Source organism: Microbulbifer maximicatervae (SeqCode) (assembly GCF_052467505.1).
Genome location: NZ_CP174313.1, coordinates 3,350,001 through 3,407,671, shown reverse-complemented (window position 1 = coordinate 3,407,671; position 57,671 = coordinate 3,350,001). Strand labels below are relative to the sequence as shown.

Sequence of the window (57,671 nt, the reverse complement as noted above, 5' to 3'; positions counted from 1 at the left end):
AAGCGGAATCGATCGCGAAGCTCTTTGAGAATCTTATCGGCAATCTCTTTCTGGGCGCCTTTAAAAGCCAGCTCATGGTCGAAATACTCGAACGCATCGCCTACAGGCAGCTCAGTAATTTGCGCCAGGGTGCGGTTATCCACAAAGACATGACGGGCCTCGCGGCGCAGGCGGGTACCGTGGCACTCTGGGCATTTTTGTGTACTCAGATACTTGGCTAACTCCTCCCGTACCGATTGGGACTCGGTATCCCGATAGCGGCGTTGGAAATTGGGGATAATGCCCTCGAAGGTGTGCTGGCGCACGGTGACATCGCCGCGATCATTGACGTAGCTGAAGTCTATCTCTTCATCGCCACTGCCCTGCAGGATAACCTTGCGGTGGGCTTTGCGTAATTTTTTCCAGGGCTTATCCAGATCGAAACCGTAGTGCTCGGCGAGGGAGTCGAGCATGTGGTAATAGTAAATGTTGCGTCTGTCCCAACCGCGAATGGCCCCCTCGGAAATACTGCTTTCCGAATCGATAATTACCTTGTCTTCATCGAAGAACTGTTTGACGCCCAGGCCGTCACAGCTGGGGCAGGCACCGGCGGGGTTGTTGAAGGAGAACAGGCGCGGTTCTAGCTCATCCAGTGAGTAATCACAGACGGGGCAGGCGTGGCGGGCAGAGAAGAGGCGATCTTCCTGGTCTCCATCCATAAAACTGATGGAGGCGATACCGTCGGTGAGATTCAGGGCAGTTTCGAAGGATTCCGCCAAACGCAGTTGCAGGTCCTCACGCACCTTAAAGCGGTCTACCACCACCTCAATGGTGTGCTTGCGGCGCTTATCCAGCTTGGGGGTGTCGTCCAGGTCACAGATAACTCCGTCGATCCGTGCCCGCACAAATCCGTCCCGGCGCAATTGTTCAAATACGTGCTGGTGCTCACCCTTTCGATCGCGAACTACCGGCGCCAGCAACATAATCTTGCTGCCTTCCGGTAAAGCCAGTACCTGATCCACCATCTGGCTGATTGTCTGGGCTTGCAGGGGTTCGTCGTGCTCGGGGCAGCGGGGTTCTCCAACCCGGGCAAATAGCAGCCGCAGGTAGTCATAGATCTCTGTGATGGTGCCCACAGTGGAGCGGGGGTTGTGTGAGGTGGACTTCTGCTCGATTGAAATAGCCGGTGATAGCCCCTCGACGGTATCCACATCCGGCTTTTCCATCATCGACAGGAATTGACGGGCGTAGGTGGAGAGTGATTCCACGTAGCGGCGCTGCCCCTCTGCGTAGAGGGTGTCAAAGGCCAGGGAAGATTTGCCGGAACCGGACAGGCCGGTGATAACGATCAGTTTATCGCGGGGAATGTCCAGATCGATATTCTTCAGATTGTGGGTGCGAGCACCCCTTACATAAATCGTGTCCACGCTCTACCTATATGCTGCTAATACTGGGCCGGGCCTCGGACTTGCTCCGCGCGGGGCGATCACAACTGCGGTGCCGGAAAAACAGTCAAGTATAAACTCGCCACCTGATGTGCGAAAATTGTCTTTCGCAATACCCGACATTCAGGCAGATAGCATTCGATGATTCCTGTGATTCTCTGTGGTGGCACTGGCTCGCGCCTGTGGCCACTCTCTCGCGAGGCCTACCCTAAACAGTTCTTACCCCTTATCGGTGGTGAAACGATGTTACAGGCAACCGTAAGGCGCCTGGAGGGCATTGAGCCATTACAGGCGCCGATCCTGGTATGCAACGAAGAGCATCGTTTTGCCGCTGCCGAGCAATTGCAGGAAATCGGCCACGGAGCCCAGTCCATTTTACTGGAGCCCTGCGCGCGCAATACTGCACCGGCTATTGCCCTGGCTGCCCTGGCAGCACTGGAGTCAGGAGCTGACCCTTTACTGCTGGTATTACCGGCAGACCACGCCGTTTCCGACGAGGCAAATTTTCAGGAGTCTGTAGAGTCGGCCCGAGCCCTGGCTGAGCAGGGGTATCTGGTCACCTTTGGTATTGTGCCGACCCGGGCGGAGACCGGATACGGCTACATTCGGCGCGGGGATAAATTGGCGGAAACTGCTTGGAAAGTGGCGGAGTTCGTCGAAAAGCCGGACACTGAAACCGCTGAAGCTTACCTGGCCTCCGGGGATTACTCCTGGAACAGTGGCATGTTCCTGTTCCGAGCTTCCCGCTATCTGGAGGAGTTGGAGCGGTACCGTGCAGATATTCTCACAGCCTGCCGCAGTGCCTATAAGAGTGCCGCGAGGGATCTGGATTTTACCCGGGTGGATAGAGAGGCTTTTGCAGCCTGCGCAGATGAGTCTGTGGATTATGCAGTAATGGAGCCGACGGAATCCGCGGCAGTTGTACCTATGGATGCGGGTTGGAGCGATGTGGGCTCCTGGCAGGGGCTATGGGAGTTGGCAAAACGCGATGCCAATGACAATTTGCTTCAGGGTGATGTGTTGCTAGAAGACTCCCAGCGCTGCCTGGTGCGTGGTGAGAGCCGCTTGGTCAGCCTTCTCGGTGTATCCGACCTAGTGGTTGTCGATACTGACGATGCGCTTCTGATCGCTGACCGGCAACGGGTCCAGGAAGTCAAAAAACTGGTCAGTAACCTCAAGAACACTGGTCGCAGTGAGGCCCAAAGGCACCGCAAGGTATATAGGCCCTGGGGCTACTACGACTCGATTGATGCGGGTCCACGCTTTCAAGTGAAGCGTATTGTGGTGAAGCCGGGCCAGCAGCTATCCCTGCAGATGCATCACCACCGCGCTGAACACTGGGTTGTGGTGCAGGGAACTGCGAAGGTTACCCGGGGTGAAGAAGAGGTCCTGATCACCGAGAACCAATCGACTTATATCCCCCTGGGGGTGGTCCACCGCCTGGAGAACCCCGGCACGATTCCCTTGGAGCTGATTGAGGTGCAATCCGGCAGTTATCTCGGAGAGGATGACATTGTCCGCCTCGATGATGAGTACGGTCGTAACTAGTTGTGGATAAAAGTTGTGCTGTTTCCCCTACAGCCGGGAGGCGGCTCACTGTACAATGCGCGCCCTATTTGATGCTGTTCCGGGATTTGCATGAATTCCATTGAGCGCCGCGCCCTGGGTGGGCTGGCTTCCCTGTATGTCTTTCGTATGCTGGGCCTGTTTATGGTCCTGCCGGTTCTCACTGTGTACGGCGAGGGCTATCGCGATAGCACGCCCATGCTGCTGGGGCTGGCAATGGGCGCCTATGGCCTGAGTCAGGCGATACTCCAAATTCCTCTGGGGCTCCTGTCCGATCGCTGGGGGCGCAAGCCGGTTATTTATACCGGCCTTGCACTGTTTGCCCTGGGCAGTGTCATCGCTGCACTGACGGATTCGGTTTACGGACTTATTGTGGGGCGGGTACTGCAAGGTTGTGGTGCTATTGCCGCTGCGGTGATGGCGCTGGTTGCCGACTTAACCCGCGATGAAAAGCGCGGTATTGCGATGGCGATTATCGGAGCGTCTATTGGCGTCGCATTTATGCTGGCGGTGATCCTGGGGCCAGCGCTAGCCGGTGTGGGCGGCTTGCCGGCAATTTTCTGGGTCACTGCTGGATTAGCACTGCTGGGTGGATTATTGGTTTGGCGCCTGGTGCCGACTCCGGAGGCGGCTCGGCGGCCCGCAGTTTATGGCAGTGGTTTTCGTTCGGTAGTTAAAAGCGGTCTTGTTTGGCGCTTGGTTTCTGGGGCCTTTTTCTCCCACTTGTTGCTCACGGCATTGTTCGTCGCCTTGCCATTGGTGCTAGTCGATAGATTGGATTGGCCGGCTAGCGAGCACTGGAAATTGTATGGACCACTCATGCTCGGCACCTTCTTGCTGATGTTGCCAATGATGAGGGCGGCAGAGAAAAGTGATCGGGTGCCTTTTGCGCTTAATTTTGCTTGTTTAGCTTTGATCGGTGGCAGTGCGGCCTTGTTGTCTGTAAGCACCTGGATGCTGGTAGTCTTGCTGGCAGTGTTCTTCACCGGTTTCAACCTGCTTGAAGCCCTGCTGCCGGCGCAGCTAACCAGGAAGGCTCCGGCGGAAGCGAGGGGCGCAGCTACGGGGCTTTACGCGACTTTACAGTTCTTTGGCACCTTTGTCGGCGGTAGCCTGGGTGGCCTGCTGTTCGGTCTGGGGGGCGCTTCCGCAGTTGCTGCTCTGGGTTTGGCGGTGCTGCTGCTATGGATGTTGCTGTGGTGGGGTTTGCGCGAGAGAGCGTGAAGGTAGCGCTTACTAACACTGAGCCGCTATTGTATCCTACTGGATAAAAATACAATATTTACTGATGGTGCAATGTAGCACTGACGGTATTTCATAACACTTGATAGATTAATTGATTGTTTAAATAGTTTATTGCCCCGGGTGGAGCCCGGGTTGACGAGAGGAGAGGGCCATGGCCAGGGGTATTAATAAAGTAATTCTGATCGGTAATCTGGGGAATGACCCGGAAACCAAATATATGCCGAGTGGCGGTGCTGTTACCAACATCAGCCTGGCTACAAGTGAGAGCTGGAAAGACAAGCAGACTGGCCAGCAGCAGGAGCGCACTGAGTGGCATCGCGTAGTATTTTTTAACCGCCTGGCTGAGATCGCCGGTGAGTACCTGCGCAAGGGGGCCAAAGTTTATGTAGAGGGCTCTCTACGCACCCGTAAGTGGCAGGATAAGAATTCCGGCCAGGACCGCTACACCACTGAAATCGTTGCCAGCGAAATGCAGATGCTGGACGGTCGCGGTGAGCAGGGCGGCTTTGGTCAGGGTATGGGTGGCGCTGGAATGGGCGCAGCCGCAGGTGGCCAAATGGGTGGCGGCCAGCCGATGGGTGGTTCCAGCGGTTTTGACCAACAGGGCGGCGGTTTTCAGGGTGGCTACCAGCAGCAGGGCGGCCAGGAGGCATACGGGCAGGGGCGTACCGCTCCCTCACCGATGGCACCAGCTAACCAGCAGCCCCAGCAACAGCCGAACCAGGGTCCTGCCGGTGGTTTCGATAATAGCTTTGATGACGATATCCCGTTCTAAGAACTGGATTTACCAGTGTCTGAATTGAATACAGGTTATATGCCGGATACCGTCGCCATTATCACAGCTGGTAATGAGGTTGATGGCGCGCTGCAAAAAAGACTGCAGCGCGCAGGCTTTCGCGTACAGCAGTTGACCCCCGGGGAAATCGATCAATTGAGACCGGGCTCAATTGTGATTAATGCCTCCGCCTGTGCCGACAATCGAGGCATGCCGGAGTCACTGCTGGTGAGTAAGCGGCTTTGTGCTGCACCCTGTGGACATATTATTCACCTCTCATCCTACCAAGTTTTTTCTGGTGGTGAGCGCCGCCGCTATGACGAGGATGAGCCCACAGAACCGCAGTCCCCGAGTGGACGCGAATGGCTGGCTTGCGAAGATGCCTTTAATGGGCTGCAAAACCTGACGATTTTGCGTTTTGGCTGGATGGTGGATAGTGGTCAGGATGCCTTGTTAGGGCGTATTTTACGCAACTTTGTGTCTGGGGAGCCTTTAGCCCTGGATGGAAGGAACAGCGGCAACCCAGTAACAGTGGTGGATATGGCTCGTGTCGCAGTGGCGGTTGCCCAGCAGCTCGCTAGCGGGGCCAAGGCAGGAGGCGTTTATCACTACGGTAGTTCTGATAGCTGCACAGCGATGGAGTTTGCCCTGGAGGTGGTCGAGCGCGCCCAGGCTTTTTACGATGAAGAGCGCTTTGCGCAATTTACTTCATTAGGGGATGAGGCTGAGAAGCGGGATCGCAGCATAGTACTTTCATGTGGCAAGCTGCGGGATGTCTTTGGTGTTCAGCAGCGGAGCTGGAGACAGGGACTGACACGCCAGGTTGAGCTGTGGTTGGAGCGCCTGCACGCGACTCCGGAATAGTTTGGTTTCTGTTGCGCAGTCAATAAAAAGGGCGCCTCGCGGCGCCCTTTTTATTTCGATTAGATTTTATCGAATATCAGGCAGGCATTAGTTCCGCCAAAGCCAAAGCTATTGGACATAGCCCGTTTGACTTCAGTCTCACGCAGCTGGCGGACAAGGTCCATGCCTTCCGCAGCGGGGTCGAGGTTCTCTACATTGGCTGATGCAGCAATAAAGTTATTCTGCATCATCAGCAGGCTGTAAATGGCCTCCTGAACCCCTGCAGCTCCCAGAGAGTGGCCTGTCAGAGATTTGGTAGAGGCGAATGCCGGAACTGTATCCCCGAAGGCTTCGCGCATGGCTTTCAATTCGGCGACATCGCCTACGGGTGTAGAGGTGCCGTGGGTGTTGATATAGTCCACGCTACCCTGCAGGCCTTTGCCGTCCATACCGGCCAGAGCCTGCTGCATACAGCGGGTGGCGCCTTCACCGCTTGGGGCAACCATATCGTAACCATCGGAAGTTGCGCCGTAACCGGTTAGCTCCGCATAGATGGTCGCACCGCGAGCCACGGCGTGCTCCATTTCTTCGAGTACCAGACAGCCACCACCACCGGCGATCACAAAGCCATCGCGATCGGCATCGTAGGGGCGTGATGCTTTTGTCGGAGTATCGTTATATTTGCTTGAGAGGGCGCCCATAGCGTCAAACAAGTGAGTCAAACTCCAGGCAAGTTCCTCACCACCGCCAGCAAACACTACATCCTGCTTACCCATCTGGATAAGCTCAGCTCCGTTTCCTATACAGTGGGCACTGGTAGCGCAAGCGGAAGAAATACTGTAGTTCACCCCTTTGATTTTGAATGGAGTGGCTAAGCATGCGGAAACGGTACTGTTCATTACCTGGGGCACGCGGTAGGCGCCTACACGGCGAACACCTTTTTCCTTCAGAGTATGTGCAGCGTCAATAATCTGCTGAGTGGATGTGCCGCCAGAGCCCATCACGATACCCGTGCGCGGATTAGATATCTGCTCCTCCTGCAGGCCCGACATCTCGATTGCTTCACGCATGGCAATGTACGCATAGGCTGCAGCGTCGCCCATAAAGCGAAGTTGCTTGCGATCGATATGCTCTTTGAAATCGATGTCCACAGGCCCAGCCACATGGCTGCGCAGGCCGAGCTCCTTATACTCTTCTTGGAAGCGGATGCCGCTTCGACCAGTTTTCAGTGACTCGGTGACTTCTTTAGTGTTGGTACCGATACAGGAAGTGATACCCATTCCGGTAATGACGACCCGACGCATAGTGATCTCCAGCATAGCTTGTCGGCAGAGGACTGATGGTTTCTACCGGTATTAGTCTTAAACGAGTTTAAAAATTGTCCGTACGGGTAAATAAGCCTACGCGAAGATCCTTTGCTGTGTAAATTTCTCTTCCATCCACAGAGACACTGCCGTCGCCAATACCCATAACAAGCCTGCGCTCAACAATCCGGCTCATCTGAATATGGTAAGTCACCTTCTTGCTGGTGGGGAGAATTTGGCCGGTAAATTTAACTTCACCACAGCCCAGTGCTCGACCGCGGCCGGGGTTGCCTTTCCAGGCCAGGAAATAACCCAATAATTGCCACATAGCATCCAGGCCGAGGCAGCCGGGCATTACGGGATCGCCGGGAAAATGGCAGTCGAAGAACCATAGGTCGGGGTGAATGTCGAGCTCAGCGATCAGCTCTCCCTTGCCGAAAGCACCACCTTCCTTGGATATATGGGTGATACGATCGAGCATCAACATATTGGGAGCCGGCAACTGGGCGTTGCCTGGGCCGAACATCTCGCCACGGGAGCAGGTCAGGAGCTCCTCTCTGGTATACTCACTTTTTTGTACAAAATTACTCATCATTTCCCCGTTAGTGGGTGGTTATGCAATTGAGATTGGACACTTTTGCAAGAGCGGGCATTCTAAGGGGTCTGTGTCGCTTGTCCAGTCGGTCAAGGGGGTTTTTGTGACTGGCGTGAGAATTGTCTTCACAAATACCGCCTATTTAGCGTGTTAATTCCTCATCTTACTCATATAGTTTTGGTGTTTATCCTCAGGGAATTCACATATTGGGCCAAGCTTAACGTTATCGAGTGTAAGTGCTTGCACAGCGACGCTATGATAAGTTGCCGGCACTGCGCGGGGGTGCGCTGTTTTAAATTGATTGGGGGAGCAGAATGCTCAAGAAATGCCTATTTCCTGTTGCCGGCTATGGCACTCGTTTTCTTCCTGCCACCAAGGCAATGCCGAAAGAAATGTTGCCGCTGGTGAATAAGCCACTGGTTCAGTATGGCGTTGAGGAGGCTATAGAGGCGGGACTGACCGAGATTGGTTTTGTCACTGGGCGAGGCAAGCGCGCGATTGAGGATCACTTTGATACCAATTTTGAGCTGGAACACCAGATCGCGGGTACCGGCAAAGAACGTTACCTGGACTCCGTGCGCAAAGTGATTGATAGAGCGAGCTTTTCTTATACGCGTCAGGGCGAAATGAGAGGCCTGGGTGACGCTATTTTGCAAGGACATCGCCTGGTTGGCGATGAGCCGTTTGCCGTGGTGTTGGCTGATGACCTGTGTCTAAATGAAGATATGGGCGTTTTGGGGCAAATGGTTCAGCTTTATAAGCAATTCCGCTGCAGTATTGTTGCGGTAGAGGAAGTACCGAAGGAGCAGATTCATAAATTTGGTGTGATCGGTGGCAATGAGATTAAACCTGGTCTGTATCAAGTCACCAATATGGTGGAGAAGCCTGCAGCGGAAGATGCCCCAAGTAATATGGCGATTATTGGTCGTTATATCCTGACACCGGATATCTTTGATCTGATCCGTGATACTCCTCCAGGCAAAAATGGTGAGGTTCAAATTACCGATGCGCTGATGGCGCAAGCTCAGCAGGGCTGCGTATTAGCCTATGCCTTCAAAGGTCGACGCTTTGACTGTGGTTCTGTAGAAGGCTTTATTGATGCTACTAACCACGTTTACGAAAATGTGTATTTGCCAGAGCAGGCTGCTGAGGAGAAAGGTAAGTGAGTGAGTTGACTTGTTTCAAAGCTTATGACCTTCGCGGCCGTGTACCCGATGAACTTAATACCGATGTTGCATATCGAGTGGGGCGTGCCTTTGCCCAGTTCCTGAATGCTCGTCGAGTAGTTGTTGGGCATGATATTCGGCTTACCAGTGGCGAGCTGACAGATGCGCTGGTCAATGGATTGCGAGATGCGGGTGCCGATGTTTTCCATATCGGCGAGTGCGGTACAGAAGAGGTCTACTTTGCCAATTTCCACGGGGACTTTGACGGCGGTATTTGTGTTACTGCTAGTCACAATCCTATGGACTACAACGGCATGAAGTTTGTCCGTGCAGGCAGTAGTCCAATCAGTGGTGATACCGGTCTACTGGATATCAAGCGCTTGGCAGAAGAAAACAACTTTGCTCCGGTTGAGCAAAGAGGCACTTTGCAGCGCTTTGAACACCGCGCTGATTTTGTGCAGCACTTATTGGGGTATATCGATAATACTGCATTGAAACCATTAAAATTGGTGGTTAATGCCGGTAATGGTGGTGCGGGGGCGGTTGTTGATGCGCTGGCTCCACACCTGCCATTTGAGTTTGTGCGAGTTCACCACGAGCCCGACGGCAACTTTCCCAACGGTATTCCCAACCCAATTTTGCCAGAAAACCGCAATTCTACTGCCGAGGCAGTGCGGGCAAGCGGTGCTGATTTTGGTATAGCCTGGGATGGTGATTTTGATCGCTGCTTTTTCTTCGATGAAAGTGGTGATTTTATTGAAGGTTACTATGTTGTTGGCTTGCTGGCAGAAGCTTTCCTGGCAAAAAACAACGGTGCCAAAGTTGTTCATGATCCACGCCTGCTCTGGAATACCGAGGATATTGTCCGCGCTGCTGGTGGAGAGCCGGTACAGAGTAAAACCGGTCATGCCTTTATTAAAGAGCGCATGCGCAAGGAAGATGCCATTTATGGCGGTGAAATGAGTGCGCATCATTATTTCCGGGATTTCGCCTACTGCGATAGCGGTATGATTCCATGGTTATTGGTTGCTGAGTTGGTAAGTCGCAGTGGTAAATCGCTGTCACAGCTTGTTGGTGAGCGCATGGCCGCTTTCCCCTGTTCGGGAGAGATTAACTCTAAGGTTCAGGATGCTGCAGCACTGTTAAAGGCGGCAGAGGAAAAGTATGGACCTGCAGCTGACAGCGTTGAGCACGTGGATGGGTTGAGTATCGTTTACCCCGAGTGGCGTTTTAATTTGCGTATGTCAAATACTGAACCGGTTGTTCGCTTGAATGTTGAATCCCGGGGAAGTGAGGAATTAATGCGGGAGAAAACAGAGGAGCTGCTTAAGCTTATCGGTTGATACTCGTTTTTTAATGTTAAAAAGCCCCGCAACTGCGGGGCTTTTTGGTTTGGGGGTACTCAAAGTTACTTATCTGGTTTTATGGAAGAAATTATAAGAGTCGGGTGACAGCTTGGATGGGGCCTTTGGGGGTCTTTACGTGTTGAGCGAAGATTTGCCACTGGTTCTTAACCCGTACTCCAATAACATAAGCGTAGTCTGTGTAGATGTGATGGTGGGGCTTTAGAGTTGAGCGCCCAAGGGATTTTGTGACGTTACCTAAAAACCTAAACTTTCCCCGGTTGATAATTTCATTGTGTGTGGCCTTGCCATTGAGTCCCTGTTTTTTCCTTGGGCGAACATGAGCAACGGCCGGCATATTCGTATTGCGCCCGCCAATACAGAAACAGCAGTCACTGAGTTGCCCGGTAATCATAATGTCGGCACCGCTGCGCATTTGGTAGGGCTCAAGGCGATCTAGGGCAAGGACTTCATCCCAATCGATCATACGAATATGGTGGACCTTGATTGTTTGCGGATCTTCGATAAAGACCCCTTGGCGGTGGAAAGCAAAAATTTCATTGGGGCTATCGATACCAGGTGCGCCCATGCCCATGGTGTAGGTCCCGAATTGATAATCCATGACTCCAGTATCTTTTGTACCGGTAATCCTCACCAGGTTATTTTTTAAGAACATTTCCGGGTAATTTCTAAGCTGATAAAGCGCAGTAGAGCTTCTCATGTGCTGATCTCTCCATACCAATTATATTCTTCTCGTTATTTTTGCCCCTGAGGAATTGGTGTTGGCGCTTGAAATAACAAGAGGAACAATCGTACCCAATGTTGGAGGGGTAGCGGGAAATAGATACGAATAAAGCTTGGAGGCTGGTCAGGTTTGGTAGCTGCTCGAGGGGGGAGCTGCGTTGTTTCGCATTGTGCTTAAGGTAGCGGCGCTGCCCGTGCTATCGATATAGCCCGAGCAGCATTTACTTCTAGACGTTTCTCTCTATAGCAAAACTCGCCAATTGCTGCAGGGCGGTTTTTTGTTCGCTCTCGGGCATAAAGGCCAATTGCTTTTTGGCGTCTTCTACAGCGGCCCGGGCACGATCCATGGTGTAATCCAGAGCACCGCAGGCTTCAATGGCCTCTACTATTTCACTGAGCTTTTCCGCACTGCGCTGTTCAATTGCAGTTTTTACCAGCAGTGCCTGGTCCTTGCTGCCGTTGGCCATGGTGTAGATCAAGGGCAGGGTCGGTTTGCCCTCCGCCAGGTCATCCCCAACATTTTTACCCAGTTCTTCCGAATTACCGCGATAATCGAGAGCGTCATCAACCAGCTGGAAGGCGAGTCCCAGGTGTCGACCGTAGAGTTTCAGTGCAGTTTGTTCTTCACTTGAGCAGTTGGCTAATACGGCCGCAGTTTCACAGGCGGCTTCAAACAGTGCGCCGGTCTTTTTGTGGATGACAGTGAAGTAATTCTCTTCGCTTACTGCGGGATCACCGGCGTTGACCAACTGCTGTACTTCACCCTCTGCGATGGTGTTGGTGGTCTCTGAGAGTATTGCCATGATGCTCATGTCTTCCAGAGCAACCATCATTTGGAAGGCGCGGGAATAGAGGAAATCTCCCACGAGTACGCTGGGCGCATTGCCCCACTTGGCATTGGCGGTAAGGCGGCCGCGGCGCATGTCAGAGGTGTCTACAACATCGTCGTGCAGTAAAGTAGCAGTGTGAATAAACTCGATAATTGTGGCGAGATCGATATGGTTCTCACCCTGATAGCCGCAAGCTTTGGCGCAGAGCAGTACCAGTAGTGGGCGCAGGCGCTTGCCTCCGGCTTCGACCAGGTAGTGACCTATATTTTCCACCAGGGGAACGTCCGAGTGCAGTTGATCGAGAATGCGCTGGTTAACCGCAGCAAAGTCTTCGGCGGCGACCCGGTGAAAAGGCAGCATGTGAGAGTTCCTTATACGACTAGACAGAGGCCTCCCGGGGGCCGGAAGGCGAAGGGGCGCTATTGTATCAACCCGGCGAATTGATTAGAATCTGCGCCCCGCCAATTGCGGGCTCTTTGCGGCTATTGGGTCGTCTGCGGGCCTTTTGGCGAATAGATGTTAAACACACGGCGCAAGCTCCCGAAATGCGGAGCAGTGACTTACTGGTCCTCCCGCTGCTTCGTGTCGTCCTTACCGGAGCATAGAAATATGTACGCTGTTTTTGAGAGCGGTGGCAAGCAACACCGTGTAGAAGAAGGCGAAGTACTTCGCCTGGAGAAGCTGGAAGTAGCAACTGGCGAATCCATCGATTTTGATAAAGTGTTCATGGTTGTCGATGGCGACAAGATCAACATTGGCGCTCCCATTGTAGATGGCGCTAAAGTAACTGCTGAAGTGGTAAGCCACGGCCGCGGCGAGAAGGTGAAGATCATCAAGTTCCGTCGTCGTAAGCACTCCATGAAGCGCCAGGGCCACCGTCAGTGGTACACCGAAGTTAAAATCACTGGCATCAAGGCATAAGAGAGGAGTAACGACTCATGGCACATAAGAAAGCTGGCGGTAGTACGCGAAATGGTCGCGATTCCGAGAGTAAACGCCTGGGCGTGAAGCGCTTTGGCGGCCAGTCTGTAGCAGCAGGCAACATCATCGTTCGTCAGCGTGGCACCAAGTTCCACGCCGGTGTTAACGTTGGTATGGGCAAAGACCACACCCTGTTCGCCACTGCGGACGGCGTTGTGAAGTTTGAAGTTAAGGGCCCCAACAACCGCAAGTTCGTTTCTATCGAAACTGCTTAAGCGGTCATTAGCCCAAGCTTTATAAAAAGCCCCGCTATTGCGGGGCTTTTTTGTTGGAAAAGTCGCAAAAAGGCCGCGACGGGAAGTTAGGGTGGCAGTTGCCCACAGGAGGCGGCTTGTCGGCTGGTATGATGATAGTGCGCGCATCTGCGCACCGGATGAGACAACCGCTGTGGCGGTGGAGTGATTATGAAGTTTGTCGATGAGGCGCCCATCTCTGTGCAGGCAGGCAAGGGCGGCAATGGCTGCCTGAGCTTTCGCCGGGAAAAATTTGTTGAGAAGGGTGGTCCGGATGGCGGTGACGGCGGCGATGGCGGCTCCGTGTACCTGGAAGCTGATGATTCCCTGAACACCCTGGTGGATTATCGCTACCAGCCCCGCTACGCCGCTGAGAGTGGCCAGCCGGGTCGAGGGCGCAACTGTACTGGCGCCAAGGGTGAGGACCTGGTCCTTAAGGTGCCGGTGGGCACCACGATCATTGATGCGGATACCGGCGAGACTATCGGCGATATGACCGAAGCCGGTGAGCGTCAGCTGGTGGCCCAGGGGGGCTTCCACGGCCTGGGTAATACCCGATTCAAATCCAGTACTAACCGTGCGCCGCGTCAGACCACGCACGGCACTGAGGGTGAGATGCGCAGCCTCAAGCTCGAGCTAAAAGTTCTGGCAGATGTAGGCATGTTGGGGCTGCCCAATGCGGGTAAATCCACGTTTATTCGCGCCGTCTCTGCGGCCAAACCGAAAGTGGCCAACTACCCCTTCACCACCTTGGTACCAAATTTGGGGGTAGTGCAGGTTCAGAAGCATCGCAGCTTTGTGATTGCAGATATTCCCGGCCTGATTGAAGGTGCAGCCGAAGGGGCGGGCCTGGGTATTCGCTTCCTCAAGCACTTAACCCGCTGTCGTGTTTTGTTGCACCTGGTTGACCTGGCTCCCTTCGATGGCTCTGATCCGGTGGAGAATGCCCGAGCCATTGAGCGCGAGCTGTCCACTTTTAGCCCGACTCTGGCTGGGCGTGAGCGCTGGCTGGTATTGAACAAGACCGACCTGGTTCCCGCTGCGGAACTGGAAGAGCGCTGCCAGGCGGTAGTGGATGCTCTGGGCTGGGAAGGGCCTGTGTTCCGTGTGGCAGCTATTCGCAAAGAGGGTACCGATGCCCTCGGTGGGCGCCTGATGGACTACCTGGAAGAGCGTCAGGAAATTGAGGAGCGAGATCCCGACTTGGCTGTGGCGGAGCTGGAAGCGCAGCGTCAAATGCAGCGCGAAGCTCGCGAGCGAATCGAAGAGTTGAGAGAGAGTCATCGCGCCAAGCGCAAAGCTGCCAAGGGGCAGGTGGATGACGACGAGGATTGGGATGATGACGACGACCACGATGTGGATGTCGAGTATCGCTCTTAAATGGCATGGAGCGAGCAGTTGCTGAAGTAGCTTGGCTCGCTCAATAGTTATCTTGTCCTGAGGGGGAAGCATGGACTCCGCAACAGTGTCCCGGCAGGCGTTGACCAAGGCCCAGCGGTGGGTGGTAAAAATTGGTAGCGCCCTTCTGACAGATAATGGTCGAGGTGTGAATACCGCTGCCATTTCTGCCTGGGTGGCGCAGATGGCTGATTTGCGCCGTCGAGGAATCGAAGTCGTTCTGGTGTCATCCGGCGCTGTTGCGGCCGGAATGGATAGATTGGGCTGGTGTCGCCGGCCCGAGTCTATCCACCAGTTGCAGGCGGCCGCTGCTGTGGGACAGAGTCATCTGGTACAGGTTTATGAGCAGGCCTTTAACCGCTTTGATATTCGCAGCGCTCAGATCCTGCTGGATCACGACGATCTCTCCAATCGCACCCGCTACCTGAATGCTCGCAGCACTTTGCGCACGCTCCTGTCACTGGGGGCTGTGCCTATCGTGAATGAAAATGACACGGTAGTGACTGACGAAATACGTTTCGGCGACAACGATACCCTGGCGGCCCTGGTTGCAAATCTGGTTGAGGCAGATGCGCTGCTGATTTTGACCGATGCGGATGGGCTGTTTACTGAAGATCCCCGCGATAACCCCGAAGCAGAATTAATTAGTGAGGCATCTGCGCTTGATCCCAGGCTGCTCGAGATGGCGGGGGATTCCCGCAGCGGTCTGGGTCGTGGTGGTATGACCACCAAGGTGCGCGCAGCGCAGTTGGCAGCGCGCTCAGGAGCTCGCACAGTGATCGCTGGCGGGGCCTTGGAGGCGGTGATAGATAAAGTCTGTGCCGGCGAGCAGCTGGGTACTCTGTTGCTGCCAGAGGCAGATCCCCTGGCGGCGCGTAAGCGCTGGCTCGCTGGACAGTTACAGGTGCGCGGAACCCTGTTAGTGGATGCCGGTGCCGAGGCAGCTATGACTGGGAGTGGTAGCAGTTTGTTGCCGGTGGGGGTTACCGCTGTTGAAGGGCATTTCAGGCGCGGAGATCTGGTGTCTTGCAGGAATGCTGAAGGTCGCGAGATAGCGCGGGGCCTGGTCAATTATGACAGTAGTGAGAGCGGTCGGATTCTGGGGCAGTCATCGGAGAAGTTTGCCGACCTTTTAGGGTATCGGGATGACGATGAATTAATTCATCGCGATAACCTGATCCTGCTCTGAATTGGCAAGTTTCGAATACAAAAAAGCCCCGCAATGCGGGGCTTTTTTGTGTCTGCTGCCTAGGGGATTAGGCGGCCAGAGCTTTGATCTGAGCGTTCAGACGGCTCTTATGACGAGCGGCTTTATTCTTGTGAATAATGCCTTTGTCTGCCATACGGTCAATAACGGGAACTGCTTCTGCGTACGCAGTTTTTGCTTTTTCCGCATCGCCGGCATCGATGGCCGCAACTACCTTCTTGATGTAGGTGCGCACCATGGAGCGCAGACTGGCGTTGTGCATGCGGCGCTTGTCGTTCTGGCGCGCGCGTTTCTTCGCTTGAGGTGAGTTGGCCACCGGTTGCTCCTGTCTGGAATCTATAAATCTGTAACTAACAGGCCCTGGGGCCCGATCGGGACGCGACATTATCCCCACAGTTGGTTGTTTGTCAACCATAGCGGGCGTCTCGGTGCAGATATGTTGTCAATCCACAACGGCGGTTACCCGGTCGGCAACTCCAGGCTGAACTCTACACCGCTGCCGTCGCTGCGGTTTCGGGCTTTTAAGGAGCCACCGTGGAAGTCTGCGATCAGTTTTGCGATATGCAGTCCCAGCCCCAGGTGGCCGGCATTATCGCCCTGGTTGCGCACAGAAACGAGAGAGTCGAACAGCTTGTGAGCGTAACCTTCCGGGAGCAGAGGGCCGTCATTGCCCACTGTGATCAAGTAGGTATCTCTGTTTGTTGCCACTGACAGGCAAATTTCACTGCCTTCGGGAGCGAAGCTACATGCGTTATCCACCAGCTTGTCCAGCAGTTGAGCCAATAACTCCGGTGCGCCGTGGCAGGCTAGCTCCCCAGTGGGTTTGTTTAGAGTAAATCGGTGTTCGCTGTGAGCATCGCCATAGCACTGTGTCATGACTTCAAGCAGGTCTGCCAGGTCGAAAGGCTCCCGCTCCGCTTGGTGGATGCTGGTTTCAAGATTGCTGGCTGCGGAGAGACTGTTGAGAATCCCCGACAGCCTTGCACTGCCATCCATAGCCCGCCCTGCATAGCGGCGGCTGTGGTCGTCGAGTTCTCCGGCGGCGAGGTTATCCAGGGATGAGCGAACCACTGCCAGCGGTGTGCGTAGCTCGTGTGACAACTTACTGGCGAGAGTGCGCAGGTACTGGTGATATTGGTCCAGTTCTGCGAGCAGGCTGGCGAAGGCCCGGTTTAGGTCTCCCAGTTCATCGCTTGCCTTTGAGTGGGGAAAGTTGCCGCGCAGTTTGCCGCTGGAATCTACTGCGTTGCGGGCGGCCTGGTGTAGCTTGCGCACGCGCCAGGAAAGCCAGCTGGCGTAGCCCAAAAGGAAGAGCAGGGCGATAGCGGCCGCGGCGCAGCTGATCAACCACAACCGGTGGGCTGCTCCCTCGGTGACTGATTGCATCGCTTCGCCAGATTGCAGGACGACGACTTGCCCCAGAAGTGGCCGCTCAACCACTTCGTCGACCCGGGTGATAACGGGCACACTCACCGCACCAATTCGGGATTGCAGCGGTCCTGAATACCATTGCTCCCGGGTGCCACGGCTGTCAGGCGTCGGAAGAGGCAAGCTATTTTCCGGCAGCTGTGGCAAATCCTCTCTGGAAAGCAATTTGCGATAAGCCCAGTCTCTCAGCCACGAATTGCTCTCGGAATCTGCCAGCTGTAGTTGTCCGTTGCTGGCAAGAAGAAACCCCTCGCTGTCCACTACTGCGAGGCGCAGTCCAGGGCGCGCAAAGTGGTCGAGTTCTCTTTGAAGGTCTGGCAGAGGGCTTACCAAGCGCCCTGGGTGACCATCTGCCGGAAGTGTGCTGGCGCTTCGAGTCGGTGAGGAGCCACTGCTGTTTGCCCTGTCGTGAATACGGATAGCGAGGGCTCCACCGGTTAGGGTTTGTGGTAGAGCCAGTTCCAATTGGTAACCGGCACCAGAAGTTGTCCAGCGGCCCCTTAAGCGCAGCTCACGCTCGTAGCGGCCCTCTCTCGGGTTGTGCCACAAGGCGCTGGCGGTCCCCTGGCTGGCGACGGGCAGGATGTAGTGCCGGTCAGCGGTAAACAGCTCTACAGTGTCACCACCAGCGATCAGGCCTGTGCGGGGGTCCCGGTAGGCGGGAGTTGAGTCCGAAACAGTGAGAAGCAGGTAGACTTGCTTATCCAGTTGCCCCAGCGTCACCTGGGCCATAGGGGATAGCTGCCCGTCCTCAAGGGCTCTGGGCTCCAGTTGCTGCGCTCGCCACTCATCGCCATAGCCGTCGACTCTCGGAGCTTGAGATAGGGGATTCAGGTAGAGCTGAGCGCCTGGTGGGCGCGAAAGGCGCTGAGGATCTGGGGCGATAAGCTGGGGGGCGCTGGCCAAGCGCGCGGCAATTGCCGCCGCAGTTGCTTCAATTGCCTGGATCTGGCCTTGCGCTAGGGCGGCGTCCACCTGGCGGAGGTACTGGCAGCCGGCCCAGGGCAGGGTGAGTGCGACAAGGCTGACGAGCAAGAGTTGGCGGCGTAGGTTCATACTTAAATTTTTGAAATTGTTCGCCCGATGGCGGTTTACAGCTGCCAGCGATACCCCATGCCGTAGGCGGTTCCTATGGCATTAAACTCGGTGTCCAGCGCCTGGAATTTGCGCCTGATTCTTTTGACGTGAGAAGTGATGGTGTTGTCATCCAGCACTACGCGGGCCGCTTCCATAAGTTGGCTGCGGGATTTAACGTGACCGGGCCTTTTTGCCAGGGCGTGGACAATCCAGAATTCGGTCACGGTCAGGTCCACGGGTTGCTCATCCCAGTGGCAATGGAGCCTGGAAATATCCAGCCATAGTTTTCCCTGAGTTAAGCTCTCGCCTTCATCGTTTTGATCGCGCAGCACGCTAACGCGGCGCAGTAGGGCGTTAATTCGCGCCTGCATATGGGGTAGGGAGATATCCTTGGTGAGGTAATCATCAGCGCCCAGGCGCAGTCCGGAAATAATATCCAGCTCTGAGTCCCTGGCGGTGAGAAATAATATTGGCAGGCTCGGCGCCATAGCGCGCAATTCCCGGCAGAGCTCAAAACCGCCCTCCACCTCGCTGCCCAGGCCAACATCGATCACGGCCAGGTCCGGCAGCCGCTGGCGAAAAGCATCCATGGCCTCAATCCTGGCGCTGTATAAATCGACCCGGTAACCGTGGCGGCGCAGAGCATCGCGGTAGTTTTCTGCGATAGCGCGTTCATCTTCGACAATGGCGATGGTTGCACTCATGACAAATCCCGACTTAATTCCTTTCTGGCGGAGAATCATGCACGAAGTTGCAGGGGTTAGGCAAAAAGGCGGGCGCAAGGCGCCCGCAAATACAACAGGGTTTCTATCAGCTTGGAGTTGCGTGAGTGGATTTGCGATCCACTCACGCTTATGTAGTGCGGCTTGAAGGCGAAGGGATATGCGGATTTGTTGTCCGCCGTGCCCCTTTGACTCAGAAGTTTCCCGCCATGGACTCCGGAAGGGAGAAGCGGATGTCGACGCGGCGCTCCATGGCGTAGGCGTCTACATCGCCTCGGACTGCCTGGGAGTAAGTGGAGCCGAGTGCGCTGCGGCTGATTCTTGAGGCATCAACTCCCAGCGATACCAAAGCCTCTTCCACACTCAGGGCGCGTTGATCGGACAGTACATTGTTGTAGCCGTCGCTGCCGCGAGGATCTGCGTGTCCCTCCAGGTGAATTTGCAGGTGGGGGTGGCGCTTAAGGAAGTCAGCCATGGCACTCAGCTGATGCATTTGGCCCTCCTGAAGCTCGTCCTCCCCAGTGGTAAACAGCATTTGGAATTGCAGTGAATCCAGGGCCAGTTGGCTGGCGTCGTTCGCGGACAGTTGAGCCGCATCCAATTGCTGTGCCAGGTTGCCGAGCTCTGCACGGCTCTCTGTCAGTTGTGTTGCCAGCATATCTGCCTCGTCTGCTTGCTTGATCTGCTCTCCGAGCCAGGCTCCGCCGAGTGCTCCGGCGATAAAGCCAACGGGCCCACCCAATGCTGCACCGGCAATTGCAGAGCCGGTAAAGACTGAGGCCTGCTTGGCCGGAGTCAAATTGGATTCGTTTTGTTCCTTAGCGTGGGCTCCGGTGGCAATCAGAGAACCCAGGGCGACGGCCATCACTACTTTTTTCATTGTTCTGCTCCTTAGCGGCTTTTCTTACTCGTGTGGGCCTGTTCTGTTGTGGCCCGTTTGAGTGTTATTAAAAAGCTCCAAGGAGGCGCTGGCGTGGCGCAGCTATGACCAACTGCGGCTCAATTGTGGCGAAATATGGCGATCGCTCCGAAACCCAGCTCGGAAGCTGGAAGGGGCTGGGCGACCGCAGTTATAGCAGGGGATGGATGGACAGACGGGGCTGGGGCCATCAACAGCTGCTATGTACCGCACAATTGCCAGAACCAGGGCAATAATCAAAGCACTAATGGTCATCCCTTCTCTCCCCGCACCACCAGCTCCTTGGGTGGCGCGACTAGCTCGCTCTTAGTATAGGCTCGCGGTCCCGCAGTCGCAGGGCCTCAGCTCTGTAGAGGAGCCCATATATCCCCAGGTTTTGGGGTAGACTTGCCGGCCAACAAATTTCAATTTTCGCCAGGAGTCCGAGTTTTGTCGCAGTCATCCCCAGCTCAGGAACAGGCAGTCGAAAAATCTGGTGCTTCCAGATTGCTGCGGGGCAGTTCCGTTGTCGGTGCTGCCACTATGCTGTCGCGAGTGGCCGGGCTGGTTCGCGACGTGGCACTGGCCCGCTTTGCCGGTGCGGGCGATGCTGCCGATGCCTTTTTTGTCGCATTCAAGATTCCCAACTTTTTCCGCCGCTTATTTGCCGAAGGTGCATTTGCCCAGGCCTTTGTGCCGGTACTGGCCGAATACCGCCAAAAGGGCGGTAAGGCGGCTGCGCGAGAGTTAAATGACCGGGTTGCTGGCGCCCTTGGCGGCGTACTTTTGTTGGTTACTCTGTTTGGTGTTCTCTGCGCTCCACTAGTTACGGGTATTTTTGCTTTTGGTTGGTGGTGGGACGGCAGTGAGCGTGAGAAGTTCGATCTCGCTACCGATATGTTGCAGATCACCTTTCCCTATTTAATGCTGATTTCCCTGGCGGGATTTACCGGGGCAATACTCAATACTTTCGATCGTTTTGCGATTCCGGCGCTAACCCCGGTGATGCTCAACCTGGTTTTGATTGCTGCGGCGACTGTTGCTACCAGCTGGTTTGATCCGCAAATTATGGCGCTGGCCTGGGGCGTTTTTGTTGCGGGGGTGGTGCAGCTGCTGTTTCAACTGCCTTTTCTCGCTCGTGAAGGTTTGCTGCCTAGCCCTAAGTGGGATTGGCAGCACAAAGGAGTGCGTAAAATTTTACGCCTGATGGCGCCGGCGATTTTTGGGGTGTCAGTGACCCAGATCAGCCTGGTGATGGACACTCTGCTGGCTTCATTCCTGCCCAGCGGCAGTGTTTCCTGGCTCTATTTTTCCGACCGCCTCACCGAGCTGCCCTTGGGGGTGTTTGGGGTTGCAGTGGCAACGGTGATTCTGCCGAGCTTGTCGCGTCAGCACACCGACGGAGACCCCCGTCGGTTCCGTCATACCCTCGACTGGGCTTTGCGCAGTGTCACGCTAATTTCCCTGCCCGCTTCTGTAGCCTTGGTGGTACTGGCTGAGCCGCTCCTGACAACCCTTTTTCAGTATGGGCAGATGCAGCCGCGCGATATGCAAATGGCCGCCTGGTCCCTGCGCGCTTATGCCATGGGGCTGCTGGCGTTTATGCTGATTAAAGTGCTGGCGCCGGGCTATTTTGCTCGCCAGGATACCTATACCCCAGTGCGCTTTGGCTTAATTGCTATCTCGGCCAAAATGGTGTTGAGCCTGCTGTTTGTGATACCGCTTAACTACTACTTCAAACTCGGCCATATGGGCCTGGCACTGGCTACGGCTTGTCAGGCCGCTATTAACGCCTGGCTCCTCTATAAAGGCTTGCGTCGAGATGATGTCTATAAACCTGAGGCTGGGTGGGGCACTTACCTGGTAAGGTTGCTTCTGGCGAATTTGGCGATGGTTGCGATTTTGCTCGGGGCCCTGCACCTGTGGTCGCAGTGGAGTGAATGGGCCTGGTATGACCGCGCCTGGCGTATGGGGCTAATCGTAGCTGCTGGGGGAGCGACCTATCTGTCCGTTTTACTGGTTTCAGGATTGCGCCCCCGCCACTTCCGCGCCACAAGTTAGTTTATTAAGTGGGCATATCTGGATAAATATGGCCTCTGGCCGCCCAGTGGGAATCCGCTATACTGTGCGGCTCGATTTTATGAGGATGGGAAAATCGCTTTGGCCCAGGAGCGCGAACTAATTCGCGGGTTGCACAACCTGCGCCCCCGCCACCGGGGAAGCGTGGCGACAATCGGCTCGTTCGACGGTGTACACCTCGGTCACCAGGCGATTATTGCGCAGCTCAAGCAACGCGCGCAGGAACATGATCTGCCCTCGGTGGCGATTATCTTTGAGCCCCAGCCACATGAGTTCTTCTCTGGGGAAAGGGCGCCCGCGCGTCTGATGCGCTTTAAAGAGAAGGTATTGGCGCTATTTGATGCTGGTGCCGACCGGGTGCTGTGCCTGCAGTTTAACGAGAAACTGCGCAACCTGAGTGCCGATGCTTTTGTGCGCCGTATTCTGGTGGACGGCCTTGGAATCCGCCATTTGGTGGTGGGAGACGATTTCCGCTTCGGCTGTGATCGCAGTGGCGATTATCAACTTCTCCAGGGCGCCGGAGCCGAAAATGGATTCACGGTGGAAGACACGGCTACGCTTGAGGTTCGCGGAGCCCGGGTGAGCAGCACCCGCATCCGCGAAGCCTTGCAGCGGGGCGAATTTGAGTTGGCCGAGGCCTTACTCGGGCGCCCTTACAGTATTACCGGACGGGTTGCCCCCGGCCGCGCCTTGGGCCGGCAACTGGGTGCTCCCACAGCCAATGTGCGTTTGCACCGCTACCGCTCCCCGCTGGTTGGCGTTTACACCGTTCGCACCAAAGCCGCGAATGGAAGTGAACTCGCAGCTGGGCGGCCGGAAATTGACGGTGTTGCCAATGTGGGGTTTCGCCCGACAGTTGAGGGAGAGGGCGCCCGGCCACTACTGGAAGTCAACTTGTTTGATTTTGATGGCAACCTCTACGGGAAAGAACTAGCGGTAGAGTTTTGCCACAAACTTCGCAATGAAGAGAAGTTTGCCTCCCTGGAAATCCTCAAAGCCCGCATCGCTCAGGATATTGACGATGCTAAAGACTGGTTTGTGCAAAACCCCAAGGGACACTAACCGGTGTATAGACGATGAATTATTCTCTACTAGAGCTGAAGTAGACATCCAATGACTGATTATAAAGTGACCTTAAACCTGCCTGAGACCGACTTTCCTATGCGCGGCAATCTGCCCCAGCGCGAGCCGGCTATTTTAAAGAAGTGGCAGGAAACCAAGCTCTACGAAAAAATCCGCGAAGCGCGGGAGGGGCGCGAGCAGTTTATCCTGCACGACGGTCCTCCCTATGCCAACGGGGATATTCACATAGGTCACTCGGTCAACAAGATTCTCAAAGATATTATTATCAAGTCGAAAACCCTGAGCGGTTTTGACGCTCCCTATGTGCCTGGCTGGGACTGCCACGGCCTGCCGATTGAGCACCGCGTCGAGAAAAAGATTGGCAAGGCTGGCGCAAAGGTGGATCACAAAACTTTCCGCCAGAAGTGCCGCGAATACGCAGCCAAGCAGGTGGACGGACAGAAGAAAGGCTTTATTCGCCTGGGGGTGTTCGGTGAATGGGACAATCCCTACCGCACCATGGATTTCCAATTTGAAGGCGATATCATCCGAGCGCTTGGGCAAGTGGTCAAAAATGGCCATTTGGCACGGGGTTTCAAGCCTGTGTACTGGAGCGTTGTGGGCGGATCAGCTCTGGCGGAAGCGGAAGTGGAGTATCAGGATAAAACCTCCTACTCCATTTACGTTTGCTATCCGGCGACGGAAGAGACATCCCTGGCTATCGCCGATGCGGCAGGTGGATACGCGGGTGAAGGCCCCCTATCCGTTGTTATCTGGACCACAACCCCCTGGACGCTTCCTTCCAGCCAAGCGGTTTCTGTCAATGCTGAGCTGGAATATGTTGTGGTGCAAACGGCTGAGCGCCGATTGCTCGTTGCCGAAGCACTCAAGGATGCCGTATTGGAGAAGGCGGGGCTCGAAGGTGAAGTGGTAGGCCGTATTCGCGGTGCCGCCTTGGAGCACCTGAAGCTAAACCATCCTTTCTACGAGAAGCAATTGCCGATGATCCTCGGCGACCATGTCACCACTGATGCAGGTACAGGCTGTGTACACACTGCGCCGGACCATGGTCCCGATGACTTCCAGGTGGGCAAGCGCTACGGCATCGATACCCTGAACTATATCGATGACAATGGCGTATACCGCGATATGGTACCGCTGTTTGCCGGTGAACACGTCTACAAGGTGGACGACAAAATCGTGGCCCTGTTACAGGAGCGCGGAGTACTTCTGCACCAGGGTAAGATGGAGCACAGTTACCCCCACTGCTGGCGCACCAAGACGCCGCTTATTTACCGTGCGACTCCGCAGTGGTTTGTGAGCATGCAGCAGAATGACCTTCTGGAGAATGCACAGAAGGCAGCGGATGAAGTTCAGTGGATCCCCGGTTGGGGCAAGGCTCGTATCGATGCCATGCTCGATGGCAGTCCGGATTGGTGTATTTCCCGCCAGCGCACCTGGGGCGTGCCCATCGCTTTGTTTGTTCACAAAGAGACCCATGAAATCCACCCGGACACTCCCGCTTTGATGGACAAAGTGGCTGAAAAGGTCGACGCCGAGGGTATGGATGTTTGGTTTGACCTGGACCCGCAGGAACTCCTGGGAGGTGAGGCAGACCAATATCAAAAGGTGACCGACACCCTGGATGTCTGGTTCGATTCAGGTGTGACTCACTACGCCGTACTGGAGCGCCGCAACGGCCTGCGTTTCCCGGCAGATCTGTACCTTGAGGGCTCTGATCAGCACCGAGGCTGGTTCCAGTCTTCACTGAAGACCTCCATCGCTATCAACGATTGCGCCCCTTATAAGCAAGTGTTGACCCATGGTTTCACGGTAGATGCACAGGGACGGAAAATGTCCAAGTCCATCGGCAATACCGTTGCTCCACTGGATGTAATCAATAAGTTGGGTGCAGATGTATTGCGCCTTTGGGTTTCCGCCACAGACTTCAGTGGTGAAATGGCGGTTTCCGATGAGATCCTGAAACGCACAGCGGACTCTTACCGTCGCTTGCGCAATACGGCTCGTTTCTTCCTGTCCAACCTGGCTGGGTTTGACCCGGAAAAAGATTTGTTGCCGGAGAGTGAACTTCTGGCGCTGGATCGCTGGGCGCTGGATAAGGCTGCGCGTCTACAGGATGAAATTATCGCGGCTTACGATAACTACCAGTTCCACCAAATCTACCAGAAGTTACATAACTTCTGTGTCGTGGAAATGGGTGGCTTCTACCTGGATATCATCAAAGATCGCCAATACACCACTAAAGAGGACAGTACTGCACGCCGCTCTGCGCAAACTGCCCTCTATCATATTGTTCAGGCATTTGTTCGCTGGATTGCGCCTATCCTGAGCTTTACCGCAGAAGAACTGTGGCAGTTTATTCCCGGTGCCAAAGCGGACAGCATCTTTATTGAAGAATGGTATTCGCTGCCGAAGCTGCCAGCAGACTCGGTTAAAGGTGCGGAATATTGGGCCGCCATCGCCGAGGTAAAAACTGCGGTAAACAAGGTGCTTGAAGAGCAGCGTGGAGCTGGTGCTATTGGCGGCTCCCTGCAAGCGGCGGTGACTCTGTTCGCCGAGGATGACCTGCGTGAAAAGCTCTTGGAGCTCGAAGACGAGTTGCGCTTTGTTTTGATTTGCTCCTCCACTTCTGTACAGCCACTCAGCGATGCTGCCGGTGCAGAGTCCACAGAGCTGGAAGGATTGAAAGTCAGCGTAAGCAAAGTGGATCACCCCAAGTGTGCGCGCTGTTGGCATTACCGTGCCGATGTGGGTGTATCAGCAGAGTATCCAGACATTTGTGAGCGCTGCGTGGAAAACGTTTCTGGTGAAGGAGAAGTGAGGCACTATGCCTAGTTCCAACCCTGTTTGGGGGCATCCATGGCGCTGGTACTGGCTGGCGCTGGTGGTGGTTGTCCTCGATATCGCCAGCAAAGTCTGGGCCGTGGATATGTTTATGCACGGCCCATCAATGCAAATTATTCCCGGCTTGCTGCAATTTACTTATGCGGAAAACTACGGTGCCGCCTTTAGCTTCCTGTCTGATGCTGGGGGGTGGCAGCGGTGGTTTTTCGGAATTATTGCCTTTGTATTTAGCGTTGTTGTCAGTGTTTGGCTATGGCGCTTGCCGGCAACAAAGCGCTGGGAACCCTGTGCCCTGGCGCTAATTCTGGGGGGGGCCTTGGGCAACCTTTGGGATCGAGTGCTGCTGGGTTACGTAAGGGATTTTATTTCGGTCTATTACGGCAACTGGCACTTCCCGGTATTCAATGTTGCGGATATGGGAATTAGTATCGGCGCTGCAATGCTGGTTATTGAGCTACTTTTTTTTGCAGAAAAAGAAAGTGGCAAAGCAAAAAATAACGTGGAAGTCTAACGAACTATGAGTAATGCCGTTATCGGTGAACACTGCCGGGTGACACTGCACTTTAGCCTGAAATTGGATGATGGCACTGAGGTGGATTCAACCTTCAAAGGTGACCCAGCCTCTTTCAGTGTTGGCGATGGCAGTTTGCTGCCGGGCTTTGAAAAAGCGCTTTTTGGTTTAAAAGCGGGGGATGAAGCCGAGATCGAGATACCGCCGGAGATAGGATTTGGTCAGCGCAACCCGGAAAACCTGCAAAAGGTGCGCCGGGATACCTTTTCTCCCGATATGGAGCTGGAGCGCGGGTTGGTAGTCTCTTTTGACAATGGCAGCGGCGAACTCCCCGGAGTAATCAGTGAGATTGGTGAGGACGATGTTACTGTCGACTTTAACCATCCATTGGCCGGCCAAACGTTAAATTTCCATGTAAAAATTATTGCGGTGGATTCGATCCAATAGGGTCGGGGTCCCCCTTTGTCGCAAGTAGGGTGCTGAAGTAGACATGCAAATCCGAATGGCTAACCCCCGGGGCTTTTGTGCCGGTGTTGATCGGGCAATTGATATTGTGAATCGTGCCCTGGATGTATTTGGTGCGCCGATCTATGTCCGCCATGAGGTGGTGCACAATAAATTTGTGGTGGAAAGTCTGAAAGAGCGAGGTGCGGTCTTTGTCGATGAACTCGATGAAGTGCCCGATGATGTTATCGTTATCTTCAGTGCTCACGGTGTTTCAAAAGCTGTGCAGCGCGAAGCTGAAGAGCGCGGCCTGCGTGTATTCGATGCTACTTGCCCGCTGGTTACCAAGGTGCATATTGAAGTGAGTAAGTTCAGCACCGACGGTGCTGAATGCATACTTATCGGCCACGCCGGGCACCCGGAAGTGGAGGGCACAATGGGGCAGTATGACAACTCTGCTGGCGGTGCCATCTACCTGGTTGAAGACGAAGAGGATGTTGCGAAGTTAACTGTTAAAGACGAGAGTAATCTCGCCTATGTTACCCAAACAACACTATCCATGGATGATACCGCTCGAGTCATTGATGCCCTGAGAGTGCGCTTTCCTGAAATTCGTGGCCCCCGAAAAGATGATATCTGTTACGCAACCCAGAATCGCCAGGATGCGGTAAAGCAGCTGGCTCTGGAAAGTGACCTGGTCCTTGTTGTTGGTAGCCCGAATAGTTCTAACTCTAATCGCCTGCGTGAACTCGCTGAACGCTGTGGTGCTGCTGCCAAATTGATCGATGGTGCGGATGATATCGATGCGGATTGGCTTCAGGATAAGTTGGCCATAGGAATCACGGCAGGAGCCTCGGCACCGGAAGTTTTGGTACAAGGAGTGATTGGCCGACTGCAACAACTTGGTGCGAGCCTTCCTGAAGAAATGGATGGGCGAGCTGAAAATATACGATTTTCCCTGCCTAAAGAACTCAAATAATCAAAACTTCTCGCGCCTCCTTTCCCTTTGGTTTTAGGAGGCTAGGAGCATTGGCTTTGATTCGCCTGCTCGACTCTCAGGCGACCGCTGTGAAACAATATCAGGGCTAGGCCCTGTGATCCATCAAGGCTGCAAACATAGAGACTTCCCATTTGTAATGCGCCTTGAGGAGAGCCTGCCTTGCGACTTTCACCGGTTCCAATAAAGGAAATGTAATCTCTAAGTGGAGAGTTAGATAGAACCTGCACTTTATCTAATCTAGCCCCAGACATTACTAGAGTGTCTCTTTCACCGCGGGAACCGTCATTGTCGGCATCGACAAAAATCTCCCACCCAAGATCCCAGCTTCCTGAGTTACGCATAGTGACGCGCTGATTCTTCACAACAGCCGTATTTCTTGTTAGCTGTATAGCGCTAATTAGCTCCTCACCCGCAAGCTCTAACTGTGTTTTTTCAATAATCTGCGTAAAGCTTGGCAGACCGACAAATAGAAGTATGGATAAAATACAAAGTGTGATTAGTAGCTCAAGTAACGTAAATCCCCGCTGAGTCATGATTCCCTCCCGGGATTATTAGACGCAGGTCTCATTTAAATGACCATTGAATCTGCTGGAAAGGCCGTTAGTCGGTTTGATCTGGTTTGATAACGAAGTGAAATGCTACTTTCCCGACTATATCCACGGTCTTTTTCTCTTTCTAGATGTTTGGCGGTAAAGTGAACTCTGAATTATTGGCACAGGCGTTTGAAATAGATGCAGTTTAGAAACACAGATCCGGGAAATCTTCCCCGGAAGCAATATGGATTTACTCTGATAGAGATGATGACCACACTGGTGGTTTTATCTGTACTCATTGGTATTGCAGTCCCAAAGTTCACAGATATGATCAACAACAGCCGTTCAGTGGCTTTGGCTGAGGACTTTATAGGGGCCCTTAATTACTCGCGCTCGGAGGCCATTAGACGTGGGGAGAGGGTTTCTATCTGTGCGAGTACAAATGGGGCTAGCTGTGGAGCTGCAAATACTTGGGACCAGGGATGGATAGTATTTGTTGACAGCGCGGCTACCGATAAGGCTGGTACGCCCGTTGTCGATACAGTTTTAAGAGTGTGGGATGTTGATGATCCAGATGCTTCTATTACGGTTGATCAGGGTGCAGCTACAAATTTTATCCGCTACACAAGCCTGGGTACTCTAGGGCGCTTTACTGATACTACTATAGTTGCGAAAAACTCTAAATGTATTAGCAGTAACGCTAGAAGCATGACAGTTGGTGCAGCCGGCTTGATAACAGTAGCAAGAGCAGACTGCTAAAGGAGATGAGGTGAAATTATTAAATTCCCAGCGTGGAGTTGGATTAATCGAAGTTCTAGTAACCGTATTAATCCTTTCCACATCACTGCTTGGCTTGGCAGCGCTGCAAAACAAAGCGCTGCAATACAATCACAGTGCCTACATGCGCTCACAGGCGAATATTCTGGCTCAAGATGTATTTGAGCGTTTAAGGGCTAATCGTGAGAATTTATCAGACTATGAGATAGATGTTGATGATCCCACGCCAAGTTCGAGTTCAAACCGCGCTGATATTGATTTAGGTGAGTGGCGAAACTTATTGTCAGATCTCCTCCCGGCGGGTACGGGGGGAATTAGTTGTGATGTAAATGATGTGTGTACGGTAATTGTCCAGTGGGGGGAGGAGGATTCCACTGGCACTGGTGATGATGAAGGTACCAGTAGCTTTCAATATATGACAATAATTTAGTGGAAATTGTAATGTTTAAGCAGCGAGGAATCTCACTTGTTGAACTCATGGTATCTATTACCGTTGGTTTGATATTGATGGCTGGAGTGGTACAGCTTTTTTTGTCGAGTAAAGTCACATTCACTACCCAGCAGGCCATCGCTAGGGTGCAGGAAACTGGACGCCTTGCAATTGATTTTATGAGTGAAGATATACGTATGGCCGGTTTTCTCGGCTGTATGAATGCCGCGACCGGTGATTTTGAAAACATATTAAATGATAGCGAATCAACGCTTTATAATTTTGCTGATCCCGCAGAGGGAATCGATCACGACCAAGTCGATCCAAGCTATCCAAACCATTCCGGAGATTCGGATGTTTTGTTGTTGCGAAGCGCGAATGAGGCGGCTGTGGCAGTAACTGGCGCAACATCGAGAGATCGATTTTATATTGAAAATACCGAAGTCGAAAAAGATGGCTGCGATGAAGGTAAAGATAAATACAGCGGTATTTGTGCCAGTGATATTGCGATAATTGCCGATTGTACAAAAGCGCTAGCTTTCCAAGTGACTGGGTTTGATAGTGGAAGTAGGCCTGGGGAGGTTGGGCTATACCACTCAGATGCCGATGGCTTTACACCGGGAAATAAAAAGGGCTATGGAGTCTTTAACGAAAGTGAAAAAAACCAAGGCCATTATTTCGATCAAGATGCACAGGTTTTTGTAACAACCAGTACATTTTATTATATCGATAATGGTACCTCCGGTCGCCCAAGTTTGTTTCGAGAGATAAATGGTGAATCTCAAGAACTCTTAACTGGAGTTGAACAAATGCAGATCACTTACGGCTTGGATACTAATAACCCAGATGAGTTTAAGACCGCAAAAGAAATTTCCAGTAAAGGCTGGGAAAGATTAGTCAGTATTAGGGTGGAGTTATTGGTTTCCTCAGACGACGATAATGTACTTCAGGACACGCAGCTATACAGTTTCAATGGAGAGGAGGATCTCGATCCAGGCGATAGGCGCCTGCGCCAGGTCTTCACGAGTATTGTATCTCTCCGTAGCCGTAGTTTGCCGTAATTGGAGGTAGGGAAATGAAAGAAAGACCTTATGTTAAAAGCCTGCAACAGCAAGGTGGGGCAACATTGCTTGTTGGGCTGATTATTTTACTACTGATGACTTTTATCGGGCTGGCGGCGATTCGCGGAAGTGGTATGCAGGAGTTAATGGCCGGTAATATGCGCGATCGCCAGCTTGCATTCCAGGCGGCTGAAGCTGCATTGCGGGTTGCTGAAGTTAGGCTGGTAGAGGACTTTGACCGTTCGATAAGCCAGCTTTACGATGGAACTAATGTTGGATATGTTGAAGAAATGGACGGCTCTTCTGCGACTGAGTTTTGGCTGGATTATGACTGGGACAGCGTCTCGGTTTCGACTGATCTCGAACTCAGTGGGGTTGCCAGCCAGCCGGTTTATGTCGTCGAGAGATTTAAGGGGGCAAAGTGGAATGCTAATGACGGTGGCTGTATTGATCAGGCTTGCTTAGCTGGTGAAGAGCCGCCAGAGTACTACCGAATTACCAGTCGCGGTGTCGGCGGTAGCGATAGTACCGTAGTAATTCTCCAGTCTAATGCTGTTCGTTAATAATTTGCGCTTGGAATAATGATTATGATTAGTCTTGTAAAAAAATTAAAAAGCGCCTCGACAATTACGGCCGCATTTTTAAGTTTAGGAATATCACATAGTGCGGTATCTATTGATTTTTCCCAACAGCCACTGTTTTTAAGTACTTCTGTTGATCCAAATATTATGTTTATTTTGGATGACTCTGGATCAATGCAATTTGAAGTTACTCCCTCGGAAATTACCGACTATTTTTATGTTCCTGTACATAGAAGAGGTCGTACTTATAACGACTCTTATCCGGTCCGTTATACCTTTCCGCAGACTGAGGCTGGCAGTAGTAATTCTGCTGTGCGATTAACGCCCTGCCCTTACAATAGCTCTTCGACTTCCGGTTGTGATTATTGGAATGGCTCCAATGATAAACAGACAATAGCAAAATTTGACAGTGACAATAAATGGGCTGCCTATTATCGCTCTTCATACAATAACAAATCTTATTATGATCCGACTATTTTGTATCTTCCATGGGCTGAGGAGGATGAAAATGGCAATGAATTTTCTGATGCAAATCCTCAGAAGGCATATCACAATCCGTATGATACCTCTAAAGGCTGGCGCAACCTCACGGTAAATAATACGCAGAGTGCAAATTGTTGGATAAAAAATAGCGCTACTAAGGATTCAAGTAATTCATCAAGCAATCTGTGTGAGAGCGGAGACCTTACTTTCTATCCCGCTACCTATTTTAATTATAAAGGTACAGCTTCATCAGACGTTTATTTGTCTAGTAGCTATGATCGCATCCAAATTAAGAATGATGGAAGTACCTATGCGGGGGGCAGTGCGCGAACGGACTGTGCAGATTCAAGTGCTTGTACCTATGCAGAGGAAATTCAGAATTTTGCTAACTGGTATAGCTACCATCGCTCTCGTGTATTGATGTCCCGGGCAGGGATCGGACATGCTTTTTCAGCTCAAGGGGAGGGGTTGCGCGTAGGTTTTGGTACACTTAATACTGGTAGTAAAACTATTGATGGCTATAGCACTGATGTGGTCCTAGAGGGGGTGCGAACTTTTAAGGATACCGATAGAGAGAATTTCTTTGAGAGACTGTATGGAACAACGATTCCTTCAGAAGGGACTCCTTTATTAAACGCTCTGGAAGCAGCGGGTAAGTACTACAGTCGCACGGATAGCAGGGGGCCTTGGTCTTCAACACCTGGAGAAAGCGGTAGCACTAGTTCAGATATAGCCTGTAGATCCAGCTATACCATTCTGATGACAGATGGTTATGGTAATGATTATGGTAGTGACGAGGTTAGTTACTACGGCAATGTGGATGGAGCCTATGGCGCGCCATTCTCTGATTCATATGCGAATACATTGGCAGATATTGCCATGCATTATTGGAAAACTGACTTAAACACCAATCTATCAAATAGTGTAAACCAAGCTGAAGGAAGTATTGATACAGCCACCTGGCAACATATGGTGACTTTTGGGGTTGCGCTTGGAGTTACAGGCAACGTTGACCCGACTACCGCATTTAATGCGATTGATACCAGTACCGCTATTTCCTGGGGAGATCCAGATCCCAGTTATACAGACTCCAATATTAATGCAAATAAATTAGACGATCTATTACATGCCTCTCTGAATAGTCGTGGAGGTTTCTACAGCGCAAGTGATTCCAAAACTTTCGCCGATCAACTAACCGCAGTATTAAGTAATATTAGCGGGCGCGCTGGATCGTCATCAGCGGTTGCTGCCAACTCCACTCGCTTGGGAACTGATACATTGGTTTTCCAAGCGCTATTTGATTCAAACGACTGGAGTGGTGAAGTCAAAGCTTTTGCGATGGATACAGATGGAGACTTGAGCGATACCCCTAAGTGGAGTACCTCGTCCTCAGGGAAAATACCCACGTCGGGTCGAACGATACTCACCTATGATGGCTCCGACACAGTGAGTTTTACTTGGAATAATTTAACAGACAAACAAAAATCAGCCCTGATTGGAACTGATAGTGATTCTGTCGGTGAGGAGCGTTTGGAATGGCTGTGGGGTAAATCGATCTCAGGAATGCGTAGCCGAACTTATTTGTTGGGTGATGTTGTTAATAGCAGCCCAGCATTAGCGGATAATAAGGATATGTATTATTCGTCTCTACCCACTTACCTTGGTGGAGACAAATACGCTTCTTACTTATCAGATACTAAAGAAGCTCGCTCGAAAGAAATTCTCTATGTGAGTGCCAACGATGGAATGTTGCATGGGCTAAACTCTGCCACTGGTGTCGAGGAGTTTGCTTATATACCATCGGGCGCTTATGAAAAGTTGGCTGATTTAACAGAGACTGATTACGGCACTGAATCTAACCCCCATGAGTATATTGTGGATGGTCCCTTATATGTAAGCGATGCCTACTTTAAGAAGGGCGCCAGTGAGTCATGGCGGAATATTTTAGTGGGCACTTACGGTGCTGGATCAGAGGGCCTGTTTGTTCTTGATGTAACTAACCCATCGAGCCCAGAAGTTCTGTTTGAACTGGATAGTTCAGATGATGACAGTATAGGAAATATTATTGGGCAACCGCTTATTGCGCCTACACCAGCGGGCTGGAAGTTAATTTTTGGAAATGGATACAACTCCGATAATGATGCTGCTTCATTAGTGATTGTTGACTTGGCTGATCCGAGCGATATTGAAGTATTAGAGGCCGGTAGCTCAACCAATAACGGTTTGGCTGGGCCATCACTATTACCTGATATCTACGGAATAGTTAGAGCTGCATATGCAGGTGATATTTACGGCAATATGTGGAAGTTTGATCTAAGCAGTGAATCTGAGAGCAGTTGGAAGGTTGCATTTGGAAGCGATTCATCCCCCGAGCCCCTATTCACTGCAAATGATATTAATGGCCGCCCACAGCCTATCACCGCAGCGCCAGTGCTGGGAGCCAATTCGAAGGTGGATAATGCTATTATGGTGTACTTTGGTACCGGTAGTTATTTATCTTCAGCTGATGACGGGGAAGGGGATGTGGTCCATACTTTTTATGGCATTGTTGATAACGACACTAATATCACATCTACAGATAGGTCAGAGTTGTTTGAGAAAACTATCTCAGAGTCTTCTGGTTCGAGAACCATTAACGGGGATAGCGATACCTCTTGGTGGGATACTAAAAAGGGATGGTATTTAGATTTTGGGGCGGTTTCTGGATCTACTGTAAATGTAACAGGTGAAAGAATTATCAGTAAGCCCCTATTAATTCGAGATCGCTTAATTTTTCCGACTCTAACTCCATCTAAGGATCCTTGTGCTTACGGTGCAACAGGCTGGACTATGGAACTTATTGGGCTAGGCGATCCCAGGTTTGCAAATGAGAGTATCCTGGATGAGCCCAACACGAAAGAAGATAGCGCTACCATCGCTTTTTCTGATGTTATTATTGCAGGGAAAAAAGTATTTATCCCTTACTCAGATACGTCAGGCTCTCCTGTGGACTCATTTGATGGCGCTTTGGAGCGATTAAATGATCGTTTATCTTGGCGGCAACCATAAAGAGTAGCATTTTATGAAGAATTCTAGTTTGAGTATAAATTACGGATTTACGTTAATAGAAGTTTTGGTGGTTGTTGCAATAATTGGAATCTTAGGGGCAATTGCTTACCCCTCCTATATGGATTCTGTTAGGAAAAGTAATCGTGCAGAGGCTAAAACTGAACTAAATGATGTGGCGCAGCGTTTACAACGTTGCTTTACGGCTTTTAGCGCTTATGATGATGCTAACTGTTCTGTTGCCGGTGAAATATCTAATGGGAATACCCTATCAACGGAAAATGACCTTTATTCTATTTCGGGTGTTCTAACGGCGACAACCTATACATTGACGGCAGCGCCTCAGTCGGGCTCGGTTCAAGCGGGTGACAGTAGCTGTGCTAGTTTTACTTTAACTCAGGCAGGTGTAAAAAGTGCTAGTAGTGGAGACTGTTGGTAATTTTTTGTGAAATTATAAGATAAATATTGAGTAGCTCTTTTTTATGGAGCTACTCAATCTAGCAGGTTAGGTTTCTAGACCTAATTTCTTTAGTCGATATCGAAGTGAGCGAAAGCTGATTCCAAGGCGCTCTGCTGCCGCAGTTCTATTCCATCTTGTCTTGCTTAGTGCGCTCTCTATAACTTCTTTTTCTATCTCTTGTAGATATTCATCAATCGTTGTGTATTGAGAGGACTCAAATAACTGTCGTGAAGGAGCAGGCATGACGGGGAACTGGCTAAGCTCAGAGAGCTCTTTTGTTGATGCCGTATTTTGATCAAGCTTAAGGTCTGACTCTTTAATTTCTCTCTTTTCGCATAAAGTGAAAGCCCTTTCGAGAATATTTTCTAGCTGCCTAACATTTCCTGGAAAATGAAATTTTTGAAGGGCTAACATTGCTTGAGGATGTATTTTCGGCCGGGGTAGGCCGGACTTCCGTGCAATTCTTTGCATGAAAGCTTGTGCAAGAACAGGAATATCTTCAACACGATCACGTAGTGGAGGTATAGAGATCTCTATAACATTGATTCGATAGTAGAGGTCGCTACGAAAGCGCCCTTCTGCCACTTCAGTAGCTAGATTTTTATGAGTCGCGCTCAGAATACGAATGTCAATAGGGATTTCCTGGTTTGCGCCAATAGGACGAACAGATTTTTCTTGTATAACCCTAAGTAGCTTGACTTGCATATCCAGGGGAAGGTCAGCGATTTCATCGAGAAACAGACTTCCTCCCTCTGCACTTTGAAGTAAGCCGACCTTGTCCTTATAAGCGCCAGTAAAGCTACCTTTTCGATGCCCAAAAAACTCACTTTCTACTAATTCTTTTGGAATCGCTCCGCAATTAATCGGGACAAAAGGCTTATCAGCTCTGGCTCCGTGCTGATGGATGGATCGAGCTGCAAGCTCTTTCCCCGATCCGGATTCACCGCTGATAAATATAGGTGCATCACTGCGTGCAACTTTTGCCAGTTGATTCCTTAGTATACGCATGTTACCAGCATCACCCAATAACAACTCTGTGTCACTTTGGGTTAACTCGTCGCTTTGTTGATGATTCAACCGGAGGGCCAGTTGAGCAAGATTCCTTAAGCGCTCTAAATCAACAGGTTTACTAACAAAGTCAAATGCGCCCAGCTTCAATGCTTTGATTGCACTATCCATATTCCCGTGAGCGGTTATGACCGCTATAGGCAGATGTGTCTCGACAACTTGCTGAATGTATTCAACCAGTTGTAAGCCATCGCCATCAGGAAGTCGTAAATCTGTGAGGCAAAATTGATAGCTATGGTTGTGTAGCAGTTCCTTTGCTTGTGCGAGCGTGCCTGCACTGTGACAGTCCACATCCATTCGCTTAAGTGTTAGGCTAATTAAGTTACAAATATCTGGTTCGTCGTCAACAACCAGTGCCAGAGGTCGCATTATTTCTTTGTCTTTTCTTGTTGCGGTGAAATTATTTGGCGGCTTACTAACTGAAATTATGTCAGAAATCTCTATAGCATAATGGCTCATAGGTCGAAAAAAATCTATGAGCCAGATCAAGTAACTTCTTCACAGTTGGAAAATTCAATCCTAAAACAACTTTTGTTATCACTACTCCGGCAGTGATAGAGGGTAAGGTTGTTGGCTTCACATAGCTCGCGCGCGATATATAGGCCCAGTCCACTGCCGTTTTTTTCTGTTGTGAAAAATGGCTCAAATATTTTATTGAGAACCTCTTCAGGTACACCCTTACCAAGATCTTTGATCTCTAAAACTGTATTCCTGCGCTCCATATTGTAGTAAGCACTAATAGAGGCATGGCCCACTCCTGTAGCTAGTTTTGAGTGTTCCAAGGCGTTCTCTGTTAAGTTGGTGACTACTTGTGACAATTGTGCGGAGTCAAAATATACCAGTGGCACCTGCCCTATAGCGTCCAACTCGACGAGGTCATCCGCTTTCCCGGCATTGAAGTCTACTAAGAATTGCTTGAGCCAAGCCCCCAGCTCATATTTTTGGGCTGAGTGGGCGCGCTTTCGTGAAAGCTGCATTACGTTTTCAACAATCTGATTGATGCGCTGGCTTTGGCGACAAATTATGTCTGTTAATTGGTGGTCCTCTTCTTTTAATTCTGGGGACTCCGATAGTAGCTGTGCGGCGTGCTTGATTGCCGCTAAGGGGTTACGTATTTCGTGAGCAATTGAAGCTGTTAGTTGGCCCAGGGAGGCGAGTTTGAGCTTTTGGGCTGCCTCTGCCAGCTTCCGGTTGTCCTCCACAAAAACTAATGTGCTATGACCCGTGTCATGCTGTAATTCTGAAAAATTTGCATGAAGCTCGTCCCCATTTTTTGCGGGGATAAGCACATTATTTTGACTCTTATGACTGCGCCACTCCCTAACCTTTTGTCTCAGCTCTGCATGGTAGTCATGCGCTGTATCAATTTGGTTTTCTAGCAATCTTCTTGCTGATTTATTGATCAGTTCTGGCTTGAAAGAAGGGCCTAAAACCAATACACCGGTATTCATTCTTTCAATGATTTCTTGAGCCAGGCGTTGAAGGTGCGCAGCCTGGCGGCTTTGTTTGTCTGCGCGAATATTAGCTTTACGAATACGTTCCGATAGGTACTGGATGGCACTTACGGTTACAAATAGTAGTAAACCTAGTCCGCCTGCAGACACAATCTCCTGGCTAGAACCCGATTCAGTTAGTAAATGGTAAAGCTGGAGCGCGATAACACCCAAGCTAGCAATGGCCGCAAAAAATGCACTGAGGCGCTTATCAAGTAGGATGGCACCGATTGAACAACTGATAAGCAGTAAATAACCGAGTCCAGAGTTTAGCCCTCCACTAGCCTCGATCAACAACAAGAAAACCAGAATGTCACAGCCCAAAATAATCCCGACTTGGCTGCTATTTGTCTGGTAAGCCTTCTGGCGCAAAAATAGTAACCACGCCACATTCAGAAGGGCATAGGAAGACGTTGTATATATAAATAGTGTTGGCAAGTACGTGCCAAGTGAGCCTCCACCTATGTCGGAGTAGAATACTCCTAGCAGAACTAGGGCTATTGCTACTCGGTAAATTGCGCTTATGCGCAAAAGCTCATGGTGTTGTTGGGGGGATGTCTGGGAACTGCTCACTGTAGATGCCCGGTATTCTTGTAGTGGTGAGCCGCTGCTGTTGTTACCCCGATGGGGTTACAATAGCGGCCTGTCTTGTCCGAGGTTCAACGATGTCTACTTTGCAGTTAGTGCTGGCACAAATCAATTCCCTGGTGGGAGATATTCCAGGGAATACCAAGCAGGTGATAGAAATTGCGCGCCGAGCGTACCAGGAACTGGGTGCTGACTTGGTACTTTTCCCGGAGCTGACCCTGTGCGGCTACTCTCCTGAAGACTTGTTGTTGCGCCCCAGTATGCAGATTCGTATTGATGCGGCATTGGATCAGCTCAAAGCTGCAGAACTGCCCTGCGCCATTGTTGTGGGTTACCCCAAGTTGCTCGATGGCGTTATGTTCAATATGGCGGGGGTAATAGTTGAGGGAGAGTTAATCGCAGAATATTCCAAACAGAAGCTGCCTAACTATCAGGTCTTTGATGAAAAGCGTTACTTCAAACCGGGTAAATCTCCCTGTGTAGTGCATATCAAGGGAGTTCCTGTTGGACTGAGTGTTTGTGAGGATATTTGGTTTCCAGAGCCTATCAAGCAGTCAGTCGATGCTGGAGCCAAGTTGATTCTCAACATCAATGCATCACCTTTCCATCGGGGCAAGGCTCAACAGAGGTTGGAATTGGTTTCCAGGCAGGCAAAGAATGCCGGGGTCCCCATTGCCTATGTAAACTGGTGCGGTGGTCAGGACGAGCTGGTTTTTGACGGTGGCTCAATCGTTGTTGACGCCGAGGGAGAGGTATGTGCCAGGGCTGAGGAGTTTACAGAGCAGTTGTTGCCAGCTTCCATATCTTTGCAGGGACAGGATTTGACGGTACTCCCTGGGAAAATTGCTCCTCCTCGCAGCGATTTGGCTTCCGTGTACCAAGCCTTGGTACTCGGGGTGCGCGACTACGTTAATAAAAATGGTTTTAATGGTGTTGTACTGGGGTTGTCGGGTGGAATCGACTCAGCTCTGACATTGGCAGTTGCGGTCGATGCGTTGGGCAAAGAGCGTGTTGAGGCGGTAATGATGCCGTTTCGCTATACCTCGGATCTGAGTAAAGGCGATGCGGCCGATCAAGCGGAAAGAATGGGGGTTCACTATCGGGAAATTAGTATCGAGCCCATCTTTGATTCGTTTATGGGCGCTCTCGCTGAAGAATTTGTTGGCAGTGAGAGGGATACCACTGAGGAGAACCTGCAGGCCCGCTCTCGTGGTGTCCTTTTGATGGCTATCTCCAATAAGAAGGGCGCGATGGTCCTGACCACCGGTAACAAGAGTGAGATGGCCGTTGGTTACGCAACCTTATACGGGGATATGGTAGGCGGATTTAATGCCCTGAAGGATGTTCCCAAAGTATTGGTATTCGAGCTGGCCCGTTACCGCAACACAATTTCTGAAGTGATTCCTGAAACGGTCATTACTCGCCCCCCCAGTGCTGAGCTGGCCCCGGACCAGGTGGATTCTGACAGCCTTCCGCCTTACGAGATCCTGGATCAAATTCTCAATCTCTATGTTGATCAAGACCACAGCGCTGAGGAAATCATTCAGCGTGGCTTCCAGAGAGAGGATGTAGAGCGTGTGGTCAGGTTAGTGGGACGCAATGAGTACAAGAGGCGCCAAGCAGCCATCGGGGTGCGTATTTCTGAACGCGGATTTGGAAGGGATCGTCGTTATCCCATCACCAATGGCTGGAAGCTGGGAGACTAGCTATCCTGAAAATAGAAACGGCGCCGAATGGCGCCGTTTCTATTTTCAAGTGATAAGTTACAGAAGCTCTGGAGGCAGGGGAGTCTCGTCCCGGTTGTATTCGGGATTATAGAGTTCCCGGCTGTCAAAGCCCCGCGGGTCAGATTTTTCAAACAGGCCCAGGGTAACCCTGTGCACCAGACTGCGGCCGCTCGGACCTTTGTAAAAGTCGTAGTTGAAAGTGCCGTCTTCGTTAAAAGCGGGGTGCTTTGGATAGTTATTGCGCAGTACATCCAGGGCATTAGCCTCGAGATCTTGCATTTCCATCAAATGGTAACCTTGAACCATAACTGCCAGGGCATCGGGAATTGCGGGTGTCTGCTGGAAGTTTTCCACAATGTAGCGGCCACGATTGGCTGCTGCGAGGTAGGCGCCGCGCTTAAAGTAGTAGTTAGCCACGTGAACTTCATAGCGAGCCAGCAGGTTACGCAAATGGATCATGCGCTTTTGCGCGTCTGGAGCGTAGCGGCTCTCAGGGTAGCGGGCCATTAACTGGGAGAAATAAGCGAATGACTCTCGAGCCGATCCTGGGTCGCGACTGGTCAAGTCGGTAGGCATAAAGCGCTCGAACAGGCCTGTGCCCTCAGTAAAGGAGGACAGGCCCTTCATATAGTAGGCGTAGTCGACATTGCGGTGCTGGGGGTGTAGGCGGATAAAGCGGTCTGCAGCGGCGATAGCAGCATCGTTTTCATAGTTGCGGTAGTAGGCATAGATCAGCTCAAGCTGAGCCTGTTCCGCGTAGTTGCCGAATGGGAAATTGTCTTCCAGGGCTCGCAGGTTTCTGATGGCAAGATCCCACTGGCTGGTTCGCAGCTGTCGCTGGGCCATCTCGTAGTATGCCTGCTCTGTACGTGAACCTGTGGGTAGGCCCACTTCCGAATCATCTGTGTTGGCGCAGGCAACCAATATTGCGGACACCAAGGCCAGCCACAGCATTTTCCAGGTCTGCATAGCCCCTCGCTCTATCATTCTTACACTCTACCTTATTAAACTACCCACCAGTATTAACCTGGCGCGTCGGACATTTAACCACAGTCGCGGAGCTGCCCAAAGTATTTGCAATTGATTGATGATTGAACACCTAAAACTAGATATCCAAGTTCCTGCCAATATGGCTGGTCGACGCTTAGACCAGGCCGCAGCCGAATTAATTCCCGATTTTTCGCGCGCGCGCCTCCAATCGTGGATCAAAGGCGGTCAGCTCACCTTAAACGGAGCCCCAGCTAAGGCCAAGGAAAAGCTCTTTGGCGGCGAGCTTATCCAGCTTCGCGCAGAGCTGGAACCCCAAGGTAGCTGGGCTGCCCAGGACCTCGACCTCAATATTATGTACGAAGATGACAGCCTGATGGTGGTCAATAAGCCCGCGGGCCTCGTAGTCCACCCCGCTGCCGGTAACCCCGACGGCACTCTGCTCAATGGCCTGCTTTACCACAATCCAGCACAGGAGCTGATACCCCGAGCCGGTATTGTTCACCGGCTGGATAAGGACACCAGTGGCCTGATGGTTGTGGCTAAGACTTTGGCCGCTCAGACCCATCTCGTGGATCAATTAAAGCAGAGAACGGTGAGTCGACAGTATGATGCCTTGGTCCAAGGATATATCACCACTGCGGGTCGTGTTGATGCGCCCATCGGTCGGCATCGTCAAAATCGTCTCAAGATGGCTGTTTTGGACTTTGGCGGCAAAGAGGCGATCACTCATTATCGTGTACAGGAGCGTTACAGCGCTTACACGCTCTTACGCTGCAAGCTGGAAACCGGTCGTACTCATCAGATTCGGGTACACATGGCCCATATCAGGCACCCGCTCGTGGGAGATCCACTCTACGGAGGCCGCCCAAAGTTGCCTCCAGAGGCCTCGGCAGACCTTGTTGAAGCTCTCCAGAGCTTCCCTCGGCAGGCTCTGCATGCGGCTGAACTAGCTCTAGTACATCCCACTAGTGGACAGGACATGCATTGGTGTGCGCCAATGCCTGCTGACATGCAAGCACTGCTCGATCAGTTGCGCGCTGATGAGCCCTGAAGTACCGGTTATAAATTCGCCTGGGCACCTATCGCCGGTTCTCGAAAGGACAATTTCGCAAAGCAAGATATCTCAATGCCAAGTAACCACTACCTGATACCCGATTGGCCCGCACCCGCAGGGGTGAGGGCGGCGGCGACGCTACGCACTGGGGGCCAAAGTTGTGGCCATTTCTCCTCCTTTAATCTGGCTGCTCACGTGGGGGACAAGGAGTCAGCTGTTACTGCCAATCGCCAACAGTTGAGGGAGGAGCTTGAGTTGCCCTCAGAACCGCAGTGGCTGGAGCAGATCCATAGCGACAAAGTAGTCGAGGCAAGTGATGACGCCTTAGTTCGAACCGCAGATGCCTGCTTTAGTATGAAAAGAGGTGTTGTCTGTGCCGTGCTAACCGCAGACTGTTTGCCTGTTTTGCTATGCGATAAGAGTGGTGCCCGTGTAGCAGCAGCCCATGCCGGGTGGCGCGGATTGGCCGGTGGTATATTGCGCAATACCGTACGGGCGATGAAGTGTGATCCTGAGGAGTTGATGGTTTGGTTGGGTCCAGCGATTGGCCCGGAGGCCTTTGAAACTGGAATCGATGTCCTCGAGGCATTCTTTGAAAATGCAATTAGCAGTCGACACACAGAAAAAATCGCTAGCTGTTTCCGCCCACACACTAAGAAACCACTGCACTTTTTAACAGATATCTACGCCCTGGCTCGCGCGGAGTTGGCAGAGCTGGGGATTGGCGGGGTATACGGTGGGGGACTCTGCACAATGTCAGAACCTGAGAAGTTTTTTTCCTACCGCAGGGAGTCTGAAACCGGTCGTATGGCAACTTTGATATGGCGGGATAAAGACTGAACTGAATTTCTAGATGGCTTATTTTTTCTATGTAAGCCATTCGATAATATTGGGGCAGCTTGGGCAATTACAAGGCTGGGCGTTGACTGGGCTGTAAAAAATTATAAGAGATAGATTTGCCGCAAAACCACTTTGCATAGAATAAATGCCGCTATTGATTTAAATCATTGAAAACCCTTCCTGCGCCCCTATTTTACTTGTCAGTACCATAGCGAATGTAAAAGGCAAATTAGTGCCACTATTGCAGCGCTTCTGAAAAAATCGAGTAAAAGAGGTTTCGTTCATGCGAATTGACCGAATGACAAACCCGCTACAGGCGGCATTTGCTGATGCGCAATCCCTGGCGGTAGGGCGCGACCACAACCAGATTTATCCCGAGCACTTGATTCTGGCACTGCTTAACCAGAACAACGGAAGCGTACCCGCATTCCTGTCACAGGCGGGATTTAACCTAAACGGGTTGCGCAATGACCTTGCCAAGCGGTTGGATAGCCTGCCGCGGGTGACTTCCCCCACGGGTGATGTGGGGATGTCCCAGGAATTAATGCGCTTAATGAATCTCACGGACAAGCGAGCCCAACAAAATGGTGACAGTTTTATTTCCAGTGAAACTGTATTACTGGCGGCTTTCGACTCTGCGGCGGGAGAGATTTCCAAAATCCTAAATGCCAACGGCGACATTAAACAATTAGAGGCGGCAATTCAAAAAGTGCGTGGCGACGAAAAAGTGGATGACCCCAATGCGGAAGAAGCGCGCCAGGCGCTGGATAAATATACTCTCGACCTGACCGAGAGGGCTCTGGCCGGCAAGCTTGACCCGGTGATCGGCCGCGATGATGAAATACGGCGGACGATTCAAGTCTTACAGCGGCGTACCAAGAATAACCCTGTACTAATTGGTGAGCCGGGTGTTGGTAAAACTGCCATTGTTGAAGGGCTCGCTCAACGTATCGTCAATGGTGAAGTGCCGGAAGGGTTAAAGGACAAACGACTTCTTTCCCTGGATTTGGGGGCATTGTTGGCGGGCGCAAAATTTCGTGGAGAATTTGAAGAGCGATTAAAAGCGGTACTCAACGAATTATCCAAACAGGAAGGTCGCATTATTCTCTTTATCGATGAGATCCACACGATGGTGGGTGCCGGTAAAGCTGAGGGGGCCATGGATGCGGGAAATATGCTGAAGCCCGCTTTGGCCCGCGGGGAATTACATTGTGTCGGTGCAACCACTCTGGATGAGTATCGGCAATATATTGAAAAAGATGCAGCGCTTGAGCGGCGTTTCCAAAAAGTGCTGGTTGATGAACCAACGGAAGAGGATACGGTTGCGATTCTGCGCGGATTAAAAGAACGCTACGAAGTACACCACGGTGTTGATATTACCGACTCTGCAATTATTGCGGCGACAAAATTATCGCAGCGTTACATCACTGATCGTCAATTACCAGATAAAGCGATTGATCTTATTGATGAGGCCGCCAGCCGGATACGCATGGAGATCGACTCCAAACCGGAATCCATGGATAAATTGGAGCGCCGTTTAATTCAATTAAAGATTGAACGTGAGGCGGTTAAAAAGGATACGGATGACGAGGCGACTAAAAAACGCCTGTCGAAACTGGAAGAAGAGATTCTACAACTGGAGCGGGAATACTCCGACCTTGAAGAGGTTTGGAAGGCGGAGAAGGCACAGCTTGCCGGCAGCCACGACCTCAAGGAAAAGCTCGAGCAGGCCAAGCTCGATATGGAGTCTGCACGGCGTGCAGGTGATCTCAATAGAATGTCTGAATTACAGTACGGTGTAATTCCACAACTTGAACAACAGCTTAAAAGTGCCGCTACCGCTGAAGCTTCTGAAGAACCCCGCCTGCTGCGCAATCGGGTTACCGATGAAGAGGTGGCTGAAGTGGTATCCCGCTGGACGGGTATTCCTGTATCTAAGATGCTCGAAGGTGAGCGTGAAAAGCTACTGCGAATGGAAGATGAGTTGCACAAGCGGGTCATCGGACAGGGGGAAGCGGTGGAAGCGGTTGCTAATGCCGTACGCCGCTCGAGGGCGGGGCTAGCTGATCCCAACCGACCCAATGGCTCATTCTTGTTCCTCGGCCCAACCGGTGTGGGTAAGACGGAATTATGCAAGGCATTGGCTCAGTTCTTGTTTGACACAGAAGACGCCATGGTGCGTATCGATATGTCGGAATTTATGGAGAAGCACTCTGTGGCCCGACTGATTGGCGCACCTCCCGGATATGTAGGTTATGAAGAAGGGGGATACCTGACTGAAGCGGTGCGGAGAAAACCCTATTCTGTTGTGCTATTAGACGAAGTGGAGAAAGCGCATCCCGATGTATTCAATATTCTTTTACAGGTTCTTGATGATGGCCGCCTGACCGACGGCCAGGGGCGCACGGTAGACTTTCGTAATACCGTTGTCGTAATGACTTCAAACCTTGGCTCAGATTTAATTCAAAAATACGCCACAGCTGAAAATGGTGATGACCTGGACGCTGAAATTCGTTATCGACAGATGAAAAGTGCGGTGATGGAAGTGGTGGGGAACCATTTCAGGCCAGAGTTCATAAATCGTATTGACGAAGTGGTTGTTTTCCATCCACTGGATAAGGCAGAAGTACGCTCTATTGCCGAAATTCAGTTGCAACAACTTTGCCGTCGACTGACAGAGAGGGACCTGAAATTAGAGGTATCTGAAAGTCTGCTGGATAAATTAGCAGAAGTTGGGTTCGATCCCGTTTATGGTGCACGGCCATTAAAGCGTGCTATTCAGGTATGGCTGGAAAACCCGCTGGCGCAAGATGTTCTCGCCGGTAAGTTTTCCCCTGGAGCAACGATCCACGCGGATGTTGAAGGCGATAAAGCCGTATTCCGATAAAAAAGCACTTGGGGGTGCCATATAGTGCACCCCTAAACTCCCACCGATTCCTCACTCTCTCCATATCTATACTCACAGGTGCGCTAAGCCGTTTGTTCGGATATTTACGTAGAGGGGCACCCCTCCGTAGCGCATAGTTTCCCTTGCAAGTATCAGTTTATAGTTTTTATTGACGACACCTTACGGGGGCCTGATATCAGTAAGCGTATGTTGCTAATGCTGCTGGGATGCCTTTTGCTCTTCGGCGGAATTTTTGCTTATAAATTAATTGGCAGGCATATGGTGAATCAGTTCATAGACAACTTAGCCCTGCCTGCGGCCACAGTGACTTCAGCAACCGCCCAGTTTCAATATTGGAAGGAAGACCTGAGAGGAATAGGCACCATTCGAGCTGTTAATGGTGTAGAGGTTACTACCGAAGCTCAGGGGGTTATCAGCGCTATTCACTTCAAGTCGGGCCAGCATGTTAGGAAGGGCGATTTATTGGCGGAAATTTTTGCTGAACCGGAAAAGGCGCAGTTGCAGGTGTTGGATGCAGAGCTTCGCTTGGCCCGTCGTAATTACGTGCGGATCAAGACTCTGCTGGGGCGAGGTGTAACAACCGAAGCAGATTTGGATAGCGCTCGCAGTACTTTGGACCAGGTGGTTGCCAATATAGAAGTGCAGCGGGCCAGGGTGGATCAGCGAGTTATCGTGGCGCCTTTTAGTGGAGTACTGGGAATTCGACAAATCGATCTTGGGCAGAATGTAAGCCCGGGGGAGTCTGTTGTTTCTCTACAGCAACTTGATCCTATTTTTGTTGATTTTTCCCTCCCTGAACAAAAATATGCCTTGGTTAAGGCTGGGCTTGCTATTCAGTTGACAACAGATGCCTTCCCTAAAAATACCTACGAAGGAAGAATTACTGCTGTTGACCCTCAGGTGGATAGTGCAAGTAGGAACTTTCTGATTCAAGCTACTCTGAAAAACCCCCAACACGATTTACGTCCTGGGATGTTTGCCCAGGTATCCGTAAAGATAAGTGCACAGCGAAAAGTGCTCGTTATTCCCAGAACCGCATTGGCTTTTGCTCCCTATGGGGTGGCGGTTTTTGTGTTGGAGCCCGATAAAGATGGCGAGCATATGATCGCAGTTAAACGGTTTGTGAAAACTGGTGAGGAGCGTGGGGATCTAGTTGAAATTACACAAGGACTTTTGGTGGGGGACATAGTGGCTAGCAGCGGACTACTCAAACTTCGCAATGGAGAGAAAGCGGTTATCAATAATCAGAATCAACCCCCAGAAAGCGCAGACCCCACACCGGAAAATAGTTAAACCTGGAATTTATAGGTTGTGAATTTCACAGAGATTTTCATTCGAAAGCCAGTGTTGGCCTGCGTAGTCAGCCTATTTATTTTTCTATTGGGTTTAAGGTCGCTAACGGAATTAAATGTCAGGCAGTACCCGGAACTTGAAAATGCAGTTATTACAGTAACCACCGTTTATGTTGGTGCCGATTCAGATCTAGTACAGGGGTTTATTACTACGCCGCTTGAGCAAGAGATTGCTACTGCAGATGGTATCGATTACATGGTCTCCACCAGCGTGCAAGGTCTCTCGACGATAAACGTTTATGTACGTTTTGATTACGATCCAAATGAAGTGTTAACTCAGGTCGTTGCCAAGGTAAATAAGCTGCGCAGTGAATTGCCTGATGAATCAGAGAATTCCAGCGTGGAAATGCAGCAGGGAGAAACCACTGCTGCAATGTACCTTTCTTTTTCCTCAAATATTCTCGCTAATAATCAAATTACGGATTATCTGACACGCGTTGTTCAACCTAAATTGGCGACTATAGCTGGTGTGCAGCGAGCTCGCCTTTTGGGTGACAGTACTTTTGCAATGAGAGTCTGGTTAAAGCCGACAGAGATGGCGGCATTGGAAGTCACACCTGCAGATATTTCTGATGCGCTTAGGGATAATAATATTCTGTCGGCAGTTGGTTCGACAAAGGGAACCCGTGTGGCACTGGAAATACGTGCGGATACAGATATTGCACGTCAATTGGATTTCCGCAAGCTAGTGGTTAGAGCCGATGGGGATAAGTTGGTTCGTCTAGGTGAAGTGGCGGAGATAGAGTTAGGAGCTGAATCCTATGACAGCTCTGTGACTTTTAACGGACAATCGGCCACTTTTATTGCTATTGAGGTGGCACCCGATGCGAACTCCCTTGATGTTATTAAAAAAGTACGCGAGGAGTTGGAGCAGAAAATTTTTCCACAGTTGCCAGAGGGTATGCTAGGCGAGATTCCTTACGACAGTACTGAATATATTCAGGACTCCATTGAAGAAGTCGTCAAAACAATTGTTGAAGCAGTATTTATAGTAATTTTGGTGATTTATTTGTTTCTGGGGTCAGTTCGCAGCGTATTGATTCCAGCAATTGCACTGCCTCTTTCTCTCGTCGGTGCATTCTTTTTAATGTTTTTAATGGGATTTTCCATCAATTTACTCACATTGCTAAGCATGGTTCTGGCTATCGGAATTGTTGTTGATGATGCCATCATTGTTTTGGAAAATGTCCATCGACATATAGAAGAGGGCTTGCCTCCAAAAGAGGCTGCGATCGTAGGGGCTCGAGAGTTGGCATGGCCTGTAGTGGCTATGACTACGACGCTAATTGCAGTGTATATTCCTATTGGTTTTCTCGGTGGTTTAACCGGGACCCTATTCATAGAGTTTGCATTCTCCCTAGCTGGCGCCGTATTACTGTCTGGAGTGGTCGCTCTTACTTTATCCCCCATGATGGCCTCGAAAATATTAAAGCCTCGCGATAGTGGAGGTACCCGGTTTGAAATTTGGCTGGAACGCCAATTTAATCGACTTCAGACGAGATTTGAAAAATCGCTCCATTCTTCTCTTGATGAGCGCCGAGTTATTTTGGTTTTCGGCTTAATTGTATTGATAAGTTGTTACTTCTTATTTGTGACGTCCCCTCAAGAGCTTGAACCTACAGAGGATAGGGGGCTTGTTCTTACAATTTCTACTGCCGATGCTTACGCAACTTTAGATTATGTTGAACAGTACAGTGGTGAACTTAATGTCATTGCTGAGAGATTTACTGAGGTAGAAAATCTTTTTCTGCTTAATGGGGCGGGCACCTTCAGTAGTGGTGTTAATAATGCGGTGGCCGGGTTTGTTTTGGCTCCCTGGGAAGGGAGAGACCGTGATACGGAAAAGATGCAGGAGTTGATCAGCAGTGATGTTCAGCAAATAGCCGGGCTAAAAATAGCTGTAGTGGTGCCACCAAGTCTGCCAACTGCGGGAGGGCAGCTTCCGGTTGAATTTGTTATCGGTTCTACAGAGCCCATGGAGAATCTGGCATCGGTGGCAAGCGATATTATGACCCGAGCTCTTGAGAGTCGAAAATTTATTTTTCTCGATTCTGATCTGAAAATTGATAAACCAAAAATTGTAATAGAAATTGATCGTGATAAAGCGGCCAGTATGGGTGTGGAAATGGTGGACTTGAGTCGTGACTTAGGTACGATGTTATCCGGAGCTTATGTTAACCGTTTTTCCCTGGATAATCGCAGTTATAAAGTTATCCCTCAAGTCGAGAGAGTTGACCGCCTAACCCCTGATCAGTTGGAGCAATATTATATTCGGGCGGTAAACGACAAGTTGGTTCCTGTGAGTACTTTGATAAGGCTCACGGAAACCGTTGAACCACAGCAACTAAAGCGATTTCAACAGTTAAATGCCGTCACTATTTCGGGTGTGCCACGCCCTGGAATTACGTTGGGTGAAGCACTGATGGTGTTGGATAATGCGGCAAAAGAAATCTTACCGGTCGAGTATTCTGTGGACTACTCGGGGCAGTCCAGACAGTTCAAAACTGAAGGATCAGATTTGGTGGTTACCTTTTTCTTTGCCTTGATAGTAATTTATTTGGTGCTGGCTGCTCAATTTGAATCATGGCGTGATCCCTTGATTATGTTGGTCACCGTACCGATGAGTGTTTGCGGAGCGATGATTTTTGTCAGTCTAGGATTGACGACTCTCAATATTTACACACAAGTGGGCCTGGTTACCCTGATTGGGGTTATTTCCAAACACGGCATTCTGATAGTGGAGTTTGCCAATAAGTTACAGCTCTCAGGGCTTGATAAGCGATCAGCGATTGAGCAGGCCACTTCAATCCGTTTGCGACCGATTTTAATGACTACCGCATCTCTGGTTTTGGCGATGGTTCCATTGTTAATAGCGTCGGGGCCAGGAGGAGGAGCAAGGTTTGCAATGGGCTTGGTAGTGGCGACCGGTATGACAATTGGAACGTTATTTACTTTATTTGTCGTGCCGGCGATGTATATGTATCTTGGGCGGAATTTTGAGGCGGAGGCTGTAGCGGCCTCCTGAGTTTCTTTACACTTATTTACGCTTCGAAAATATCTCTGTCGACATTGCTGCGACGGAACTCAGAAGGGGTGACTCCCTCATGTTTTTTAAAGAAGCGAGTAAATACTGCTCGTTCGGCAAAATGAAGTTGTACCGCAATACTTTCTACGGAATCATTGGTTGAGAGAAGGAGTTTCTTGGTCAGAGATAGCGTAACACTGTCTTTAAGCTGCTGGAATGTTACTCCCTGTTCTCTCAGTCTGCGCTGTAAAGTACGGCCGCTGGTGCGGAAGTGGGCTGCGGCTTGTTTGATAGTAATTTCTTCACTGAGCAAGTGCTTTTCGAGCCAAGCTCGCAAACTGGCTGCCAGGTTATAGCTGGTCAAAGTATTGTGCAAAACTGCCTTTAAAATATTTCTGCTCTGGCTGCGAATGATTTTATGGTAACTGGGTATAGGGAAGTCCAGTATCTGGGATCCCAGGATAATCGCATTTTCATCAGCGGAAAATTCAATCGGGCACTGGAAAATCCTCTTGTGGATAGAGTCATCTTCTGGCTTTTCACTGCGTAACTTTAATCCCCGGACCTCGGGAAACCTGGGGTTAAGAGTGCGCAATAGGTCTACTCCACGACTCATCAGCATTTCAGCAATAAAATGATTGACCGGAGCGCTAAAGAGTTCCTGCTGCCAGTTGAGTGTGAGTACTTCCGCATCGGCTTCCTGGTAAGTCTGGAACCGCAGGAGGGGGGCCAGAGTTTGTGAGAGCACAATTTCTGCAGGGCGAAAGATCTCCCTCGGCCGTCTCAAGGAGGGCTGAGCTTCGATAATAGTTTCTTCAAGCCAAAGCATAATTGGGAAGCGACTAAAGCTGAGGCCTGGTGAGGTAACAGGGGATAGCGCCAGTATGCTTTCAATTAGAGCATTGAATTCACTGTAATTGAGCCATTCACTCTCTCCTGGATTCCAGCTAAATGAGAATGGCAATCGTTCAATTAGCGTCTCGGTGGGGATGCCGAGCCTGGCGGCGGCAACCACAAAGTAAGGCGCAAATATCTTGGGCACGCCGGCATGGCCGGACATATTTTTATTTTGGTCTCTCATGACTTACTGCCGTCCGGGTGGCGTTGCCGGCATCATAGCAAAGGCGCCTCAAAGCACGAGTATAAATTGAGGAATATGACGAATTGGTCGCTTCGCGTGGCGGATTCGACCCCCCTCTGGCGCCTTTAATCCTATTCCGAAATAGAGCGTTAAGGATAAGTTTTAGTCGTCTGCTGTACATTGCGTTATTCAGATTTTTTAAAACTCTTCAGTCACGAGAGTTACCACTTACTAAAACAATAAAGGAAAATAACAATGGCACTGTCTAAAAGGCTGGGTATAAGCCTGTCTATTTTTTTCTCGGCGATAATTGGAGCTTCATCAGCGGTAGCGGAAAACTGCTATATCCTGGTTCATGGACACGGAGTCGAAGGACACACTACAAGTGAAAGTAATGATGGGAGTTTAGTGCAGCCAGCACTGGATTATTGGAGTGAGGCGGTTTTCGACGAATATTCTAGCAGTGATTTTATTGAGCAATTGTTAGTTGATGGCGGCAATTACGGCGTTGTCGGTTATAACTCAACTGATGAAGGTGAATTTCCCTACTGGCATGATGAGACTGCGGGTGAAATTGCTCGTCAAATTATAGAGATCCGCTCTGGCCAGGGAGATCGGTTTGAACACGAAAACCAGTGCTCAGCAGAGGACACTTTCTGGATTATTTCCCACAGCCAGGGTGCCGCCCAAATGATGTATATCGCGGGTAACGCTGTTGAAGGATCCCCATACTACAATCGCGCCTACAACCAGTTCGATAGCAATACAGAAATTCAAGAAGTAAAAAAATGTTCCACGACTTGGTATGGCAGTAAATCCTGTAAAACGGTTGAAGAAGAAGTTCGAGTTGCCGGGCTTAACGAAAGCTATGCAGTGAGCGTTGATTTTGATGCGGCTATCAGCGGTGTTGCTGCAATATTCACCACAGGGGGAGCAATTACCGGTACTGAAGGCGTTGATCGGATATGCAATGGAAGCTGGTATGACGATTTGGTCAACGCACTATTTCTTGGGCGTGAGTGTTCGGCGGTTCGCTATATGCAGACTAATGATGTTTACACTGTGAGAAATTATGTAGGGACTAATCTCGGTGCGCCGGTGTACACCATTGGGGGTTATGCGGGCTTCCCAGGTGTGGAAAGTGCTACCTCCATGCTGCTGAATGGTGAGGATGACGGTTACATTAATTTGGCTTCGCAAATGAACTGTTCCGGATCTGCCAAGCGCAACCTGTGGTCGAATCTCAAAGAATATGAAACCCTGTTTGGCGTAGCTTACGGCAGCGCGATTTTCTCTTGTGATAACGACAGTAAAGGCACTGCTCGATCTTACAATTTGGCCAGTATCTATACAGATCATGATGCGCAGCGTAACGGTGGCATTCTATCCCCCGATTATGATTCTATTCCCGATGGGCTGGACTGTGGTTCAGGAAAGAACAGCGCGGGTAGAATCTCAGCCTGCACAAATTAACTAAAAAAATAAAAGGCTTCGGAGATATTGATGTCCACATCAAACAAAGATCGCTCAAAGGCCCGGCTGGCAGGCTGGGGTGTACTGGCCGTAGTTACTGGATTGGTGGGTTACTGGGCCCTGGCTGGTGGTGAAGAGGCGACGCCCGTTGTTGTAACCAAAGCAAAAGCTGAAGAGCAATCTATCCGAAGCCGCAAGCCTGATAACGTTAAGCCGGCGGAACTGGAGCAAGAGGAAGAGGATCAGTCTGTAAAACTATGGAAGGGAATTCAGTCCCTGCCCAACAAGACTGAGTTACACGAATCCCTTCTCTCGGATCTGGCCCGCTTTCATCGCTATCCGCCAGAAAACCGAGCAATTAAAACTCCTGAACAGGACCCGATTACTCAGACATTTGCGGTGGATGAAAGAACCACTCACAGTGAGGAAGGGGATTCTCTGACTATATGGACAGATGAAAAGTTTTATTTGCGTGGGGATACTATTCGGGTTTTTGCCTATCAGGCCGATAGTGATGGAGATCGGGTCAGTGCTGACCTGACTGCGCTGTTGGTTTACGAAGACCAACAAGTCGTGGGTACCTTGGCTTTTAGTGATTCGGATGGAGATTTAGTCTACGAAGTATTGATGGAGGCGGGCTCCTTTAATAGCCAGGTGCTGGAAGCGGGCATTTTTAAGGTCATTGTGGATACGGATATTGATGGTCTCCGAGATGCGGCAGCATTCACCCTATCTGAGGATACGGGAAGCTATACGGGCTCGTTGCGGGATTCCGTTACCGCCGATGGCAATTTATTAATTGAGGCGGAAGTCGATATCAGCAGAGAGGGGCGCTACTATTTTCAGGGCTCCCTGTATAACGATGAGCAATCCCCGATAGGCACAACGCAAAATGCTCTTGAGTTAACGGCGGGGCGGCACTGGATTCCCCTAGAGTTTTATGGGCTCTTAATTCGCGATGCCGGGCAGGACGGCCCCTACTTGGTGAAACAATTGAGTATTGCCAGGGTGACGGTACCTATGGCCAGGGATAGTGCTTTTGAACCAGGCTATTACACTGAACGCTATAGCCTGGATCAATTTACTGATAGCCCCTACCGTGAGCCTTAGGAATCGGCATCGTTAGAAGGGCGACTAGCAGTTTTTCTTGATTTGCTCTCGGGCTTTGGTAATGCGTTCTTGCCGCTCATCTTCTCCGAGCCTGCGATAGTTTCCATCTTTATCTTTTTCGCGCACTCTCGCGTGTGTGGTCAGGCTCTTAAGGTTCTTTTGGTACGCGACACAGAGCTCTGCTCGTTTTGCTGCCTCTTCTTTAACTCTGGCCTCCAGTTGTCTCTGTTGCTCAGCGTCGGGCAGCTGTTCTTCCTTTGACTGTTGAGGTACTTGAGGTGCATTTTTCTGTGCTTCACGTGCGGCTATCGCATTTTGTTCAGCTTCCCATTTCTTATAGCGCTCTGACTTGGGCTTTTTGATCACGTCCACTTGAGCGTCCCCTGGAGGTTGCTCACCGAAGTGGACAACACCATTCTCATCTACCCATTTATAGATGCCGTCGGCTTGAGTGGTCGTAGCTGTTACTGCAATCAATAGCGCCAGTAAGATGCGCATGGTGCTTACCCCTTGTGTTGATGTTCCTTCCGTCCCCTTATTGTACCGGTACTGGCGGGTTTTCCTGTAACTGTCTTAACACTTTCGCAGACACCTATTGACAGCTAGGACTCAATTGGCAAAATCGGGGGTTTACTCAGTGACTAGATTTCACCGCAAACCCGTGGTTTTGAGTCTAACCCTGGTGGAACATCCTCCATCGAAATTCTACTGAGTGGCCCTCCCCACCCCTGGAGGCCTGCTAGCCCCGTAGTGAACCTATGTAGATTTACTTGGGGTTGGGTGTTTATGCGCGATCAGTTCATCCTAAAAATCGGCAGCTAAACACGCAACAGGCTGATATTTGTCACCATTTTCCCCTATAATTGCTGCCTGGCATTCTTGCTAGTAGGCGTTTTATACGTTTTCGGTGATGGCTATCCTATAAAACAGGAAAATTGAGGAGACTCAAGTGGAATTACTTTCCGGCGGCGATATGTTGGTTCGCGCGCTGCAGGATGAAGGGGTGGATCTGATTTTTGGATACCCGGGCGGCTCAGCGTTACATATCTATGATGCTATTTTTCGGCAGAAGTCGATTAAGCATATTCTCGTGCGCCACGAGCAGGGTGCGACCCATGCTGCCGATGGCTATGCGCGGTCTACTGGTAAGGCGGGCGTGGTACTGGTGACGTCTGGTCCCGGCGCTACGAACGCGATTACTGGCATCGCAACGGCCTATATGGATTCTATCCCTATGGTGGTGATATCCGGCCAGGTACCCAGGGATAAGATCGGTGAGGATGCGTTTCAGGAAACAGACATGGTCGGTTGCTCGCGACCGATCGTGAAGCACAGCTTTTTGGTAAAAAATGCTGAAGATATTCCTACGATCGTCAAAAAGGCATTTTTTATCGCCAATACTGGCCGTCCCGGTCCCGTAGTGATCGATGTTCCAAAAGATGTAACCAACCCGGCGGAGAGATTCCCCTACCACTACCCTGAAAAATTGCGGATGCGCTCCTATACCCCAGCAGGTAAGGGGCATAGCGGCCAGATTCGCAAAGCGATTGCTATGTTGCTATCAGCTCGCCGCCCGGTGATTTATGCCGGCGGGGGAGTGGTGCAAGGTGGCGGCGCCGAGCTTCTCACCGAGCTGGCTAGAAAGTTGAACTACCCGGTGACTAATACCTTGATGGGGCTCGGAGCATTTCCCGGAAGTGACAGGCGTTTCTTGGGAATGCTCGGTATGCACGGCACTTTCGAGGCAAATACAGCCATGCATCACGCCGACGTTATTCTGGCTGTAGGTGCACGCTTTGATGACCGGGTGACTAATACTCCAGGCAAATTCTGTCCGGGTGCCAAAATTATTCATATCGACGTCGATCCGGCTTCGATCTCTAAAACGATTGTTGCCGATATCCCGATTGTCGGCACGGTCCAGGCTGTCCTTCGGGAGATGCTCGAAGCGTTGAAAGCCAACGATGAGCAGCCGGATCACTCCGCGATAGTTGACTGGTGGCGCCAAATAGATGATTGGCGTGAGCGTCACGGGCTCTACACGGCTCCTCGTTATCAGACTAATGGTGCTCTGATAATGCCGCAGGATGTGATCAAGGCGGTGTATGACATTACTGAGGGTGATGCTTTTGTGACATCCGATGTAGGGCAACACCAGATGTTTGCTGCGCAATATTACCTGTTTGATAAGCCGCGCCGCTGGATTAACTCCGGTGGGCTGGGGACTATGGGTTTCGGCTTACCGGCAGCCTTGGGGGTGAAAATAGCCCACCCGGATAAAGAAGTTGTGTGCGTAACTGGCGAGGGAAGTATCCAGATGTGTATTCAGGAGCTTTCTACGGCTACCCAATATCATCTGCCAGTAAAAATCCTCTGCCTTAACAACCAGGCTCTCGGGATGGTGAAGCAGTGGCAGGAGATGCAATATGAAGGAAGGCTTTCCAATAGTGTTTACGAGGAATCGCTGCCTGACTTTGTGAAACTCGCCGAGGCATACGGTCACGTCGGGGTGAAAGTGGAGCGTCGTGAAGACCTACACAACAAGTTGCAAGAAGCTTTTGCAGTTAAGGATCGCACTGTATTTATCGACGTGTACGTCGACCCATCTGAGCATGTCTATCCCATGCAAGTGCTACCAAATGGCTCCATGCGTGACATGTGGCTGAGCAAAACTGAGAGAACTTAAAGGGTAGGGCGATGCGTAGAATAATTTCGGTTCTGATGGAGAATGAACCTGGGGCATTGTCCCGTGTTGTTGGCTTGTTTTCCCAGCGTGGCTACAACATTGAAAGCCTCACCGTGGCGCCTACTGAGGATGCGACTTTATCGCGTCTCACTTTGGTGACGATTGGTGACGATCACAAGATTGAGCAAATTACCAAGAACCTAAACAAGCTTATTGACGTTGTGAAATTGGTGGACCTCACTGAAGGCTCTCATATCGAGCGGGAGTTGCTATTGGTGAAAGTGCGAGCCAATGGTGCCCAGCGCGACGAGGTGAAGCGCAGTGTCGATATTTTTCGCGGGCAGATCGTCGATGTCACCAGCAGTATGTACACGGTACAGGTGGCAGGTACTGGCGAAAAACTCGATGCGTTCCTCCAGGCGCTGGGGGAGCACACAATTATGGAAGTGGTGCGATCCGGAGTTTCTGGGATTGCCCGCGGTGAAAAAGTATTAAGTGTATAGAGCAAAAAGCAGGAATTGAGCGATGCAAGTTTATTACGACAAAGATTGTGACCTTTCTTTAATTCAGGGAAAAACAGTAGCCATTATTGGTTATGGATCTCAAGGTCATGCCCATGCCAATAACCTGAAAGACTCTGGTGTAGCGAATGTTGTTGTTGGGTTGCGCGAGGGGTCTGCTTCCTGGAAAAAGGCTGAAGGCGCGGGCTTGAAGGTAGCTGAAGTTGTCGATGCGGTGAAAGATGCCGACGTGGTTATGATTCTCGCTCCGGATGAATACCAGGCGAATATTTACAAAGAGCAAGTTGCTCCAAATTTAAAGTCTGGTGCAGCACTGGCTTTCGCGCATGGTTTTAATGTGCATTTTGAATTGATTGAGCCACCAGCGGATGTCGATGTCATTATGGTTGCTCCCAAGGGCCCCGGCCATACCGTTCGATCGACTTACCTTGAGGGAGGCGGTGTCCCTACCTTGATTGCGGTTTATCAGGATGCGACAGGTAAAGCAAAAGACTTGGCGCTGTCTTATGCCTCAGCTAATGGCGGAGGCCGCTCAGGTATTATTGAAACCAACTTCCGCGAAGAGACTGAAACAGATCTTTTCGGTGAGCAGGCTGTCTTGTGTGGGGGTGTCTCCGCGCTTGTAACGGCTGGTTTTGAGACTCT

Annotated in this window: 49 protein-coding genes (2 of these 49 cut by a window edge); 34 read left to right on the top strand and 15 right to left on the bottom strand. The window is 51.1% G+C overall.

Annotated features, from left to right (window positions below; translation table 11 throughout):
- On the bottom strand, positions 1 to 1,406 hold the 5' portion of the coding sequence (uvrA, locus tag ACJJIN_RS15060) for an excinuclease ABC subunit UvrA (RefSeq protein ID WP_444895276.1). It extends 1,420 nt beyond the left edge of the window; 1,406 of the gene's 2,826 nt are visible here — the first part of the coding sequence; its start codon is at positions 1,404 to 1,406; its stop codon lies off the left edge, out of view.
- Positions 1,407 to 1,565: 159 nt separating this feature from the next.
- Here uvrA and ACJJIN_RS15055 point away from each other — a divergent pair, with 159 nt between their 5' ends.
- The 4 genes from ACJJIN_RS15055 (at position 1,566) to ACJJIN_RS15040 (ending at position 5,874) form a co-directional block, all read left to right on the top strand.
- The gene (locus ACJJIN_RS15055; RefSeq protein ID WP_444895275.1) at positions 1,566 to 2,972 is read left to right on the top strand and encodes a mannose-1-phosphate guanylyltransferase/mannose-6-phosphate isomerase; all 1,407 of its coding nucleotides are present in this window, start codon (positions 1,566 to 1,568) and stop codon (positions 2,970 to 2,972) included.
- A gap of 90 nt (positions 2,973 to 3,062) precedes the next feature.
- Positions 3,063 to 4,214, top strand: a complete 1,152-nt coding sequence (locus ACJJIN_RS15050) for an MFS transporter (protein WP_444895274.1) — start codon at positions 3,063 to 3,065, stop codon at positions 4,212 to 4,214.
- Between the two features lie 172 nt (positions 4,215 to 4,386).
- Positions 4,387 to 5,010 carry a single-stranded DNA-binding protein gene (ssb, locus tag ACJJIN_RS15045; RefSeq protein ID WP_282934376.1) on the top strand — a complete coding sequence of 208 codons (624 nt, stop codon included), beginning with the start codon at positions 4,387 to 4,389 and terminating at the stop codon, positions 5,008 to 5,010.
- A gap of 15 nt (positions 5,011 to 5,025) precedes the next feature.
- Positions 5,026 to 5,874, top strand: coding sequence for a sugar nucleotide-binding protein (locus ACJJIN_RS15040; RefSeq protein WP_444895273.1), 849 nt, complete (start codon positions 5,026 to 5,028; stop codon positions 5,872 to 5,874).
- Between the two features lie 59 nt (positions 5,875 to 5,933).
- On the opposite strand, the gene fabB is transcribed toward ACJJIN_RS15040, so the two are convergent.
- Entirely contained in the window at positions 5,934 to 7,157 is a 1,224-nt protein-coding gene (gene fabB, locus ACJJIN_RS15035) for a beta-ketoacyl-ACP synthase I (protein WP_444895272.1), read from the bottom strand.
- A gap of 67 nt (positions 7,158 to 7,224) precedes the next feature.
- Positions 7,225 to 7,749, bottom strand: coding sequence for a 3-hydroxyacyl-[acyl-carrier-protein] dehydratase FabA (gene fabA, locus ACJJIN_RS15030; RefSeq protein WP_108731685.1), 525 nt, complete (start codon positions 7,747 to 7,749; stop codon positions 7,225 to 7,227).
- Between the two features lie 317 nt (positions 7,750 to 8,066).
- Here fabA and galU point away from each other — a divergent pair, with 317 nt between their 5' ends.
- Positions 8,067 to 8,918, top strand: a complete 852-nt coding sequence (galU, locus tag ACJJIN_RS15025) for a UTP--glucose-1-phosphate uridylyltransferase GalU (protein ID WP_444895271.1) — start codon at positions 8,067 to 8,069, stop codon at positions 8,916 to 8,918.
- The gene (locus ACJJIN_RS15020; RefSeq protein WP_444895270.1) at positions 8,915 to 10,261 is read left to right on the top strand and encodes a phosphohexomutase domain-containing protein; all 1,347 of its coding nucleotides are present in this window, start codon (positions 8,915 to 8,917) and stop codon (positions 10,259 to 10,261) included. Before galU ends, ACJJIN_RS15020 begins: the two co-directional genes overlap by 4 nt.
- 91 nt (positions 10,262 to 10,352) lie before the next feature.
- Here the strand turns inward: ACJJIN_RS15020 and ACJJIN_RS15015 are convergent, their stop codons facing one another.
- Together ACJJIN_RS15015 and ispB are read right to left on the bottom strand one after the other, a co-directional pair.
- Positions 10,353 to 10,982 (bottom strand): hypothetical protein, encoded by a 630-nt coding sequence (locus ACJJIN_RS15015; RefSeq protein ID WP_444895269.1) that lies wholly within the window; start codon positions 10,980 to 10,982, stop codon positions 10,353 to 10,355.
- 250 nt (positions 10,983 to 11,232) lie between these two features.
- On the bottom strand, positions 11,233 to 12,195 hold the full coding sequence (ispB, locus tag ACJJIN_RS15010) for an octaprenyl diphosphate synthase (protein ID WP_444895268.1): 963 nt from the start codon (positions 12,193 to 12,195) through the stop codon (positions 11,233 to 11,235).
- A gap of 249 nt (positions 12,196 to 12,444) precedes the next feature.
- Here ispB and rplU point away from each other — a divergent pair, with 249 nt between their 5' ends.
- The 4 genes from rplU to proB all read left to right on the top strand — a co-directional run bounded on the left by rplU (position 12,445) and on the right by proB (position 15,636).
- Entirely contained in the window at positions 12,445 to 12,756 is a 312-nt protein-coding gene (gene rplU, locus ACJJIN_RS15005) for a 50S ribosomal protein L21 (protein ID WP_413664299.1), read from the top strand.
- Between the two features lie 17 nt (positions 12,757 to 12,773).
- Positions 12,774 to 13,031 carry a 50S ribosomal protein L27 gene (gene rpmA, locus ACJJIN_RS15000; RefSeq protein WP_073277572.1) on the top strand — a complete coding sequence of 86 codons (258 nt, stop codon included), beginning with the start codon at positions 12,774 to 12,776 and terminating at the stop codon, positions 13,029 to 13,031.
- Positions 13,032 to 13,220: 189 nt separating this feature from the next.
- Positions 13,221 to 14,429, top strand: a complete 1,209-nt coding sequence (gene cgtA / locus ACJJIN_RS14995) for an Obg family GTPase CgtA (RefSeq protein ID WP_108731691.1) — start codon at positions 13,221 to 13,223, stop codon at positions 14,427 to 14,429.
- 70 nt (positions 14,430 to 14,499) lie between these two features.
- On the top strand, positions 14,500 to 15,636 hold the full coding sequence (proB, locus tag ACJJIN_RS14990; RefSeq protein ID WP_444895267.1) for a glutamate 5-kinase: 1,137 nt from the start codon (positions 14,500 to 14,502) through the stop codon (positions 15,634 to 15,636).
- Between the two features lie 67 nt (positions 15,637 to 15,703).
- Here the strand turns inward: proB and rpsT are convergent, their stop codons facing one another.
- The 4 genes from rpsT to ACJJIN_RS14970 form a co-directional block, all read right to left on the bottom strand.
- Positions 15,704 to 15,970 (bottom strand): 30S ribosomal protein S20, encoded by a 267-nt coding sequence (gene rpsT, locus ACJJIN_RS14985; protein WP_108731693.1) that lies wholly within the window; start codon positions 15,968 to 15,970, stop codon positions 15,704 to 15,706.
- Positions 15,971 to 16,113: 143 nt separating this feature from the next.
- Positions 16,114 to 18,138: an ATP-binding protein gene (locus tag ACJJIN_RS14980; RefSeq protein WP_444895266.1), complete on the bottom strand. Its 2,025-nt coding sequence runs from the start codon at positions 18,136 to 18,138 to the stop codon at positions 16,114 to 16,116.
- Positions 18,139 to 18,173: 35 nt separating this feature from the next.
- Positions 18,174 to 18,863 (bottom strand): proteobacterial dedicated sortase system response regulator, encoded by a 690-nt coding sequence (gene pdsR / locus ACJJIN_RS14975; protein ID WP_108735148.1) that lies wholly within the window; start codon positions 18,861 to 18,863, stop codon positions 18,174 to 18,176.
- Positions 18,864 to 19,074: 211 nt separating this feature from the next.
- Positions 19,075 to 19,761 (bottom strand): OmpA family protein, encoded by a 687-nt coding sequence (locus tag ACJJIN_RS14970; RefSeq protein ID WP_444895265.1) that lies wholly within the window; start codon positions 19,759 to 19,761, stop codon positions 19,075 to 19,077.
- 104 nt (positions 19,762 to 19,865) lie between these two features.
- On the opposite strand from ACJJIN_RS14970, the gene ACJJIN_RS14965 reads away from it, so the two are divergent.
- The 7 genes from ACJJIN_RS14965 to ispH all read left to right on the top strand — a co-directional run bounded on the left by ACJJIN_RS14965 (position 19,866) and on the right by ispH (position 27,719).
- On the top strand, positions 19,866 to 20,036 hold the full coding sequence (locus ACJJIN_RS14965; RefSeq protein ID WP_444895264.1) for a hypothetical protein: 171 nt from the start codon (positions 19,866 to 19,868) through the stop codon (positions 20,034 to 20,036).
- 193 nt (positions 20,037 to 20,229) lie between these two features.
- Positions 20,230 to 21,840 carry a murein biosynthesis integral membrane protein MurJ gene (gene murJ / locus ACJJIN_RS14960; RefSeq protein ID WP_108731696.1) on the top strand — a complete coding sequence of 537 codons (1,611 nt, stop codon included), beginning with the start codon at positions 20,230 to 20,232 and terminating at the stop codon, positions 21,838 to 21,840.
- 99 nt (positions 21,841 to 21,939) lie between these two features.
- Positions 21,940 to 22,920, top strand: a complete 981-nt coding sequence (gene ribF / locus ACJJIN_RS14955) for a bifunctional riboflavin kinase/FAD synthetase (protein ID WP_444895263.1) — start codon at positions 21,940 to 21,942, stop codon at positions 22,918 to 22,920.
- A 51-nt stretch (positions 22,921 to 22,971) separates the two neighbouring features.
- The gene (ileS, locus tag ACJJIN_RS14950; protein WP_444895262.1) at positions 22,972 to 25,776 is read left to right on the top strand and encodes an isoleucine--tRNA ligase; all 2,805 of its coding nucleotides are present in this window, start codon (positions 22,972 to 22,974) and stop codon (positions 25,774 to 25,776) included.
- Positions 25,769 to 26,296: a signal peptidase II gene (gene lspA / locus ACJJIN_RS14945; RefSeq protein WP_444895261.1), complete on the top strand. Its 528-nt coding sequence runs from the start codon at positions 25,769 to 25,771 to the stop codon at positions 26,294 to 26,296. Before ileS ends, lspA begins: the two co-directional genes overlap by 8 nt.
- 6 nt (positions 26,297 to 26,302) lie before the next feature.
- Positions 26,303 to 26,743, top strand: coding sequence for an FKBP-type peptidyl-prolyl cis-trans isomerase (locus ACJJIN_RS14940; RefSeq protein ID WP_282934364.1), 441 nt, complete (start codon positions 26,303 to 26,305; stop codon positions 26,741 to 26,743).
- A 43-nt stretch (positions 26,744 to 26,786) separates the two neighbouring features.
- Positions 26,787 to 27,719, top strand: coding sequence for a 4-hydroxy-3-methylbut-2-enyl diphosphate reductase (gene ispH, locus ACJJIN_RS14935; protein WP_444895260.1), 933 nt, complete (start codon positions 26,787 to 26,789; stop codon positions 27,717 to 27,719).
- A gap of 41 nt (positions 27,720 to 27,760) precedes the next feature.
- Here ispH and ACJJIN_RS14930 read toward each other — a convergent pair whose 3' ends face one another.
- Positions 27,761 to 28,273, bottom strand: coding sequence for a GspH/FimT family pseudopilin (locus ACJJIN_RS14930; protein ID WP_444895259.1), 513 nt, complete (start codon positions 28,271 to 28,273; stop codon positions 27,761 to 27,763).
- A gap of 198 nt (positions 28,274 to 28,471) precedes the next feature.
- On the opposite strand from ACJJIN_RS14930, the gene ACJJIN_RS14925 reads away from it, so the two are divergent.
- From ACJJIN_RS14925 to ACJJIN_RS14900, 6 genes are read left to right on the top strand one after another with little or no spacing between them, the layout of a single operon-like run.
- Positions 28,472 to 29,032, top strand: a complete 561-nt coding sequence (locus tag ACJJIN_RS14925) for a GspH/FimT family pseudopilin (RefSeq protein WP_444895258.1) — start codon at positions 28,472 to 28,474, stop codon at positions 29,030 to 29,032.
- Positions 29,033 to 29,042: 10 nt separating this feature from the next.
- Positions 29,043 to 29,480 carry a type IV pilus modification protein PilV gene (gene pilV / locus ACJJIN_RS14920; protein ID WP_444895257.1) on the top strand — a complete coding sequence of 146 codons (438 nt, stop codon included), beginning with the start codon at positions 29,043 to 29,045 and terminating at the stop codon, positions 29,478 to 29,480.
- An 11-nt stretch (positions 29,481 to 29,491) separates the two neighbouring features.
- Complete coding sequence (locus ACJJIN_RS14915; RefSeq protein ID WP_444895256.1) at positions 29,492 to 30,541, top strand: PilW family protein; 1,050 nt, start codon at positions 29,492 to 29,494, stop codon at positions 30,539 to 30,541.
- A 14-nt stretch (positions 30,542 to 30,555) separates the two neighbouring features.
- Positions 30,556 to 31,104: a pilus assembly PilX family protein gene (locus ACJJIN_RS14910; protein ID WP_444895255.1), complete on the top strand. Its 549-nt coding sequence runs from the start codon at positions 30,556 to 30,558 to the stop codon at positions 31,102 to 31,104.
- A 24-nt stretch (positions 31,105 to 31,128) separates the two neighbouring features.
- Positions 31,129 to 34,653: a pilus assembly protein gene (locus ACJJIN_RS14905; protein ID WP_444895254.1), complete on the top strand. Its 3,525-nt coding sequence runs from the start codon at positions 31,129 to 31,131 to the stop codon at positions 34,651 to 34,653.
- A gap of 13 nt (positions 34,654 to 34,666) precedes the next feature.
- The gene (locus ACJJIN_RS14900) at positions 34,667 to 35,089 is read left to right on the top strand and encodes a type IV pilin protein (RefSeq protein ID WP_444895253.1); all 423 of its coding nucleotides are present in this window, start codon (positions 34,667 to 34,669) and stop codon (positions 35,087 to 35,089) included.
- Positions 35,090 to 35,155: 66 nt separating this feature from the next.
- On the opposite strand, the gene ACJJIN_RS14895 is transcribed toward ACJJIN_RS14900, so the two are convergent.
- Both ACJJIN_RS14895 and ACJJIN_RS14890 read right to left on the bottom strand, forming a co-directional pair.
- Positions 35,156 to 36,547, bottom strand: coding sequence for a sigma-54-dependent transcriptional regulator (locus ACJJIN_RS14895; protein ID WP_444898262.1), 1,392 nt, complete (start codon positions 36,545 to 36,547; stop codon positions 35,156 to 35,158).
- A gap of 116 nt (positions 36,548 to 36,663) precedes the next feature.
- Positions 36,664 to 38,244, bottom strand: coding sequence for a sensor histidine kinase (locus ACJJIN_RS14890; protein ID WP_444895252.1), 1,581 nt, complete (start codon positions 38,242 to 38,244; stop codon positions 36,664 to 36,666).
- 92 nt (positions 38,245 to 38,336) lie between these two features.
- On the opposite strand from ACJJIN_RS14890, the gene ACJJIN_RS14885 reads away from it, so the two are divergent.
- Positions 38,337 to 39,965: an NAD+ synthase gene (locus tag ACJJIN_RS14885; protein WP_444895251.1), complete on the top strand. Its 1,629-nt coding sequence runs from the start codon at positions 38,337 to 38,339 to the stop codon at positions 39,963 to 39,965.
- Between the two features lie 57 nt (positions 39,966 to 40,022).
- Here ACJJIN_RS14885 and ACJJIN_RS14880 read toward each other — a convergent pair whose 3' ends face one another.
- Positions 40,023 to 40,955 (bottom strand): outer membrane protein assembly factor BamD, encoded by a 933-nt coding sequence (locus tag ACJJIN_RS14880; RefSeq protein WP_444895250.1) that lies wholly within the window; start codon positions 40,953 to 40,955, stop codon positions 40,023 to 40,025.
- Positions 40,956 to 41,073: 118 nt separating this feature from the next.
- Between ACJJIN_RS14880 and rluD the strand changes: the two genes are divergently transcribed.
- The 5 genes from rluD to ACJJIN_RS14855 all read left to right on the top strand — a co-directional run bounded on the left by rluD (position 41,074) and on the right by ACJJIN_RS14855 (position 50,155).
- Positions 41,074 to 42,027: a 23S rRNA pseudouridine(1911/1915/1917) synthase RluD gene (gene rluD / locus ACJJIN_RS14875; protein WP_444895249.1), complete on the top strand. Its 954-nt coding sequence runs from the start codon at positions 41,074 to 41,076 to the stop codon at positions 42,025 to 42,027.
- Between the two features lie 75 nt (positions 42,028 to 42,102).
- Positions 42,103 to 42,870, top strand: coding sequence for a peptidoglycan editing factor PgeF (gene pgeF, locus ACJJIN_RS14870; protein WP_444895248.1), 768 nt, complete (start codon positions 42,103 to 42,105; stop codon positions 42,868 to 42,870).
- A 283-nt stretch (positions 42,871 to 43,153) separates the two neighbouring features.
- The gene (gene clpB, locus ACJJIN_RS14865) at positions 43,154 to 45,757 is read left to right on the top strand and encodes an ATP-dependent chaperone ClpB (RefSeq protein ID WP_413664319.1); all 2,604 of its coding nucleotides are present in this window, start codon (positions 43,154 to 43,156) and stop codon (positions 45,755 to 45,757) included.
- 207 nt (positions 45,758 to 45,964) lie between these two features.
- Positions 45,965 to 47,071: an efflux RND transporter periplasmic adaptor subunit gene (locus tag ACJJIN_RS14860; RefSeq protein WP_444895247.1), complete on the top strand. Its 1,107-nt coding sequence runs from the start codon at positions 45,965 to 45,967 to the stop codon at positions 47,069 to 47,071.
- An 18-nt stretch (positions 47,072 to 47,089) separates the two neighbouring features.
- A complete protein-coding gene (locus tag ACJJIN_RS14855) occupies positions 47,090 to 50,155 on the top strand; it encodes an efflux RND transporter permease subunit (RefSeq protein WP_444895246.1) in 3,066 nt (1,021 codons plus the stop codon).
- Between the two features lie 16 nt (positions 50,156 to 50,171).
- Here the strand turns inward: ACJJIN_RS14855 and ACJJIN_RS14850 are convergent, their stop codons facing one another.
- A complete protein-coding gene (locus ACJJIN_RS14850; RefSeq protein WP_444895245.1) occupies positions 50,172 to 51,236 on the bottom strand; it encodes a helix-turn-helix domain-containing protein in 1,065 nt (354 codons plus the stop codon).
- Positions 51,237 to 51,491: 255 nt separating this feature from the next.
- Between ACJJIN_RS14850 and ACJJIN_RS14845 the strand changes: the two genes are divergently transcribed.
- Together ACJJIN_RS14845 and ACJJIN_RS14840 are read left to right on the top strand one after the other, a co-directional pair.
- Positions 51,492 to 52,709 (top strand): hypothetical protein, encoded by a 1,218-nt coding sequence (locus tag ACJJIN_RS14845; RefSeq protein WP_444895244.1) that lies wholly within the window; start codon positions 51,492 to 51,494, stop codon positions 52,707 to 52,709.
- Between the two features lie 30 nt (positions 52,710 to 52,739).
- Entirely contained in the window at positions 52,740 to 53,819 is a 1,080-nt protein-coding gene (locus ACJJIN_RS14840; protein ID WP_444895243.1) for a DUF4785 family immunoglobulin-like domain-containing protein, read from the top strand.
- A gap of 24 nt (positions 53,820 to 53,843) precedes the next feature.
- Here ACJJIN_RS14840 and ACJJIN_RS14835 read toward each other — a convergent pair whose 3' ends face one another.
- On the bottom strand, positions 53,844 to 54,317 hold the full coding sequence (locus tag ACJJIN_RS14835; protein ID WP_444895242.1) for a DUF4124 domain-containing protein: 474 nt from the start codon (positions 54,315 to 54,317) through the stop codon (positions 53,844 to 53,846).
- A 451-nt stretch (positions 54,318 to 54,768) separates the two neighbouring features.
- Here ACJJIN_RS14835 and ACJJIN_RS14830 point away from each other — a divergent pair, with 451 nt between their 5' ends.
- The 3 genes in view from ACJJIN_RS14830 to ilvC are tightly spaced (at most 22 nt apart) and all read left to right on the top strand, a layout consistent with a single transcriptional unit that may run on beyond the window.
- Positions 54,769 to 56,505 carry an acetolactate synthase 3 large subunit gene (locus ACJJIN_RS14830; RefSeq protein ID WP_444895241.1) on the top strand — a complete coding sequence of 579 codons (1,737 nt, stop codon included), beginning with the start codon at positions 54,769 to 54,771 and terminating at the stop codon, positions 56,503 to 56,505.
- An 11-nt stretch (positions 56,506 to 56,516) separates the two neighbouring features.
- On the top strand, positions 56,517 to 57,008 hold the full coding sequence (gene ilvN, locus ACJJIN_RS14825) for an acetolactate synthase small subunit (protein ID WP_282934340.1): 492 nt from the start codon (positions 56,517 to 56,519) through the stop codon (positions 57,006 to 57,008).
- A 22-nt stretch (positions 57,009 to 57,030) separates the two neighbouring features.
- Positions 57,031 to 57,671, top strand: the 5' portion of a protein-coding gene (gene ilvC / locus ACJJIN_RS14820; RefSeq protein ID WP_282934339.1) for a ketol-acid reductoisomerase. 385 nt of this gene lie beyond the right edge of the window; only the first 641 of its 1,026 coding nucleotides appear in the window; it begins with the start codon at positions 57,031 to 57,033; the stop codon falls past the right edge of the window.

What these genes read in the sequence shown, in the direction of transcription:
- ACJJIN_RS14835 (WP_444895242.1), bottom strand. Translation starts at nt 54,317, where the DNA reads ATGCGCATCTTACTGGCGCTATTGATTGCAGTAACAGCTACGACCACT.
- ACJJIN_RS14970 (WP_444895265.1), bottom strand. Translation starts at nt 19,761, where the DNA reads ATGAAAAAAGTAGTGATGGCCGTCGCCCTGGGTTCTCTGATTGCCACC.
- ssb (WP_282934376.1), top strand. Translation starts at nt 4,387, where the DNA reads ATGGCCAGGGGTATTAATAAAGTAATTCTGATCGGTAATCTGGGGAAT.
- ACJJIN_RS14900 (WP_444895253.1), top strand. Translation starts at nt 34,667, where the DNA reads ATGAAGAATTCTAGTTTGAGTATAAATTACGGATTTACGTTAATAGAA.
- ACJJIN_RS14940 (WP_282934364.1), top strand. Translation starts at nt 26,303, where the DNA reads ATGAGTAATGCCGTTATCGGTGAACACTGCCGGGTGACACTGCACTTT.
- ilvN (WP_282934340.1), top strand. Translation starts at nt 56,517, where the DNA reads ATGCGTAGAATAATTTCGGTTCTGATGGAGAATGAACCTGGGGCATTG.
- ACJJIN_RS14860 (WP_444895247.1), top strand. Translation starts at nt 45,965, where the DNA reads ATGTTGCTAATGCTGCTGGGATGCCTTTTGCTCTTCGGCGGAATTTTT.
- fabB (WP_444895272.1), bottom strand. Translation starts at nt 7,157, where the DNA reads ATGCGTCGGGTCGTCATTACCGGAATGGGTATCACTTCCTGTATCGGT.
- ileS (WP_444895262.1), top strand. Translation starts at nt 22,972, where the DNA reads ATGACTGATTATAAAGTGACCTTAAACCTGCCTGAGACCGACTTTCCT.
- cgtA (WP_108731691.1), top strand. Translation starts at nt 13,221, where the DNA reads ATGAAGTTTGTCGATGAGGCGCCCATCTCTGTGCAGGCAGGCAAGGGC.
- ACJJIN_RS14925 (WP_444895258.1), top strand. Translation starts at nt 28,472, where the DNA reads ATGCAGTTTAGAAACACAGATCCGGGAAATCTTCCCCGGAAGCAATAT.
- lspA (WP_444895261.1), top strand. Translation starts at nt 25,769, where the DNA reads ATGCCTAGTTCCAACCCTGTTTGGGGGCATCCATGGCGCTGGTACTGG.
- ACJJIN_RS14905 (WP_444895254.1), top strand. Translation starts at nt 31,129, where the DNA reads ATGATTAGTCTTGTAAAAAAATTAAAAAGCGCCTCGACAATTACGGCC.
- ACJJIN_RS15015 (WP_444895269.1), bottom strand. Translation starts at nt 10,982, where the DNA reads ATGAGAAGCTCTACTGCGCTTTATCAGCTTAGAAATTACCCGGAAATG.
- ACJJIN_RS14840 (WP_444895243.1), top strand. Translation starts at nt 52,740, where the DNA reads ATGTCCACATCAAACAAAGATCGCTCAAAGGCCCGGCTGGCAGGCTGG.
- ACJJIN_RS15055 (WP_444895275.1), top strand. Translation starts at nt 1,566, where the DNA reads ATGATTCCTGTGATTCTCTGTGGTGGCACTGGCTCGCGCCTGTGGCCA.
- rluD (WP_444895249.1), top strand. Translation starts at nt 41,074, where the DNA reads ATGATTGAACACCTAAAACTAGATATCCAAGTTCCTGCCAATATGGCT.
- ACJJIN_RS14845 (WP_444895244.1), top strand. Translation starts at nt 51,492, where the DNA reads ATGGCACTGTCTAAAAGGCTGGGTATAAGCCTGTCTATTTTTTTCTCG.
- ACJJIN_RS14850 (WP_444895245.1), bottom strand. Translation starts at nt 51,236, where the DNA reads ATGAGAGACCAAAATAAAAATATGTCCGGCCATGCCGGCGTGCCCAAG.
- ACJJIN_RS14910 (WP_444895255.1), top strand. Translation starts at nt 30,556, where the DNA reads ATGAAAGAAAGACCTTATGTTAAAAGCCTGCAACAGCAAGGTGGGGCA.
- clpB (WP_413664319.1), top strand. Translation starts at nt 43,154, where the DNA reads ATGCGAATTGACCGAATGACAAACCCGCTACAGGCGGCATTTGCTGAT.
- pgeF (WP_444895248.1), top strand. Translation starts at nt 42,103, where the DNA reads ATGCCAAGTAACCACTACCTGATACCCGATTGGCCCGCACCCGCAGGG.
- ACJJIN_RS14880 (WP_444895250.1), bottom strand. Translation starts at nt 40,955, where the DNA reads ATGCAGACCTGGAAAATGCTGTGGCTGGCCTTGGTGTCCGCAATATTG.
- ispB (WP_444895268.1), bottom strand. Translation starts at nt 12,195, where the DNA reads ATGCTGCCTTTTCACCGGGTCGCCGCCGAAGACTTTGCTGCGGTTAAC.
- ACJJIN_RS14895 (WP_444898262.1), bottom strand. Translation starts at nt 36,547, where the DNA reads ATGCGACCTCTGGCACTGGTTGTTGACGACGAACCAGATATTTGTAAC.
- ACJJIN_RS14885 (WP_444895251.1), top strand. Translation starts at nt 38,337, where the DNA reads ATGTCTACTTTGCAGTTAGTGCTGGCACAAATCAATTCCCTGGTGGGA.
- fabA (WP_108731685.1), bottom strand. Translation starts at nt 7,749, where the DNA reads ATGAGTAATTTTGTACAAAAAAGTGAGTATACCAGAGAGGAGCTCCTG.
- proB (WP_444895267.1), top strand. Translation starts at nt 14,500, where the DNA reads ATGGACTCCGCAACAGTGTCCCGGCAGGCGTTGACCAAGGCCCAGCGG.
- ACJJIN_RS14930 (WP_444895259.1), bottom strand. Translation starts at nt 28,273, where the DNA reads ATGACTCAGCGGGGATTTACGTTACTTGAGCTACTAATCACACTTTGT.
- ACJJIN_RS15050 (WP_444895274.1), top strand. Translation starts at nt 3,063, where the DNA reads ATGAATTCCATTGAGCGCCGCGCCCTGGGTGGGCTGGCTTCCCTGTAT.
- ACJJIN_RS14915 (WP_444895256.1), top strand. Translation starts at nt 29,492, where the DNA reads ATGTTTAAGCAGCGAGGAATCTCACTTGTTGAACTCATGGTATCTATT.
- pdsR (WP_108735148.1), bottom strand. Translation starts at nt 18,863, where the DNA reads ATGAGTGCAACCATCGCCATTGTCGAAGATGAACGCGCTATCGCAGAA.
- ACJJIN_RS14965 (WP_444895264.1), top strand. Translation starts at nt 19,866, where the DNA reads ATGACCAACTGCGGCTCAATTGTGGCGAAATATGGCGATCGCTCCGAA.
- rpmA (WP_073277572.1), top strand. Translation starts at nt 12,774, where the DNA reads ATGGCACATAAGAAAGCTGGCGGTAGTACGCGAAATGGTCGCGATTCC.
- ACJJIN_RS14980 (WP_444895266.1), bottom strand. Translation starts at nt 18,138, where the DNA reads ATGAACCTACGCCGCCAACTCTTGCTCGTCAGCCTTGTCGCACTCACC.
- ispH (WP_444895260.1), top strand. Translation starts at nt 26,787, where the DNA reads ATGCAAATCCGAATGGCTAACCCCCGGGGCTTTTGTGCCGGTGTTGAT.
- rplU (WP_413664299.1), top strand. Translation starts at nt 12,445, where the DNA reads ATGTACGCTGTTTTTGAGAGCGGTGGCAAGCAACACCGTGTAGAAGAA.
- galU (WP_444895271.1), top strand. Translation starts at nt 8,067, where the DNA reads ATGCTCAAGAAATGCCTATTTCCTGTTGCCGGCTATGGCACTCGTTTT.